Origin of the sequence: Pseudomonas fuscovaginae SE-1 (assembly GCF_000364705.1) — a bacterium.
In the GTDB taxonomy this organism is placed as follows: domain Bacteria; phylum Pseudomonadota; class Gammaproteobacteria; order Pseudomonadales; family Pseudomonadaceae; genus Aquipseudomonas; species Aquipseudomonas fuscovaginae_A.
On the sequence record NZ_AQOH01000139.1, the window covers coordinates 1 to 57,362 of the forward strand.

Sequence of the window (57,362 nt, forward strand, 5' to 3'; positions counted from 1 at the left end):
ACCGGCGATCTGCGCGCCGGCGGTACGGCGCGGTTGCCAGACTTTCAGGAACAGGGTCAGGCTGATCAGGCTGGCCAGGGCCGAGGTGATGTCCGGCAGTTCCGGGCCGATGAAGTTCGAGGTGAAGTACTGGGTGATGGCGAAGCTCAGGCCGGCGACCAGCGCGGCTGGCCAGGTCTCACGCACGCCGCGCAGGCCGTCCATCATGAACACCAGCCAGAACGGCACGAACAGCGACAGCAGCGGCAGTTGGCGGCCGGTCATGGCGCCGATCTTGAACGCATCGATACCGGTGACCTGGCCGGCGACGATGATCGGGATGCCCAGGGCGCCGAAGGCCACTGGCGCGGTGTTGGCGATCAGGCACAGGCCGGCGGCGTACAGCGGGTTGAAGCCCAGGCCGACCAGCAGCGCGGCGGTGATGGCTACCGGGGCGCCGAAACCGGCCGCGCCTTCGAGGAACGCGCCGAAGCAGAAGCCGATCAGCAGCACCTGCAGGCGTTGGTCGTCGGTGATCGACAGCACCGAGCTGCGGATGATTTCGAACTGACCGCTCTTGACCGTCAGTTTGTAGAGGAGCACCGCCGCGACGATGATCCAGGCAATCGGCCAGAGGCCATAGGCGAAACCGTAGCCGGCCGCGGCCAGGGCCATGTCGACCGGCATCTTGAAGGCGAAGATCGCCACCAGGATCGCCAGGGCCAGGGTGATGCTGCCCGCCACGTGCCCCTTGAGACGGAACACCGCCAGGGCGAGGAAGAAGAACACGATGGGAATGACGGCCGCGAGAGCGGACAGGCCGAGGCTGCCGAGCGGACTGTAGAGCTGTTGCCAGGTTTGCATATGGGGTGGCCCCTAATTGTTGTTGGTAGGCGCAGATAAACCGATTTGGATAATTGGTAATACCAATTTACAATCGTTGTGCGCTAGGTTAAAAGCCTTGCGGGGCATGTGTCAATTTGCCGCCCTGAAACTTTCGTCGCACAGAGGTCGGAAAAAGGAACTGATCGGGTGATTCAGACGCTCTCTGGTGGGTGCTGGCGCGGCGCCAATAGGCCAGAATAGGCAGCCCCGGCAAGGGTTCGGGAGCGTGAGGAGTGAGTGATGGGGTTTGATCAGATTCGTCAGCGCCGTTTGTCTGACGATATTGTCGAGCGACTCGAGGGGATGATTCTCGAGGGTACGCTCAAGCCCGGTGAGCGCCTGCCGGCCGAGCGTGCGCTGGCCGAGCAGTTCGGCGTGTCGCGGCCGTCGTTGCGCGAGGCGATCCAGAAGCTGGTGGCCAAGGGGCTGCTGGCGAGTCGGCAGGGTGGTGGCAACTATGTGGTGGAGACGCTGGGTTCGACGTTCAGCGATCCGTTGCTGCACCTGTTGGAAAACAATCCCGAGGCCCAGCGCGACCTGCTCGAATTCCGCCATACGCTGGAGGCGTCCTGCGCCTACTACGCGGCACTGCGCGCCACCGAAGTGGACCGTGATCGGCTGCGGGTGGCGTTCGAGCGACTGCAGAGTTGTTATGCACGGGCGGATGAGGTGAGCCGCGCGGAGGAGGGCGAGGCCGATGCGAACTTCCACCTGGCGATTGCCGAGGCCAGTCATAACGCGGTGTTGCTGCACACCATCCGTGGGTTGTTCGATCTGCTCAAGCGCAATGTGGTGACCAACATCGGTGGGATGTACAAGCAGCGCACGGAGACTCGCGACATGCTGATCAGTCAGCACCGGGAGTTGTACCTGGCGATCATCGAAGGCAGGGCCGAGCAGGCGCGTGAGGTGTCGAGCCGGCATATCCTGTATGTGCAGGAAGTGCTGGAAGAGGTGCGCCAGGAAGTGCAGCGGGTGGCGCGGGCGGAGCGGCGCAAGGGGATTTGAGCGGGCGGTTGCGTTTGTTCAGGCGGGGAGGTGGTTGCCTTTGGATTGCAATCGCCAGCAAGCGGAGCGCCGCCCGGCCGCCTCCCACAGTGGCCGCGCCTGGCCCTTACCGTGTGGGAGCAGGGCTCACCGAAGCGTCGGATCGCCGTGAATAAGTCCTCAAGTCTTGCCCCGGACTAGAGTCTCCCACAGTGGCCGAGTCGCACTCGGAATTGCTGTACGGCACGGACCTGCAGGAGCCGGGCAAACCAGGCTCCTGCATACAGGGGCGGTGTGCGGGGCTTAGTCTTCCTTGCCCTTGTTGCGCACCGCACGCTGCAGCTCCCGACCGGCGTCGCGCTCGCGTTCGGTATCGCGCTTGTCGTATTCCTTCTTGCCCTTGCCCAGGGCAATTTCGCACTTGACCAGATGCTTGCTCCAGTACAGCGACAGGCACACGCAGGTGTAGCCCTTCTGCTGTACGCCAGCGAAGATCTTCTCCAGCTCGCGCTGATTGAGCAGCAGCTTACGCGTGCGCGTCGGGTCGGCAATGACGTGGGTACTGGCGGTGGTCAGCGGTGTGAAGTGGCTGCCGAACAGCCAGGCTTCGCCATCCTTGAGCAGCACGTAACTGTCGACCAGTTGTGCCTTGCCCGCCCGCAAGCTCTTTACTTCCCAACCGGCCAGGACCAGGCCAGCCTCGAACCGTTGTTCGACGAAGTAATCGTGGCGCGCCTTTTTGTTTTGCGCGATGGTCCCTGTAGGGTGTTTCTTCTGTTTAGCCATAGGGGCGGCATTATAGGGGGTTGCGCGTCCGTCGGCTACGGTGAAGCTGCGTGCTTGAGCGCGTAGGATGAATCCCGGACAATGCGCCCTCTTTTGTATGCTGCCCAGCCGTGGAATTGACGCTGACATGACGACCCATATTCAACGTTCGGCCCTGCTGCCCTATCCGGCACAGGCGCTTTATGACCTGGTGAACGACGTCGCGCGTTATCCGGAATTCCTGCCGTGGTGCTCGGCCTCTCAGGTGCTGGAAAGCTCGGATGTGCACATGCGCGCCACGCTGTCGGTGGCCAAGGGCGGATTGAGTCAGCAGTTCGTGACCCGCAATACTTTGGTGCCGGGCCAGTCGATCGAGATGAATCTTGAGGAAGGGCCGTTCACTCAACTGCACGGCGTCTGGGTATTCAAGGCGCTGGGCGAGAAGGCCTGCAAGATCAGTCTCGACCTGACTTTCGATTATGCCGGGCCGATTGTGCGGGCGACTCTCGGGCCGTTGTTCAACCAGGCGGCCAATACGCTGGTGGATGCATTCTGTCAGCGGGCGAAGCAGATCAATGGCTGAGTCGCGGGTCGCCATCGAGGTGGTGTACGCCGAGGTTGGGCGTCAGTGCCTGCTGGAGGTTTCGGTGCCGGTGGGGACTACCTTGCGGGCGGCAGTTGGCTTGTCGGGGATGGCCGAGCAGTTTCCCGGGGTGGATCTGTCGGGTTGCCCGTTGGGGATTTTCGGCAAGGTGGTGAATGACCCCGAGGTCAGGACCGTGGTCGAGGGGGATCGTATCGAGATCTATCGACCGCTGCTGGCGGATCCGAAAGAGGTGAGGCGGTTGCGCGCGGAGAAGGCGGCCAAGGCTCGAGCGCAGAACTTGTAGGCGGATCGATCGTTCCCACGCTCCTGCGTGGGAACGATCAAAACCTTATTCAGGACGGGACATCAATAAATAAAAAGCCCGGACAGGCCGGGCTTTTTTGCGTCGCGATATTACTGCGGCGAGGTATCCAGCGGCTCCGGAGTCGGAACCGGCACGGTTTTCACGCCATCGACGTCTTTCTGGATCTGGTCGAGCAGCGAACCTGGCTTGGCTGGCTTCTCTTTCTTCTTCGGGGTTTCGACGTTCTGCGCCGGAGTTTCGACCGTCGTGCCGCTGTCCTTGCCGAGAATGGCTTCGTCACGGCTCACGCCGGGCATGAAGTCACCCGCCAGGTTCACCAGCTTGTCGTCATCACTGAAAATCAGGCTGACGCGTTCCTGTTGGCGCTCGCCGCCACCGGGCTGCAGGCTGTACAGATAATCCCAGCGATTGGCGTGGAAGGTGTCGGTCAACAAGGGGTTGCCCATGATAAACCGTACTTGCCGCCGGGTCATTCCGGGGCGCAACTGGTCTATCATGTCCTGCGTGACGACATTGCCCTGTTGGATGTCGATTTTGTAAACCCCGGGGAATGAACAACCGGCGAGTGCGAGCAGTCCCACTAAGGTGAAACTGGTTAGCAAGAGCTTGGTGTTTTGCATCGGTGGGCGACTTCCACTATCTTGGCTGGGACAACGTAAACCCCGATCATACCCGTATTAAGAGAAGCTGCGAAGCAGCATCGGCGAGAAAGCTGACCATGGTTGAAAATAGCGAACTACGCAAAGCTGGCTTAAAAGTGACTCTGCCACGGGTCAAGATTCTACAGATGCTCGATTCCACCGAGCAGCGTCACATGAGTGCCGAGGATGTTTACAAGGCGCTGATGGAAGCTGGTGAGGATGTCGGCCTGGCGACGGTCTACCGGGTGCTGACCCAGTTCGAAGCGGCCGGGTTGGTGGTCCGTCACAACTTCGATGGCGGCCATGCGGTGTTCGAGCTGGCGGACGGCGGCCACCACGACCACATGGTCAACGTGGATTCCGGCGAAGTCATCGAATTCATCAACCCGGAAATCGAGAAGCTCCAGCACGCCATTGCCGAGCAGCATGGCTACGAGCTGGTGGATCACAACCTGGTGCTGTACGTACGCAAGAAGAAGTAATTCTGTCGTACGGATTCAGGTCCGTGAAACGAACGAAGGCGACCCCAGGGTCGCCTTCGTGTTTTTTGTTACCTGAAATGTTGTGGCTCAGCTTTTGGCTGTGACCACCATCTTTTTCGCGTGGGCGATGGATTCCTTGGTGAGATCGATGCCACCGAGCATGCGCGCGACTTCTTCGACCCGTTCGGTCTTGCCCAGCTTGGATACGGCTGTGCGTGTGGCATCGCTGCCGCGCACCTTGTGCACGAACAGATGATGGTGGCCCTGGGCGGCCACTTGCGGCAGGTGGGTGACAGTCAGTACCTGGCCGCGGTCGCCGAGACGGCGCAGCAACTGGCCGACGATCTCCGCGGTCGGCCCGCCGATGCCCACGTCCACTTCGTCGAATACCAGGGTCGGGATGCGTGAGGTCTGCGCGGTGATCACCTGTATCGCCAGGCTGATACGCGACAGTTCACCACCCGAGGCGACCTTGGCCAGGGCCTTGAGTGGTTGGCCGGGGTTGGCGCTGACCAGCAGTTCGACCTGTTCCAGGCCATAGGGCAGTGGTTCGTCGCTGGTATTGGCGTGCAGCTCGATGCTGAAGCGCCCGCCCGGCATGCCCAGGCGCTGTATTTCCTGCTCGACCGCACTGGCCAGGCCGGTGGCGGCCTCGCGGCGCAGTTGGCTGAGTTCGCCGGCGCGCTCCTGGTAATGTCGGGCGTAGGCGGCCAGTTCTTCGCCAAGGCGTTCGATGGCCTCGTCGTTGGCGTTCATGGTTTCGATTTCGTCCAGCAGCTTCTGCTGCAGGGTCGCCACTTCGGTCGGCTGGATGCGGTGCTTGCGTGCCAGGGTATAGATGGCGTCCAGGCGTTCCTCAAGATACTGCAGGCGACCCGGGTCGGCGTCGAAGTGGTCGACGAAGCGGTTCAACTCGCCGACGGCTTCCTCCACCTGGATCTGCGCGCTGGCCAGCAGGTTGGCGGCTTCGCCTAGGGCGCCGGAGCCGTTGCTGACGCTGGTCAGGCGGTTCAGGCAGGTGGTGAGGGCGTGCAGTACATTGCCCGAATCGCTTTCGCTGCATTGCTCGACCACTTGCCGGCAGACGCCCAGCAGGGTCTCGGCGTTGGTCAGGTTCTTGTGTTCCTGCTCCAGCTCGTCCAGTTCGTTTTCGCCGAGGGCGAGGTTTTCCAGTTCCTCCAGTTGGTAGCTGAGCAACTGGTGGCGCGCGCGTTGCTCGTCGCCGGAATTGGACAGGCGCTCCAGTTCCTGGCGGGTCTGGCGCCAGCGCTGGGCGGCGAGCTGCACCTGGCGGGCGAGGTCGGTCGCGCCGGCATACTCGTCGAGCAGGCGGCGATGGGTGTCGGTCTTGAGCAGGGACTGGTGTTCGTGCTGGCTGTGGATGTCGATCAGCAGTTCGCCCAGCGCCTTGAGATCGCCGAGAGGGCAGGTCGAGCCGTTGATATAGCCGCGTGAACGCCCTTCGGCGGTGATGACTCGGCGCAATATGCAAGGCCCGTCGTTGTCCAGGTCGCGCTCGGCGAGCCACTGGCGGGCCTCCGGGATGTCCTGCAGGTCGAAGGTGGCGAGGATATCGGCCTTGTCCGCGCCGGGGCGCACCACGCCGCTGTCGGCCCGGTCGCCCAGGGTCAGGCCGAGGGCGTCGAGCATGATCGACTTGCCCGCACCGGTTTCGCCGGTGATGACGCTCATCCCGCGATCCAGTTCCAGGTCGAGGTGTTCGACGATTGCGTAGTTGTGTACGGACAGGTGCACCAGCATGAAGGCCGCTCCCAGGTTCAGGTCTGGTTATTTATACAGTGTTTTGATTTTGCCTGACAATGCCTGTCTTTAGTCCGATTCGCTTGAATCAACGGGTTTTTTAGTGCGATCGGCGATGCAGGACCTCCATCGATCGGGTGAAGAGCGTGTTTTGGGCACTTGAACCTGGAAAATGCGGCCCCATATATGGGGGCAGAAGCGCGGGCCAAGCCTGCGGACGATATTGAAAGGAGGTTTTTATGGCTGACGAACAGAATCTGGATGCGCAAAATCAGGAAGCCAACCAGGCTGCCGAGGCTTCGAGCGATGACCTGGCAACCCGCGTGCAGGTGCTCGAGGAGCAACTGGCCGCTGCCCAGGACCAGGGGCTGCGCGTGGCCGCCGACCTGCAGAACGTTCGCCGCCGTGCCGAGCAGGACGTCGAGAAGGCGCACAAGTTCGCCCTGGAAAAATTCGCCGGCGACCTGCTGCCGATTCTCGACAGCCTGGAGCGCGGCCTTGAGCTGTCCAATCCCGATGACGAAAGCATTCGCCCGATGCGCGAAGGTATCGAGCTGACCCTGAAGATGTTCCAGGACACCTTCAAGCGTCACCAGCTGGAAGCCATCGATCCCCATGGCGAACCCTTCAACGCTTCGCTGCACCAGGCGATGGCCATGCAGGAAAGCGCCGACGTCGAGCCGAACAGCGTCTTGAAGGTGTTCCAGAAGGGCTATCAGCTCAACGGTCGCCTGCTGCGCCCGGCCATGGTGGTGGTGAGCAAGGCGGTTGCACCGGTTTCGCCGACGATCGACGAGCAGGCTTGAAATCGGTCATAGCGACCCCATTTATAAGTCAAGCGTTTAAGTGCTACCGCAGTTGGCAATAACCGCTGCGGCAAAAAATCCAAGTTTCGGGAGAGTGAAATGGGCAAAATCATCGGTATCGACCTGGGGACTACCAACTCCTGCGTCTCCATTCTGGAAAACGGCAACGTCAAGGTGATCGAGAACGCCGAAGGCGCTCGCACCACGCCGTCGATCATTGCATACGCCAACGATGGCGAAACCCTGGTTGGCCAGTCGGCCAAGCGCCAGGCCGTGACCAACCCGCACAACACCCTGTACGCGGTGAAGCGTCTGATCGGTCGCAAGTTCGACGAAGAAGTCGTACAGAAAGACATCAAGATGGTTCCGTACAAGATCGCCAAGGCCGACAACGGCGATGCCTGGGTTGAAGTGAACGGCCAGAAGATGGCTCCGCCACAGATTTCGGCTGAAATCCTGAAGAAAATGAAGAAGACCGCCGAAGACTACCTCGGCGAGGCCGTGACCGAAGCGGTGATCACCGTTCCGGCCTACTTCAACGACAGCCAGCGTCAGGCCACCAAGGACGCCGGGCGTATCGCCGGTCTGGATGTCAAGCGCATCATCAACGAACCGACCGCCGCTGCGCTGGCCTACGGCATGGACAAGGCCAAGGGCGACCACACCGTCATCGTCTATGACCTGGGTGGTGGTACCTTCGACGTTTCCGTGATCGAAATCGCCGAAGTCGATGGCGAGCACCAGTTCGAAGTACTGGCAACCAACGGCGACACCTTCCTCGGTGGTGAAGACTTCGACATCCGTCTGATCGACTACCTCGTCGACGAATTCAAGAAAGAAAGCGGCATGAACCTCAAGGGCGACCCGCTGGCGATGCAGCGCCTGAAAGAAGCTGCCGAGAAGGCCAAGATCGAGCTGTCGTCCTCGCAGTCGACCGACGTCAACCTGCCGTACATCACGGCTGATGCAAGCGGTCCGAAGCACCTGAACGTGAAGATCTCCCGCGCCAAGCTGGAAGCGCTGGTGGAAGACCTGGTTCAGCGTACCATCGAGCCTTGCCGTATCGCCCTGAAAGACGCCGGTATCGACGTCGGTTCGATCAACGACGTGATCCTGGTCGGCGGTCAGACCCGTATGCCGCTGGTGCAGAAGGCCGTGACCGACTTCTTCGGCAAGGAGCCACGCAAGGACGTGAACCCGGACGAGGCCGTTGCCATGGGTGCCGCGATCCAGGGCGCCGTACTGGCCGGTGATGTGAAGGACGTTCTGCTGCTGGACGTCAGCCCGCTGACCCTGGGTATCGAAACCATGGGTGGCGTGATGACCGCGCTGATCGAGAAGAACACCACCATTCCGACCAAGAAGTCGCAAGTGTTCTCGACTGCCGACGACAACCAGAGCGCCGTGACCATCCACGTGCTGCAGGGCGAGCGCAAGCAAGCCGCGCAGAACAAGTCGCTGGGCAAGTTTGACCTGTCCGAGATCCCGCCAGCACCCCGTGGCGTGCCTCAGATCGAAGTGACCTTCGACATCGACGCCAACGGTATCCTGCACGTCGGCGCGAAGGACAAGGCCACCGGTAAGGAACAGAAGATCACCATCAAGGCCAACTCGGGTCTGTCGGATGAAGAAATCCAGCAAATGGTTCGCGATGCCGAGCTGAACGCCGAGGAAGACCGCAAGTTCGAAGAGCTGGCCGCCGCTCGCAACCAGGGCGACGCACTGGTGCACTCGACTCGCAAGATGGTCGCCGACGCTGGTGACAAGGTGAGCGCCGAAGAGAAGACCGCGATCGAAGCCGCCGTGGTCGCCCTGGAAGCCGCCGTGAAGGGCGACGACAAGGCTGCCATCGACGCCAAGGTCGAGGAGCTGTCCAAGGTCTCCGCGCCTGTGGCGCAGAAGATGTACGCCGAGCAGGGTGCCAAGCCTGAAGCCGGTGCGCAGCCTGCCCAGGAAGAGGCGCACAAGGACGACGTCGTCGATGCCGAGTTCGAAGAAGTCAAAGACCACAAGTAATACTGCTTGTTGGTCGGCCGGTTGACTGCGTTTGCGCGGTGACTGGTAGGATGTCGCCGCGCGGGAGCTTGCTCCCGCGTTGGCGTGTCTGGAGTACGCAAATTTTTACAGCATGCGACAGCGCTCGGGTGCTGGCCTCAGGGGCAATTTATGGCAAAGCGTGACTATTACGAGGTATTGGGGGTCGAGCGTGGCTCCAGCGAGACGGAGCTGAAAAAGGCTTATCGTCGTCTTGCGATGAAATATCACCCGGACCGCAACCCGGATGACAAGGCTGCGGAAGAGAAATTCAAGGAGGCCAACGAGGCCTACGAGGTTCTGTCCGATTCCAGCAAGCGGGCCGCCTACGACCAGTACGGTCATGCCGGCGTCGACCCGAGCATGGGCGGCGGCGGTGCCGGCTTCGGCGGGCAGAACTTCTCCGATATCTTCGGCGATGTATTCAGCGATTTCTTCGGTGGCGGCCGCGGCGGTTCCCGTGGCGGTGCCCAGCGCGGCAGCGACCTGCGCTATACCTTGGAGCTGAACCTGGAAGAAGCGGTGCGCGGCACCACCGTGAATATCCGCGTGCCGACGCTGGTCAACTGCAAGCCGTGCGACGGTTCCGGCGCGAAGAAGGGTTCTTCGCCGGTGACCTGTCCGACCTGTGGCGGTATCGGCCAGGTGCGCATGCAGCAGGGCTTCTTCTCGGTGCAGCAGACCTGCCCGCGCTGCCATGGCCAGGGCAAGATCATTTCCGATCCGTGCGAGTCCTGCCACGGACAGGGGCGTGTCGAAGAGTACAAGACCCTGTCGGTCAAGGTGCCGTCGGGCGTCGATACCGGCGACCGTATCCGTCTGTCCGGCGAGGGCGAGGCGGGCACCCAGGGTGGTCCGACCGGCGACCTGTATGTCGTGATCAATGTGCGTGAGCACGACATCTTCCAGCGTGATGGCAAGCACCTGTACTGCGAAGTGCCGATCAGCTTCGTCGATGCCGCCCTGGGTGGCGAGCTGGAAGTGCCGACCCTGGACGGTCGGGTCAAGCTGAAGATTCCGGAAGGCACCCAGACCGGCAAGCAGTTCCGTTTGCGCGGCAAGGGCGTGGCGCCGGTGCGTGGCGGTGGTGCGGGCGACCTGATGTGCCGCGTGGCCGTCGAGACGCCGGTGAACCTGAGTCGTCGTCAGCGTGAGCTGCTGGAAGAGTTCCGTGCCTCGCTGGATGTCGACAGTTCCCATTCGCCCAAGGCCAGTGGCTGGTTCGAAGGTATGAAGCGCTTCTTCGGCGACCTGTAAGGAGCGTTTTATGCGACGTATAGCTGTGATGGGCGCCGCTGGGCGCATGGGCCGGATCCTGGTCGAGGCGGTGCAGCAGCAGGTGCCGGTCGCCGGTCTGACGGCGGCCGTGGTGCGTCCGGGCAGTTCGTTGGTCGGCGCCGACGCCGGTGAGCTGGCGTCTCTGGGGCGTATCGGCGTGCCGTTGTCCGATGCGCTGGAGAAGGTGGCCGAAGAGTTCGACGTGCTGATCGACTTCACCCTGCCGGAAGTGATGCTCAAGAACCTGGCATTCTGCCGCAAGGCCGGCAAGGCCATGGTGATCGGCACCACCGGCCTGACGCCCGAGCAGAAGCAGTTGCTGGTGGAGGCGGGCAAGGATATTCCGATTGTCTTCGCCGCCAACTTCAGCGTGGGCGTCAACCTGTCGCTGAAGCTGCTCGAGCTGACGGCTCGGGTGCTGGGTGAGGATGCGGATATCGAGATCATCGAGACGCATCACCGGCACAAGGTCGACTCGCCTTCGGGGACGGCCATGCGCATGGGCGAGGTGATCGCCGATACGCTGGAACGTGACCTGCAGAAAGTCGCGGTCTATGGGCGTGAGGGGCACGTCGGCGCGCGGGCGCGTGACACCATTGGCTTTGCTACCGTGCGCGGTGGTGACGTGGTGGGCGATCACACCGTCTTGTTCGCGACCGAGGGTGAGCGCCTGGAGATCACCCACAAGGCCTCGAGCCGCATGACCTTCGCCAAGGGTGCCGTACGTGCGGCGCTGTGGCTGGATGGCAAGGCGGCCGGCCTGTACGACATGCAGGATGTGCTCGACCTGCATTGATCTGAATGGCGCGTCCCGCTCTATGGCGCGCCTTTTCCTTGTAGGAGCAGGGCTTGCCCGCGAAGCTTCTGGCGATCTCAAGATCGCTTTCGCGTGCAAGCCTCGCTCCTGCAGCGGGGTACATGCGAGGCGTGTACGCCCTCAAGACCGCTTGGCGACGTCCTGTCGCATTTCCTGGCCTTCAAGGCTCATTAGCGGTGGATTAAAAAAGCATTTTTCTGTAAGCTACAGCTTTAGTGTGTCCACTAAAAGCGCGCAGAATAATTCAGTGAAAGAAGCGGGGTGACGTGTCCATACGTCACTCCGCTTTTTTACAACCTGCGATCGCCCTTTCAGGCTTTATTTACGGGAGGTCTTCTTGACTAAGCCAGCCATACTTGCCCTTGCTGATGGCAGCATTTTTCGCGGCGAAGCCATTGGAGCCGACGGCCAGACCGTTGGTGAGGTGGTGTTCAACACCGCAATGACCGGCTATCAGGAAATCCTTACCGATCCTTCCTACGCCCAACAGATCGTTACCCTGACCTATCCGCACATCGGCAACACCGGCACCACGCCGGAGGATGCCGAGTCCAACCGCGTGTGGTCGGCCGGCCTGGTCATCCGCGACTTGCCGCTGGTGGCGAGCAACTGGCGTAACACGATGTCCCTGTCGGACTACCTGAAGGCCAACAACGTGGTGGCCATCGCCGGTATCGACACCCGTCGCCTGACCCGCATCCTGCGTGAGAAGGGCTCGCAGAACGGCTGCATCCTGGCCGGCGACAACATCACCGAGGAAGCGGCCATCGCCGCGGCGCGCGGCTTCCCAGGCCTGAAAGGCATGGACCTGGCGAAAGTCGTCAGCACCCAGGAAGCCTACGAGTGGCGTTCGACGGTCTGGGAATTGAAGACCGACAGCCACGCGACCATCGACGCCGCCGACCTGCCTTACCACGTCGTGGCTTACGACTACGGCATCAAGTCGAACATCCTGCGCATGCTGGTCGAGCGCGGCTGTCGCGTCACCGTGCTGCCGGCCCAGGCGCCTGCCAGCGAAGCCCTGGCCCTCAAGCCGGACGGCGTGTTCCTGTCCAACGGCCCTGGCGATCCGGAGCCTTGCGACTACGCGATCCAGGCGATCAAGGAAATCCTGGAGACCGAGATTCCGGTGTTCGGTATCTGCCTGGGTCACCAACTGCTGGCCCTGGCCTCCGGTGCCAAGACCATCAAGATGGGTCACGGCCACCATGGTGCCAACCACCCGGTGCAGGACCTGGATTCCGGTGTCGTCATGATCACCAGCCAGAACCACGGTTTCGCCGTGGATGAAGCGACCCTGCCAGGCAATGTCCGGGCGATCCACAAGTCGCTGTTCGACGGCTCGCTGCAAGGCATCGAGCGTACCGACAAGAGCGCGTTCAGCTTCCAGGGCCACCCTGAAGCCAGCCCGGGCCCGAACGATGTGGCGCCGCTGTTCGATCGCTTCATCAATGAGATGGCCAAGCGCCGTTGATTGCCTGGATGCCTTGGGCGGCCCCGCGTGGCGGCGGCCCCCTTGGCAGTTTCAAGGACGTTTCAACGACTTGCCGACTGACCCGCGGATTTGAGTGACAAACCCATGCCAAAACGTACAGACATTAAAAGCATCCTGATTCTCGGTGCCGGCCCGATCGTCATCGGCCAGGCCTGTGAATTCGACTACTCCGGCGCCCAGGCCTGCAAGGCCCTGCGCGAGGAGGGCTACCGCGTCATCCTGGTGAACTCCAACCCGGCGACCATCATGACCGACCCGGCCATGGCGGATGCGACCTACATCGAGCCGATCAAGTGGCGCACCGTGGCCAAGATCATCGAGAAGGAGCGTCCGGACGCGCTGCTGCCGACCATGGGTGGCCAGACCGCGCTGAACTGCGCCCTGGACCTGGAGCGCGAAGGCGTGCTGGAGAAATTCGGTGTCGAGATGATCGGTGCCAACGCCGACACCATCGACAAGGCCGAAGACCGTTCGCGTTTCGACAAGGCCATGAAGTCCATCGGCCTGGAATGCCCGCGTTCCGGTATCGCCCACAGCATGGAAGAGGCCAACGCGGTCCTCGAGAAGCTCGGCTTCCCATGCATCATCCGTCCGTCCTTCACCATGGGCGGCACCGGTGGCGGTATCGCCTACAACCGTGAAGAGTTCGAAGAGATCTGTGCCCGTGGTCTGGACCTGTCGCCGACCAAGGAACTGCTGATCGACGAATCGCTGATCGGCTGGAAAGAATACGAAATGGAAGTTGTCCGCGACAAAAAGGACAACTGCATCATCGTCTGCTCCATCGAGAACTTCGACCCGATGGGCGTGCACACCGGTGACTCGATCACCGTCGCTCCGGCGCAGACCCTGACCGACAAGGAATACCAGATCCTGCGTAACGCCTCCCTGGCGGTGCTGCGTGAGATCGGCGTGGAAACCGGTGGTTCCAACGTGCAGTTCGGTATCTGCCCGAACACCGGCCGCATGGTCGTCATCGAGATGAACCCGCGGGTATCGCGTTCCTCGGCGCTGGCGTCGAAAGCCACCGGCTTCCCGATCGCCAAGGTCGCGGCCAAGCTGGCCGTGGGCTACACCCTGGACGAGCTGTCGAACGACATCACCGGCGGCAAGACCCCGGCGTCCTTCGAACCGTCCATCGACTACGTCGTCACCAAGCTGCCACGCTTCGCCTTCGAGAAATTCGGTCAGGCCGATGCGCGCCTGACCACCCAGATGAAGTCGGTGGGTGAAGTGATGGCCATCGGCCGGACCTTCCAGGAGTCCCTGCAGAAAGCTCTGCGCGGCCTGGAAGTGGGCGTTTGCGGCCTGGACGAGAAAGTCGACCTGAGCAATCCGGAAAGCATGAGCGTGCTCAAGCGCGAACTGACCGTGCCGGGCGCCGAGCGTATCTGGTACGTGGCGGATGCCTTCCGTGCCGGCCTGAGCGTCGAAGAAATCTTCGGCATGAACATGATCGACCCCTGGTTCCTGGTGCAGATCGAGGACCTGGTCAAGGAAGAAGAGCGCGTCAAGACCCTGGGTCTGGCCGCCATCGACCGCGACCTGATGTTCCGCCTCAAGCGCAAGGGCTTCTCCGACCAGCGTCTGGCCAAGCTGCTGGGCGTGACCGAGAAGAACCTGCGCACCCACCGCCAGAAGCTGGAAGTGTTCCCGGTCTACAAGCGCGTCGACACCTGCGCGGCCGAGTTCGCCACCGATACCGCCTACCTGTACTCCACCTACGAGGAAGAGTGCGAGGCCAACCCGTCGACCCGCGACAAGATCATCATCCTGGGTGGCGGCCCGAACCGTATCGGCCAGGGCATCGAGTTCGACTACTGCTGCGTGCACGCGGCACTGGCGCTGCGCGATGACGGCTACGAGACCATCATGGTCAACTGCAACCCGGAAACCGTTTCCACCGACTACGACACCTCCGATCGCCTGTACTTCGAGCCGGTGACCCTGGAAGACGTACTGGAAATCGTCCGCGTCGAGAAGCCGAAGGGCGTGATCGTCCAGTACGGCGGCCAGACTCCGCTGAAACTGGCGCGTGCCCTGGAAGCGGCCGGCGTACCGATCATCGGTACCAGCCCTGACGCCATCGACCGTGCCGAAGACCGTGAGCGCTTCCAGCAGATGGTCGAGCGCCTGAACCTGCGCCAGCCGCCGAACGCCACCGTGCGCAGCGAAGACGAAGCCGTGCGTGCGGCAAGCAAGATCGGTTATCCACTGGTGGTGCGTCCGTCCTACGTGCTGGGCGGCCGGGCGATGGAAATCGTCTACAAGGAAGAAGAGCTCAAGCGCTACCTGCGCGAAGCGGTCCAGGTGTCGAACGACAGTCCGGTCCTGCTCGACCACTTCCTCAACTGCGCCATCGAGATGGATGTGGACGCGGTCAGCGACGGCACCGACGTGGTGATCGGCGCGATCATGCAGCACATCGAGCAGGCCGGCGTTCACTCCGGTGACTCCGCGTGCTCGCTGCCGCCGTATTCGCTGCCGGCGCACATTCAGGACGAGATGCGCGAGCAGGTCAAGAAAATGGCCCTGGAGCTGGGCGTGGTCGGCCTGATGAACGTGCAACTGGCGCTGCAGGGTGAAGACATCTACGTCATCGAAGTGAACCCGCGTGCCTCGCGTACCGTGCCGTTCGTGTCCAAGTGCATCGGTGTCTCCCTGGCGATGATCGCGGCACGTGTGATGGCCGGCAAGACTCTGAAGGAGCTGGGCTTCACCAAGGAAATCATCCCGAACTTCTACAGTGTGAAAGAGGCGGTGTTCCCATTCGCCAAGTTCCCTGGCGTCGACCCGATCCTCGGCCCGGAGATGAAGTCCACCGGTGAAGTGATGGGCGTCGGCGATACCTTCGGCGAAGCGTTCGCCAAGGCGCAGATGGGCGCCAGCGAAGTGCTGCCGACCGGCGGTACCGCGTTCATCAGCGTGCGTGACGACGACAAGCCGCTGGTTGCAGGGGTGGCCCGTGATCTGATCAACTTGGGCTTCGAAGTGGTTGCCACTGCCGGTACCGCCAAGGTGATCGAGGCGGCAGGCCTGAAAGTGCGCCGGGTCAACAAGGTGACCGAAGGCCGTCCGCACGTCGTGGACATGATCAAGAATGACGAAGTCACCCTGATCATCAACACGACCGAAGGTCGCCAGTCGATTGCCGACTCGTACTCCATTCGTCGTAACGCGCTGCAGCACAAGATCTACTGCACAACCACCATTGCTGCTGGCGAAGCCATCTGCGAAGCGCTCAAGTTCGGTCCCGAGAAGACCGTGCGTCGCTTGCAGGATCTACACGCAGGATTGAAGGCATGAGCATAACCAAGTACCCCATGACCGTTCAGGGTGCCAAGGCCCTGGAAGATGAGCACGCTCACCTGACCAAGGTCGTCCGTCCGAAGCTGAGCCAGGACATCGGTACGGCCCGCGAGCTGGGCGACCTGAAGGAAAACGCCGAATACCATGCTGCACGCGAGCAGCAGGGTATGGTCGAGGCGCGGATTCGCGATATCGAAGGTCGCCTGCAGAACGCGGTGATCATCGATGTCACGACCATTCCGCACACTGGTAAGGTGATTTTCGGCACGACGGTGGAAATCGCCAACGTCGAGACCGACGAGACCGTGACCTATCACATCGTGGGTGAGGATGAGGCTGACATCAAACAGGGCAAGATCTCGGTGGTTTCCCCCATCGCCCGTGCCCTGATCGCCAAGGACGAAGGCGATGTCGTGACCGTCAAGACGCCGGGTGGCGTGATCGAGTACGAGATTGTCGCAGTCCGTCACATCTGAACGCAGGCGCCCGCTGCGCGCGGGCGCCATGCTCTGGCAACTGGCCCAGATGCTCTGGGTCGGCGGCTTGTGGTTATTGCACGTGGGGCTGTTGCCGGTCCTCGCGCAGATTGGCCTGGCGCCGTTGCTGATCGAAGAGGTCGGTGCGCAGCTGGGTTCTCTATTGGTGGGATTTGCAGTGGTCTGCGTGACCGTGCAGGTCCTGGTGCTGGTTCGGACCGAAGGTCGCTCGAGCCTGTGGCGCGATACCCGTGGGCAACTGCTGCTGATGGCCTGGTATGCGTGCGCGATGTATTTCGCGATGCGCTACTGGCAGCCGCAAGCCTTGCGCTTGCAACTGTTCAGCTATCTGGTGCTTGGCCTGTCCGGCCTGGTGCTGGTGTTGCTGCCCGTTCCGGGCGAGGATGGCAGGGCACGCCAGGCGTACCCTTGACCCTGGCGGCTGTCACTTGTAGCGGTGCACGTTCGACAGTTGCTTGTTGACGTCGAAGTTGCGGCGATAGATCAGTGCCATCTTGCCGATGACCTGTACCAGGTCCGCCTTGCCGACCTTGCACAGTTCCGCGATGTGCGCCAGGCGCTGCTCGCGATCGAGGATGTTGAGCTTGACCTTGATCAGCTCGTGGTCGTTCAGCGCGCGCTCGAGTTCGGCTAGCACACCTTCAGTCAAACCGTTGTCAGCCACAGTCAATACTGGTTTCAGATGGTGGCCAATGGATTTGTACTGTTTCTTCTGCTCCTGAGTGAGCGGCATAATCTGACCCCTGCGTCTGATCTGGTAAAAAAATGGCGGCTAGTTTACCCGAGCGAGTCCGGGACCGCCCAGTTAATCGCGATTCGACAATTTTTCGAGGTGGCCCGTGGCCCGTTCCAAGACCAGCCATAACTGGCTGAAAGAGCATTTCAACGACCCATTCGTCAAAATGGCGCAAAAGGACGGCTACCGTTCCCGCGCCAGCTACAAGCTGCTGGAGATCCAGGAAAAGGACCGGCTGATCCGTCCGGGCATGAGCGTGATCGACCTCGGCGCGGCGCCGGGTGGCTGGTCGCAGGTGACCAGTCGTCTGATTGGTGGCCAGGGTCGGCTGATCGCCTCCGATATCCTCGACATGGACGCGATTCCCGACGTGACCTTCATCAAGGGCGACTTCACCGAGGACGCCGTGTTGGCGCAAATCCTCGAGGCGGTTGGAAATTCCGAGGTTGACCTTGTGATTTCCGATATGGCCCCCAATATGAGTGGTACGCCCGCTGTGGATATGCCGCGCTCGATGTTTCTTTGCGAGCTGGCTCTGGACCTGGCGGGGCGTGTGTTGCGGCCTGGTGGTGATTTTCTGATCAAGATATTCCAGGGCGAAGGCTTCGACGAGTACCACAAGAACGTGCGCAAGATGTTCGAGAAGGTGCAGATGCGTAAGCCGAGCTCATCCCGCGATCGTTCCCGCGAGCAGTACCTGCTGGGGCGTGGCTTCCGCGGACGCGATACCGAGTAATAGGTTTTTTGGGCTGGGCAATAGGAAATTCGCATTTCGCCTCGTGAACATAAGCGAATATTGTGTAGTCAATGTTTCACAAAGGGTTACAGACGGCTCCTGCGCAGCTGTAGGTAATGTAGTAAGTTATGCCGGTGAATTTCATGCGAAGCGCGCGCCACAAGCGGAGCTGGCTTCAGAGGGCACTTAATTGAACGATATGGCAAAGAATCTGATCCTGTGGTTGATCATCGCGGCTGTCCTGGTGACGGTGATGAACAACTTCTCCAGCCCTAACGAGCCACAGACCCTCAACTATTCCGACTTCATCCAGCAGGTCAAGGACGGCAAGGTCGAGCGCGTTGCCGTGGACGGCTATGTGATCACCGGCAAGCGCAACGATGGCGACAGCTTCAAGACCATTCGTCCGGCGATCCAGGACAATGGCCTGATCGGCGACCTGGTCGACAACCACGTCGTGATCGAAGGCAAGCAGCCGGAGCAGCAGAGCATCTGGACCCAGTTGCTGGTGGCCAGCTTCCCGATCCTGGTGATCATCGCGGTGTTCATGTTCTTCATGCGCCAGATGCAGGGCGGTGCGGGCGGCAAGGGCGGGCCGATGAGCTTCGGCAAGAGCAAGGCGCGCCTGCTGTCCGAAGACCAGGTGAAAACCACCCTGGCCGACGTCGCCGGTTGTGACGAGGCCAAGGAAGAGGTTGGCGAGCTGGTCGAGTTTCTGCGTGATCCGGGCAAGTTCCAGCGTCTGGGCGGGCGTATTCCGCGCGGCGTGCTGATGGTCGGTCCACCCGGTACCGGTAAGACCTTGCTGGCCAAGGCCATCGCCGGCGAGGCGAAAGTGCCGTTCTTCACCATTTCCGGTTCCGACTTCGTCGAAATGTTCGTCGGTGTCGGTGCCAGCCGTGTTCGCGACATGTTCGAACAGGCGAAGAAACACGCACCCTGCATCATCTTCATCGACGAGATCGACGCCGTCGGTCGCCATCGTGGTGCCGGCATGGGTGGCGGTCACGACGAGCGCGAGCAGACCCTCAACCAGTTGCTGGTGGAGATGGACGGTTTCGAGATGAATGACGGTATCATCGTCATCGCCGCGACCAACCGTCCCGACGTGCTCGACCCGGCGCTGTTGCGTCCCGGTCGTTTCGACCGCCAGGTGGTGGTCGGCCTGCCGGATATCCGCGGCCGCGAGCAGATTCTCAAGGTGCATATCCGCAAGGTGCCGGTCGGTGACGACGTCGCGCCTGCCGTGATTGCCCGTGGTACCCCGGGTTTCTCCGGTGCCGACCTGGCCAACCTGGTCAACGAGGCCTCGCTGTTCGCCGCTCGCGCCAGCAAGCGCATCGTCGAAATGAAAGAGTTCGAGCTGGCCAAGGACAAGATCATGATGGGCGCCGAGCGCAAGACCATGGTCATGTCGGAGAAGGAAAAGCAGAACACCGCCTATCACGAAGCCGGTCACGCGATCGTCGGTCGGCTGGTGCCCGAGCATGATCCGGTCTACAAGGTTTCGATCATCCCGCGCGGTCGTGCGCTGGGCGTGACCATGTTCCTGCCGGAGGAGGACCGCTACAGCCTGTCCAAGCGCGCGCTGATCAGCCAGATCTGTTCGCTGTACGGCGGCCGTATCGCCGAGGAAATGACTCTGGGCTTCGATGGTGTCACCACCGGTGCTTCCAACGACATCATGCGTGCCAGTCAGATTGCCCGGAACATGGTCACCAAGTGGGGCCTGTCCGAGAAACTCGGTCCGCTGATGTACGCCGAAGAGGATCAGGAAGTGTTCCTGGGCCGTGGCGGTGGCGGTCAGAACGCCAGCTTCTCCGGCGAGACGGCCAAGCTGATCGACTCCGAGGTGCGCAGCATCATTGACCAGTGCTACGGCACGGCCAAGCAGATTCTCACCGACAACCGCGACAAGCTCGACGCCATGGCCGATGCGCTGATGAAGTACGAGACCATCGATGCCGACCAGATCGACGACATCATGGCCGGTCGTACGCCGCGTGAGCCGCGTGACTGGGGTGGGTCGGGCTCTTCGGGCACCACGCCGTCGGTCGCGAAGAACGAGCGTCCTGAAGCTCCGATTGGCGGCCCGGCAGCCGATCACTAAGGTTTGAAATGACTTCTGTTCAGTCCTCGACCCGGTTGCCTTGCGGCAACCGGGTTCTTGATTTGGCCCGGACGCATGTCATGGGCATTCTCAACGTTACCCCTGATTCCTTTTCCGATGGCGGGCGTTTCAGTCAGTTGGATGCGGCGTTGCGGCATGCCGAGGGCATGGTGCGGGCCGGTGCGACCCTGATCGACGTCGGTGGCGAATCGACCCGGCCGGGTGCACGGGTCGTCTCGCCCCTGGAAGAGCTTGAGCGGGTGGCGCCGATCGTCGAGCGCATCCATCGCGAGCTGGATGTGATCATTTCGGTCGACACCTCGACACCGGCGGTGATGCGCGAAACGGCGCGTCTCGGCGCCGGCCTGATCAACGACGTGCGCTCGCTGCGGCGCGACGGCGCGCTGGATGCGGCAGCGGCTACCGGCTTGCCGGTGTGCCTGATGCACATGCTCGGCGAGCCCGGCGACATGCAGGATAATCCGCGGTATGAAAACGTCACGCGAGACGTACAGGCGTTTCTCGTCGAGCGCATGCGCGAGTGCGAGGCCGCGGGGATTCCCGCCGAGCGGATTGTCCTGGATCCCGGCTTCGGCTTTGCGAAAACCCTGCAGCACAACCTGAGCCTGTTCAAGCACATGGAGCAGTTGCATGCGCTTGGACGGCCACTGTTGGTGGGTGTCTCGCGAAAGAGCATGATAGGCCTGACACTGGGGCGACCCGTGGGCGAACGTCTGTATGGCAGCCTGGCCCTGGCGGCGCTGGCAATGAGCAAGGGCGCGCGGATTTTGCGGGTGCACGATGTGGCCGAGACGGCCGACATCGTCAAGATGCTCGCTGCGGTAGAAGCTGCCGAATAAGAACGATGGAGCACGTATGAAGAAAAAATATTTCGGCACCGACGGTATTCGGGGCCGCGTCGGGCAGTACCCGATCACCCCCGATTTCATGCTCAAGCTGGGCTGGGCCGCCGGCATGGCGTTCCGCAAGCAGGGCGCCTGCCGCGTTCTGGTCGGCAAGGACACGCGCATCTCCGGCTACATGTTCGAATCCGCCCTGGAGGCCGGCCTGTCCGCGGCTGGGGCTGACGTGATGCTGCTGGGGCCGATGCCGACCCCGGCCATCGCCTACCTGACCCGCACGTTCCACGCCGAGGCGGGGATCGTCATCAGTGCTTCGCACAACCCGCACGACGACAACGGCATCAAGTTCTTCTCCGGCGAAGGCACCAAGCTGCCGGATGAAGTGGAGCTGATGATCGAGGAGTTGCTCGATGCGCCGATGACCGTGGTCGAGTCGGGCAAGCTCGGCAAGGTCTCGCGGATCAACGACGCGGCCGGCCGCTACATCGAGTTCTGCAAGGGCAGCGTGCCGACCGGCACCAAGCTGTCCGATCTGAAAATCGTGCTCGATTGCGCCCACGGCGCGACCTACAAGGTGGCGCCGAGCGTCTTTCGCGAGTTGGGCGCGCAGGTTACCGCGCTGTCGGTGCAGCCCAACGGGTTGAACATCAACGATAATTGCGGCTCGACCCACATCAAGCCGCTGCAGGCGGCGGTGCTGGCCGAGCAGGCCGACCTCGGCATCGCCTTCGACGGTGATGGCGACCGCGTACTGATGGTTGATCACACCGGCACGGTGGTCGATGGTGACGAACTGGTGTTCATCATTGCCCGTGACCTGGCCGAGCGCGGCAAGCTCAATGGCGGGGTGGTCGGGACGCTGATGAGCAATCTCGGGATGGAGCTGGCGCTCAAGGAGCTGGATATTCCGTTCGTGCGCGCCAATGTCGGTGACCGCTATGTGATTGCCGAGCTGCTCGAGCGCAACTGGCTGGTCGGTGGCGAGAATTCGGGGCATATCCTGTGCCTGAATCACAACACCACCGGTGATGCGATCATCGCGGCGCTGCAGGTGTTGCTGGCCTTGCGGCGTCGTGGCGAGACCCTGGCCGAGGCGCGCCAGGCTGTGCGCAAGTGCCCTCAGGTGCTGGTCAACGTGCGTTTCGGCGGTGGTGTCGACCCGGTCAAGCACCCGCAGGTGGTGGCCGAATGCGAGCGGGTCACCCAGGCCATGAACGGTCGCGGGCGTGTGCTGTTGCGCAAGTCGGGGACCGAGCCGTTGGTGCGTGTGATGGTCGAAGGCGAGGACGAAAAGTCCGTCCGCGGGCATGCCGAAGGGCTGGCAAAACTGGTTGCTGAAGTTTGTGCCTGAAATTGGCTTGCCAGTGATGATCTGGTTGGGTAATATCTGCGCCCACTTTAACCCGCGAGGTAGAGCATGCGTCGCCCCCTGGTAGCTGGTAACTGGAAAATGCACGGTACCCGCGCCAGCGTCGCTGAGCTGATCAAGGGGCTGCGGAATCTGGCCCTGCCGAGCGGTGTTGATGTTGCGGTATTCCCGCCTTGCTTGCATATCACCCAAGTGGTCGATGGTTTGAAGGGCAAGTCGATCTCGGTCGGCGCGCAGAACTCTGCTGTGGAATCCATGCAAGGCGCCTTGACAGGTGAGATTGCACCGAGCCAGTTGGTCGATGCAGGTTGCTCCCTGGTGCTGGTTGGGCACTCGGAACGTCGCCAGATAATGGGCGAGACGGATCGGACGCTCAATCGCAAGTTTGCGGCAGCGCAGGCTTGCGGGCTGATTCCGGTGCTGTGTGTTGGGGAGACCCAGGCGCAGCGTGAAGCCGGCAAGACGCTGGAAGTGGTTTCGCGTCAGTTGGGCAGCATCATCGAAGAGTTGGGTGTCGGTGCTTTTGCCAAGGCTGTGATCGCTTACGAGCCGGTCTGGGCCATTGGCACGGGGCTGACAGCTTCGCCGCAACAGGCGCAGGATGTGCATGCAGCCATTCGCGCACAGTTGGCGGCAGAGAATTCCGAAGTCGCTCAAGGTGTGCGGCTTCTGTACGGCGGCAGCGTGAAGGCGGCCAATGCGGTCGAACTGTTCGGCATGCCGGATATCGATGGGGGGCTCATTGGTGGAGCTTCCCTGAATGCAGATGAATTCGGTGCGATTTGTCGCGCTGCGGGAAACTGAGAAATGCTGGAAACGATCGTAGTCGTTCTTCATCTGTTGGCTGCACTGGGGGTTGTTGCTCTCGTACTGCTGCAACAGGGTAAAGGTGCGGAAGCTGGTGCATCTTTCGGCGCAGGTGCTTCAAATACTGTGTTCGGAAGCCAAGGTTCCTCTACCTTTCTTAGTAAGTTTACTGCTATACTTGCCGCAGGTTTCTTCATAACCAGCCTAGGGTTAGGTTACTTTGCTAAAGAGAAAGCTCACCAGCTGACTCAAGCAGGTCTGCCAAGCCCGGCAGTGTTGGAAGCGCCAAAGCAAAAGCCGGCATCTGATGATGTACCGGTGCTCCAGGAGCAAAAATCGGCCGCTCCGGCTGGTGATGTGCCTCAAGCTCCAGAGCAGAAGTAAAACGGGTTTCATGCTGTAAACGTTGTATTGCCGAGGTGGTGGAATTGGTAGACACGCAACCTTGAGGTGGTTGTGCCCATAGGGTGTAGGGGTTCGAGTCCCCTTCTCGGTACCAATTATCAGGAGAGCCCGCTGTTGCGGGCTTTCTTGTAGGTGGAAGGTTACATTGACCCCAAAAGGGATCAGTCGTATACTTTTGCCCCAGCTTTGTCGCGGGGTGGAGCAGCCTGGTAGCTCGTCGGGCTCATAACCCGAAGGTCGTCGGTTCAAATCCGGCCCCCGCAACCAGTTTTAGCGGAGCCCCTTTTCAGGGGCTTTTTGTTAGCTGGACACAATCGATGCCGCATTTCGACGGCATTTCAGGGATGGGCGATTCGCCCATTTTTTGTTTTCTTAAATCGCATGCACACCATGCACGAGGGGGTTCAGGTGTCGAGCAAGCTAGAACAGTTGCAGGCCTTGCTGGCCCCGGTGGTCGTGGCCCTGGGCTATGAATGCTGGGGTATCGAGTTTTCCGCTCAAGGCCGCCATTCCGTGTTGCGCGTTTATATCGATAAAGAGGGTGGTGTCCTGGTGGATGACTGCGCCATCGTCAGTCGCCAGATCAGTGGCGTACTGGATGTCGAAGATCCGATTTCCACTGAATATACCCTTGAAGTTTCTTCTCCTGGCATGGAACGCCCGCTGTTCACCCTTGAACAGTTTGCCTCGCATGCCGGCGAACAAGTGAAAATAAGGCTGCGCTCGCCTTTCGAGGGACGACGCAACTTTCAGGGCCTTCTGCGTGGAGTGGAAGAGCAGGATGTCGTGGTGCGGGTGGATGACCACGAGTTCCTGTTGCCGATCGATTTGATCGACAAGGCCAACATTATTCCCAGTTTTGACTGAGACGCGGATCCCGCGGATCCAATGGCTTGCGAAAGGCGAGGCGTACGATGAGCAAAGAAGTATTGCTGGTTGTTGAGTCGGTATCCAATGAAAAGGGTGTACCGGCGGGCGTGATTTTTGAGGCGCTGGAGATTGCTCTGGCGACTGCTACCAAGAAACGCTTTGAAGACGAAGTTGACCTGCGTGTGGAAATCAACCGCCATACCGGTTCCTATGAGACTTTCCGTCGTTGGACCGTGGTCGAGGAAGCCGATCTTGACGATCCGGCGATCGAGACCTGGCCAAGCAAGGTCGCCCTGACCCATCCGGGCGCCAAGGTTGGCGACGTCGTCGAGGAGAAGATCGAATCCATCGAGTTCGGTCGCATCGCCGCCCAGACCGCCAAGCAGGTCATCGTGCAGAAGGTTCGCGAAGCCGAGCGCGCGCAGGTGGTCGATGCCTACCGCGAGCGCCTGGGCGAGATCATCTCCGGTACCGTGAAGAAGGTCACCCGCGACAACGTCATCGTTGACCTGGGCAACAACGCCGAAGCGCTGCTGGCGCGTGAAGACATCATTTCCCGTGAGACTTTCCGCGTGGGTGTACGGGTTCGTGCACTGCTCAAGGAAATCCGCACCGAGAACCGCGGTCCCCAGCTGATCCTGTCGCGCACCGCGCCGGAAATGCTGATCGAGCTGTTCCGGATCGAAGTGCCCGAGATCGCCGAAGGGCTGATCGAAGTGATGGCGGCGTCCCGTGACCCGGGTTCGCGCGCCAAGATCGCTGTCCGCTCCAAGGACAAGCGTATCGACCCGCAGGGCGCGTGCATCGGCATGCGTGGTTCACGCGTCCAGGCCGTCTCCGGCGAGCTGGGTGGCGAGCGTGTGGATATCGTGCTGTGGGACGACAACCCGGCCCAGTTCGTCATCAACGCCATGTCGCCGGCTGAAGTCGCGGCGATCATCGTTGACGAGGACGCCCATGCGATGGACATCGCGGTGGGTGCCGACAACCTGGCCCAGGCCATCGGCCGTGGCGGTCAGAACGTACGTCTGGCCAGCCAGCTGACCGGCTGGACCCTGAACGTGATGACCGAGTCGGACATCCAGGCTAAGCAACAGGCAGAAACCGGTGACATTCTGCGCAACTTCATCGACGAGCTGGAGGTCGACGAAGAACTGGCACAGGTGCTGGTCGATGAAGGTTTCACCAGCCTGGAAGAAATTGCCTACGTACCGTTGGAAGAGATGCTCAACATCGATGGCTTCGACGAGGAAATCGTCAACGAGCTTCGCGCTCGTGCCAAGGACCGCCTGTTGACCAAAGCCATCGCTACCGAGGAAAAACTGGCAGACGCCCATCCGGCCGAAGACCTGCTCTCGCTCGAGGGCATGGACAAGGATTTGGCGATGGAACTGGCGGTGCGCGGCGTCATTACCCGCGAAGACCTGGCCGAGCAGTCGATTGACGACCTGCTCGACATCGACGGCATCGACGATGATCGTGCCGGCAAGTTGATCATGGCCGCCCGAGCCCACTGGTTCGAGTAATTAGGCGCGGCCTGAGGAGAGAAGTGCATGACGCAAGTCACGGTGAAACAACTGGCCGATGAGGTCAAAACACCGGTTGAGCGCCTGTTGCAGCAGATGCGTGAGGCAGGTCTGCCGCACACCGCCGCCGAGGAACATGTGAGCGACAGCGAGAAGCAGTCGCTGCTGACTCACCTGAAGAGCAGCCACAAGGCGAAAGTGGAGGAGCCGCGCAAGATCACCTTGCAGCGCAAGACCACCAGCACCCTGCGTGTTGCCGGCAGCAAGAGCATCAGTGTTGAAGTACGCAAGAAGAAAGTCTTCGTACAGCGCAGCCCGGAAGAAATCGAAGCCGAGCGCAAGCGCGAGCAGGAAGAACGTCGCGCCGTAGAAAATGCGGCCCGTCAGAAGGCGGAAGAAGAAGCCAAGCGTCGCGCCGAAGAAGAAGCGCGTCGCCAGCCTGCGCCTGCGCCGGTGGTCGAGCCTGTGGTCGAAGCGGTTGCCGCTCCGGTCGAAGTCGACGAGCCCGTGCGTGAAGCGCCGGTTGCCACGCCTGCTCCGGCTGCCGAGCGCAAGCGTGAAGAGCCGCGTCGCTCCGACAAGTCCCGTGGCGACGAGAACCGTCGTGGCGATGGCGAGCGCAAGAATGCTCCGCACCGCGCTTCGGTCAAGGAAAAGGCGCCGGCCGTTCGTGTCGCTCCGCGGACTACCGACGAGGAAAGCGATGGCTTCCGTCGTGGCGGTCGCGGCGGTGGCAAGGCCAAGCCGAAGAAACGCAACGTTCACGGTTTCCAGAACCCTACCGGGCCTGTTGTGCGTGACGTGAAGATCGGCGAGACCATCACTGTGGCCGACCTGGCCCAGCAGATGTCGGTCAAGGCTGCGGAAATCATCAAGTTCATGTTCAAGCTGGGTACTCCGGCGACGATCAACCAGGTTCTGGACCAGGAAACGGCCCAGTTGGTTGCCGAGGAACTGGGCCACAAGGTGACTCTGGTCAGCGATACCGCCCTGGAAGATTCCCTGGCCGAGTCGCTGAAGTTCGAAGGCGAGGAATTCTCCCGCGCGCCAGTCGTGACCGTCATGGGTCACGTTGACCACGGCAAGACCTCGCTGCTCGACTACATCCGTCGTGCCAAGGTGGCTGCTGGCGAAGCCGGTGGTATTACCCAGCACATCGGTGCGTACCACGTGGAAACCGATCGTGGCATGGTCACCTTCCTCGACACCCCTGGCCACGCGGCGTTCACCGCCATGCGTGCCCGTGGTGCCAAGGCGACCGACATCGTGATCCTGGTGGTGGCGGCCGACGACGGCGTGATGCCTCAGACCATCGAAGCGGTCCAGCATGCCCAGGCGGCTGGTGTGCCTCTGGTCGTCGCGGTGAACAAGATCGACAAGCCGGGTGCCGACCTCGATCGCATCCGCAGCGAGCTGGCGACCCACGGCGTGACGCCGGAAGACTGGGGTGGCGACACGCCGTTCGTACCGGTGTCGGCGAAAGTCGGTACTGGCGTCGACGAACTGCTCGAAGCCGTGCTGCTGCAGGCAGAAGTTCTGGAACTCAAGGCCACTCCATCGGCTCCAGGCCGTGGCGTGGTGGTCGAGTCCCGTCTCGACAAGGGCCGTGGCCCGGTGGCGACTGTCCTGGTTCAGGACGGTACCCTGCGTCAGGGCGACATGGTCCTGGTCGGTTCGAACTATGGCCGCGTGCGTGCCATGCTCGACGAGAACGGCAAGCCGATCAAGGAAGCCGGTCCGGCAATTCCGGTCGAGATCCTCGGCCTGGACGGCACTCCGGATGCGGGTGACGAGATGAGCGTGGTGGCTGACGAGAAGAAAGCCCGTGAAGTCGCGCTGTTCCGCCAAGGCAAGTTCCGCGAAGTCAAACTGGCTCGCGCACATGCCGGCAAGCTGGAAAACATCTTCGAAAGCATGGGCCAGGAAGAGAAGAAGACGCTCAACATCGTCCTCAAGTCCGACGTCCGTGGTTCGTTGGAAGCACTGCAAGGCGCGCTCAACGGTCTGGGTAACGACGAAGTGCAAGTGCGCGTCGTCGGTGGCGGTGTCGGTGGTATCACCGAGTCCGACGCCAACCTGGCACTGGCCTCCAACGCTGTACTGTTCGGCTTCAACGTGCGTGCCGATGCCGGCGCACGGAAGATCGTCGAGCAGGAAGGTCTGGATATGCGTTACTACAACGTGATCTACGACATCATCGAAGACGTGAAGAAGGCTCTGACCGGTATGCTGGGCAGCGACGTTCGGGAGAACATCCTGGGCGTGGCCGAAGTCCGCGACGTATTCCGTTCGCCTAAGTTCGGCGCCATCGCCGGCTGCATGGTGATCGAGGGTAGCGTGCACCGTAACCGTCCGATCCGCGTACTGCGTGAAGACATCGTGATCTTCGAAGGCGAGCTGGAATCTCTGCGCCGCTTCAAGGATGACGCTTCCGAAGTCCGTGCTGGCATGGAATGTGGTATCGGTGTGAAGAGCTACAACGACGTCAAGGTCGGTGACAAGATCGAAGTCTTCGAGAAGGTTCAGGTTGCTCGCAGCCTCTGACTCGCAGGCTTCCCGGAGCCGTGATGGCCTGTCGCAGTATTCTGCACGGGCCTTGAGCGGACTCTAAACGCAACGCCCGGTCCGGCTTCTGCCAGGCCGGGCGTTTGCCGCTTTCAGACCTCGAGGCTTTCGCCTCGTGGCAGTAACAGGTAACAAGACATGGCAAAAGAATACAGCCGTACCCAACGCATCGGCGATCAGATGCAGCGCGAACTGGCCCAGTTGATCCGTCGTGAAGTGAAGGATCCTCGTGTTGGCCTGATCACCATCACCGCGGTCGACGTCAGCCGTGACGTCGGCCACGCGAAGGTCTATATCACCGTGATGGGCCAGGACAGCCTGGAAGAGATCGCCCAGAGCATCAAGGTGCTCAACTCGGCGGCCGGCTTCCTGCGCATGCAACTGGCCCGCGAGATGAAGCTGCGCAGCGTGCCGCAGTTGCACTTCCACTACGACGAAAGCGTCGCCCGTGGTGCCCACCTGTCGGCACTGATCGAGCGCGCCGTCGCCGAGGACAGCCTGCATGGCGAGGGCAGCGACCCTCAGGCCGCCCAACCAGAAGACGGTCGGGAGTAAGCGGTGGCCCAGGTCAAACGTATCCGCCGCAACGTCAGCGGTATCATCCTGCTGGACAAGCCGCTGGGGTTCACCTCCAACGCCGCACTGCAGAAGGTTCGCTGGCTGCTCAACGCCGAGAAGGCCGGTCACACCGGCAGTCTCGACCCGCTGGCCACCGGCGTGCTGCCGCTGTGCTTCGGCGAGGCGACCAAGTTCTCGCAGTACCTGCTCGATTCCGACAAGGGTTACGAAACCCTGATGCAATTGGGCAAGACCACCAGCACCGCGGATGCCGAAGGCGAGGTTCTGCAGACCCGGCCGGTGACCGTTGGTCGTGCCGATGTCGAAGCGGTCCTGCCGGATTTTCGTGGTGAGATCAGCCAGATACCGCCCATGTACTCGGCCCTCAAGCGTGATGGCCAGCCTTTGTACAAGTTGGCTCGTGCAGGGGAAGTAGTGGAGCGCGAACCGCGTTCTGTTACTATTGCACGCTTGGAATTGCTCGCCTTTGAAGGCGATACTGCCCGACTGGCAGTGGCGTGCAGCAAGGGCACCTATATTCGTACCCTGGTGGAGGATATCGGTGAGCGGCTCGGTTGCGGTGCGTATGTCGCCGAACTGCGCCGAACCCAGGCCGGCCCTTTCAGCCTGGCCCAGACGGTGACGCTTGAAGAGCTGGAAGCCGTGCATGCCGAAGGTGGCAACGAGGCGGTCGACCGCTTCCTGATGCCGTCGGACAGTGGCCTGCAGGATTGGCCGTTGCTCAGGTTCTCCGAGCACAGCGCGTTCTACTGGCTCAACGGCCAGCCGGTACGTGCTCCGGACGCGCCGAAATTCGGCATGGTCCGGGTACAGGATCATAACGGTCGCTTCATCGGTATCGGTGAAGTGAGCGAAGACGGGCGCATCGCGCCGCGTCGACTGATTCGGTCAGAATGACCGGACGAGGGTGGCTGTCAACAGGCACGGTCACTACTCTTTTATAAATGCGGGGATTTGTCCCCGGCCTGTTGAAACCATCCCTGGATGGTTTCCTGATAGAAGGATTGCCACATGGCACTCAGCGTTGAAGAAAAAGCTCAAATCGTTGCCGACTACCAGCAAGCGGTGGGTGACACTGGTTCGCCAGAAGTGCAAGTTGCACTGCTGACCGCCAACATCAACAAGCTGCAAGGTCACTTCAAGGCCAACGGTAAGGACCACCACTCCCGTCGTGGTCTGATCCGCATGGTAAACCAGCGTCGCAAGCTGCTGGACTACCTGAAAGGCAAGGACGTGACTCGCTACAGCACCCTGATCGGTCGTCTGGGCCTGCGTCGCTGATCCAGCGGTCGTGCTAGAGGTTGGTTGTCTGTCCTGTGTCAGTGGGTTTCCCCACCGGCATGGGGCAGGCTTCCAGCCTCAAGTTTTATCTGGAGTGCCGGATCATTACGAAAGCTGCCCCGCAGGCTGTTTTCGTAATGATCCAGAACCGGGCCGATGTCCGGTGCTGACCAAGTGATTTCGCAAGAAGCCAGTTCCCCCAAGAGCCACAAAGAAGGTAGGACACCGTGAACCCGGTAATCAAAAAATTCCAGTTCGGTCAGTCGACCGTAACCCTCGAGACTGGTCGCATCGCTCGCCAGGCCTCCGGCGCGGTGCTGGTCACCGTTGACGACGACGTCAGCGTGTTGGTGACCGTCGTCGGCGCCAAGCAAGCCGATCCGGGCAAGGGTTTCTTCCCCCTGTCCGTGCACTACCAGGAAAAGACCTACGCTGCCGGCAAGATCCCTGGCGGCTTTTTCAAGCGTGAAGGCCGTCCTTCCGAGAAAGAGACCCTGACCTCGCGCCTGATCGACCGTCCGATCCGCCCGCTGTTCCCCGAAGGCTTCATGAACGAAGTGCAGGTTGTCTGCACCGTCGTTTCCACCAGCAAGAAGACCGATCCGGACATCGCGGCGATGATCGGTACCTCGGCTGCGCTGGCCATCTCCGGTATCCCTTTCGACGGCCCGATCGGCGCCGCTCGCGTGGCTTTCCACGAAAGCACCGGCTACCTGCTGAACCCGACCTACGAACAACTGAAGGCCTCGAGCCTGGACATGGTCGTGGCCGGTACCGCCGAAGCGGTACTGATGGTTGAGTCGGAAGCCAAGGAACTGACCGAAGACCAGATGCTGGGCGCCGTATTGTTCGCCCACGACGAATTCCAGGCCGTGATCCAGGCCGTCAAGGAACTGGCTGCCGAAGCCGCCAAGCCGGCCTGGAGCTGGGCTCCGCAGGCCGAAGCCAGCGAACTGCTGGGCGCTATCCGTGCCGAGTTCGGCGAAGCGATCTCCCAGGCCTACACCATCACCGTCAAGGCCGAGCGTTATGCGCGCCTGGACGAACTGCGCGATCAGGTCGTGGCCAGGCTGTCGGGCGAGGAAGGCCAGCCTTCGGCCGGTGAAGTCAAAGCCGCTTTCGGCGAAATCGAATACCGCACCGTTCGCGAGAACATCGTCAACGGCAAGCCACGTATCGACGGTCGCGACAACCGCACCGTACGTCCGTTGAACATCGAAGTCGGCGTTCTGTCCAAGACTCACGGTTCGGCCCTGTTCACCCGTGGCGAAACCCAGGCCCTGGTCGTTGCCACGCTGGGTACCGCCCGTGACGCGCAACTGCTGGACACCCTGGAAGGCGAAAAGAAAGACGCTTTCATGCTGCACTACAACTTCCCACCGTTCTCGGTCGGCGAGTGTGGTCGCATGGGCGGCGCTGGCCGTCGTGAAATCGGCCACGGTCGTCTGGCCCGTCGTTCGGTCCAGGCCATGTTGCCAAGCGACAGCGAATTCCCGTACACCATCCGTGTGGTATCGGAAATCACCGAATCCAACGGTTCCAGCTCCATGGCTTCGGTCTGCGGTGCTTCCCTGGCCCTGATGGACGCCGGTGTACCGATGAAGGCGCCAGTGGCCGGCATCGCCATGGGCTTGGTGAAGGAAGGCGACAAGTTCGCCGTCCTGACCGACATCCTGGGTGACGAAGACCACCTGGGCGACATGGACTTCAAGGTAGCCGGTACCGCCAAGGGCGTCACCGCGCTGCAGATGGACATCAAGATCAAGGGCATCACCGAAGAGATCATGGAAATCGCCCTGGGCCAGGCCCTGGAAGCGCGCTTGAACATCCTCGGCCAGATGAACCAGGTGATTGGCCAGTCCCGCAGCGAGCTGTCCGCCAACGCCCCGACCATGATCTCGATGAAGATCGACACCGACAAGATCCGCGACGTGATCGGTAAAGGCGGCGCGACCATCCGTGCGATCTGCGAAGAAACCAAGGCTTCGATCGATATCGAAGACGACGGCTCGATCAAGATCTTCGGTGAAACCAAGGAAGCGGCCGAGGCCGCTCGCCAGCGCGTCCTGAGCATCACCGCGGAAGCCGAGATCGGCAAGATCTACCTGGGCAAGGTAGAGCGCATCGTCGACTTCGGTGCGTTCGTCAACATCCTGCCGGGCAAGGACGGTCTGGTGCACATCTCGATGCTGAGCGACGCTCGCGTGGAGAAGGTCACCGACATTCTGAAGGAAGGCCAGGAAGTTGAAGTGCTGGTATTGGACGTGGACAACCGCGGTCGTATCAAGCTGTCCATCAAGGACGTCGCTGCCGCCAAGGCATCGGGCGTTTAATTCGCCCGTTGGCTTGACGCTGGAAACAGCACATCCTTTGGGAATGAATGCCAGTCAGTCCAACTGACTGGCATTTTTATTGGCCGCGGAAAAATCATCGCCGGCCATGGACGAGCAACCGCTGTTGGCGATTGGCACGAATCAGGTGAACTGGGCCAGCAGCCAGTCAGCGCTCATGCCGACCACTTCTGCCAAGCTATGCAAGACCAGCGGCAGCAGAAGCCCTCCACTTTGGATCCTGGCGACCGACAGGATCACCCCCAGCGCGCCGATCAACACCAGCGTTGGCCAGTGTTCGTACTGTGTGTGCATGGCTACGAAGATCCCGCTTGAAACCGCCACGGCGACCGCTTGCCAGAAACGTCGGTTCAGTGGGAACAGGCGCATCAGGAAATGCCGAAAAAGCAGTTCCTCCGAGATTGGTGGAAAAAGCACGAGCATGACCAGGCATGCCATGACCTGCAGGGGCGTCAAACCCTGGAAGAATCCAATCATGAAGTCTTCTCGACCGAGCCCCAGGCCGATGTCCAGTATCGAGAGCGTCAGGTAGGCAAGCAGCAGCATCGGGAAAAAGGTTTTCAGGCCTTTCTTCAGGTCATGGCCCGCCAGGGCTCTCAAGCCGCCTGCTGACTTGAACTGGAGCCATGCCAGCAATGACAGCAGAACGGCGGTCGCGGCATGCATGCTCAGCATTTCAAGGCTGCTCACCTGGCTCTGGCCCGAGGCAAGGATGACTCCAATCTGGGTACCGAGAAAGACCAGCATGGCGAGGATGGCCATTCCCACGCGGGGCCAGAAGCGATATCTGTCAGGGTTGGCCAGGGCTGGCTCGCGTACATCTTCGTATTTCACGTACTGCTTCCTTGAGTGGTGGGCGGCCAATGTAACAAGTTGTTTGGCGATTTGCCGATAGTCTGCGAAAACTCAACGACAGGGGGCTGGGGCGGCGGTGGGTCGGCTTGAGGCGAGGAGTCTCGATCGCCGGGCTGTTTACTTTTACCTGCGATCTGCAACTTGCATGGCCGTCCGGCGACCGATCATGCAATCTGCACGAAGCGCTTTTTGAGATATCTACGTAACCTATTGATTTTAAATAACTTATTTTTCAATTTAAGTTGGCACAGCGCCTGCAATATTCAGGATAACCCTGCTGCCAGGACACGGCGCAGATTTTCCAGAAGAACAGGAGTGACTCATATGAAAAAGTTCGCTTTCGCTACCGCAGCTGCCACCGCTCTGACTCTGACCCTGGCCAACGCTGCCTTCGCGGCTGAACAGGCTCAGGCGTCCAAGCCGATGATGATCGCCGCCGGTGAAGTCACCAAGGCCAAGGAAGAGACCTCCGATACCTGGATTACCACCAAGGTCAAAGCCGACCTGCTGACCGAAAAAGGCATTCCTGGCAGCGACATCAAGGTCGAAACCGAGAAGGGCGTCGTGTCGCTGTCCTCGGAGACCAAGGTGACCGCTGCCCAGAAGGAAACCGCGGTGCACATCGCCAAGAACATCAAGGGTGTGAAAGGCGTTACCGCCGAAGCCCTGAAAACCGAGTGATTACGGAGAGTTTCGCCGGAGCCGGCAGTCGGGAGCAGTGGATGAGTCTGTGGTCCATCCGCTGAGCCTCGAGGTTCATGCGACAGGTCACAGGGATGTGACCATTACAGGCCCCGACGTAGTGCGTCGGGGCCTGTTCTATTTGTTGGGGGATTTTCAAAAGCTTCGCGGACAAGCCCGCTTGTACGATGGAGACTCGAAGGGGGACGACAAAGCCGATTCTGACTGTCGCGAGCAGTACAGACGGTGGGAGATCTCGCCCCACCTCTTCCACCAAAGCGCCGATAAGGAATGCATCGTTCACAAGCGACGATAGATACAAGCCAGCGCCTCTTGGTGAAACCCCTCCGAGCACAGAAACCATGCCGTGGGAGTTCAGGTGATGGCAATGCGATCAGGCAGGTTCATCATCGGCGTCGATGTCGCCAAGGTCGAACTGGTCAGTTACTGCCAAGACAGAGCCCAGCAGGACTCGTTGAGAAATACCCCATCTGAAATTCGAAAGTGGCTGGACCTGCAGCCCGTCTTGTGGGCGCAGGCTTCACCGAAACGGCGGACCGCCGCGAAGAAACCCTCAAATCTTGCGCCGAACCCTAGAATCTCCCACGGGATCAATACCTTGTGGTGTGGGCTTGCCCGCGAATGGACCCTGAGGATCGGCCGCGGCTCAAGGGCCGCGACTGCTGCGGATATCCACCAACTGGCCTCCCTCGAAGCGTAGGGACTGTCTCATGCCGCCACTGGGCGTGTAGATCCACTCTTCGACCTTGACCCCGTCCCGGCGGTTGCCATGGCGTATCTCGATGTAGCCCTTGTCGATCACCGCCACCGGTGTGCCGCACTTGGTGGTCACGTCGTAGGTGCTGTCGCCGTAGCTGATCAGGCCTTTCTCGCAGCGCAGGGTGGTGGCCTGGGCCTGGCCGGCCATCGACAGGATGAGCGCCAGATTGATGATGAGGCGTTTTCCCATGGTCATTCGCTATCCAGATGCATTGGAGTGATGACGCGCCCATCGTTCTCGGCCTGGCCGAGCGCGGCGTCGATGAAGTACACACGATCGTCTGCCAACTGCCCCTTGTCCACGAGGAAGTCCTTGATGCTGCTGGCCCGATCCTGGCCGAGCTTGCGCAACAGCACGGCGTTGCCGCTCCAGTTCTTGAGCACGGCATCGCGCAGTCTGGCGGTACGCTCGTCGCGGCTCAACTGCGCCCATTCGGCCGGTGGCTGCTGTTTGATCAGGTTGCGGTAGATGCCCTCCAGCATCGGCGCCTTCTCGTCTTCCGGCACTTGCAACTGCGCCGCCAGGGCCGGGACCTTGTCGCCGCGGCGCTGGAGCATCTTGTAGTAGGTCGCCTGGTACTCGCGCTCCAGGCGCTGCTGGGCAATCAGCATGCCGTCGCTGCTCTGGGCGCTGGTACCTTCGATTTCCAGGCGCAGGTTGGGGCGTTCCTTGAGGGCCGCCGCCAGTTTGGTCAGCGATGACTCGGCCTCCTTGCTCAGGTCGCTGGAGCCCGGTTCGAACGACACGTTACTCAGGTCCTGGGCATCGCCACCGGCAATCAGCCCGCCGATGAACTTGAAGGGGGCGGTGGCCGCGCGCAGGATCAGGTTGCGCAACGTCTGCCAGACGATCGGCATCACGCTGAACTGCGGGCTGTTCAGGTCGCCGGAAACCGGCAGTTCGATGGAGATCTTTCCGTCGGTGTCCTTGAGCAGGGCGATGGCCAGCTTGATCGGCAGGTCGACGGCATCCGGGCTGTCGACTTTTTCACCCAACTGCAACTGCTCGACCACCAGCTTGTTCTCGGCCTTGAGCTGGCCCTTGGTGATCAGGTAGTGCAGGTCGAGGTTGAGTCGGCCCTTGCGGATCCGATAGCCGGCGAACTTGCCGGAGTAGGGGGTCAGGGTGGTCAGCTCGACACGCTTGAAGCTGGTGGCGATATCCAGGCTGGCCATCGGGTCGAAGGGGTTCAGCGCGCCCTTGATGGTCACCGGTGCATAACGATCGACCTTGCCCTTGACGTCGACATCCGCCGGCTTTGCCTGGCGGCTGTCGATGGTGCCGATCTGGCCGTTGAGCTGCTGGATGGCGGTGGCGAAGTTGGGGGTCAGGCTGAAGTCGGCGAAGTTGGCCGAGCCGTCATTGATGGCAATGCCACCGATGTGAATGCCCAGCGGCTTGCTGTCCGACGGGGCTGATCTGCTCGCCGACTTCTTGCCGCCACCAGCCGGCTGCGGGATCAGCAGGTCATCGACGTTGGTGGTGCGGTCGTCGTTGATCATGAAGCGTGCGTAGGGCTGGTACAGGCTGACCTTGTCGATCGACAGGCTGTCACCGTGCTGGTAGTTCAGGCCGTCGACCTGCAGTTTCTGCCATTTGACGAAGTCGCGGCTCTTGAGGGTATCGAGCGTGTGCATCTGGTCGACCTGGGCCCGGCCGGTAACGCTGAAGGCCAGCGGCTCGGCGCTTTTCAGGTTGACGTCGAGGTCGCTGCCGAGCATGCCGCTGCGCACTTCCAGTCGGATGAACGGTTCGACGTAGGCCTGTGCCACCCGCAGGTCGATGTCTTTGGTGCTGACCTTCAGCTTGGCGCTGATGGGGTTCAGGTTGACCTGGCCGCTGGCGAGGACCTTGCCCTGTTTGCCCAGCCCGGTGTCGAGCTTGAGGGTGAAGGGCGACTGGTTGAGGCTGTCGAAGTTCTGCAGGTCCAGGTTCAACGGGCCGACTTCGAGTGCCACTGGTGTCTTGTTCGCCCGGTCGGCCAGGTGCACTCGGTAGTCACGCAGTTGCACGTCCTTGAGCAGGACCTGCCAGGGCTTGCTCGGCGCGGTCGGCGCCGGCGGTGGCGTATCGGCGGTGGCCGGCGGCGGTTTCTTCGCCTCGGGCTTGGCTGGTTGGCTGGCGAACAGTTTCTGCCAGTCCAACTGGCCATCGGCTTCGCGGGCGGCCCAGGTTTCCAGCTTGTTGCTGTGGATCTTGCCGACCACCACCTGCTGCTTGGCCAGGTCGACGCTGGTTTCGCTGACGTCCAGACGCTCCAGGCGCGCCAGGGGACGGCCGTCGGGGGCCTTGATGGCGAACGGGGCGACGCTGACCGAGGCGTTGCTCAGCAGCATCTCGGTTTCCTTGGCGAGGCTGAGCTTGTAGTCGGTGCTGAGGTTCAGGAGACCGTCTTCCAGCACCAGCGGCAGAGCGTCACGGACATAGGGCCACCAGAGCTTCATCTTGCCATCGGTGACTTTCAGCGAGCCTTCGGAGGTGATCGGGGTCAGGCTGAAATTGCCTTTCCAGTCGATCCGCCCACCCTCGGGGCCGGCGGCCACCAGCACCATGTCGGCACTGTCGTCGGGCAGGGTGCTGAGGTTCTTCAACTGCAGGTCGAGCTTGTCGTAGAGAAACTCGATGGGCTCGCTGGGACGCCGGTCCTGGAAGTGCACGTAGCCGCCGCCCAGGGTGATCTGGTCGATGCGCACGGGGAACGGCTTGGCGTTCGGGTCGGCCGGAGCCGGCTCGCTGGCGGGCAGCTTGAACAACTGCGTCAGGTTCAGGGTACCGTCCTTGTTGAAGACGATTTCGCTGTGCGGTTTGTCGAGCTGGATATCCGCCAGGTGCAGGGCGTGGGTCCAGAGGCTGTCGATCTGCAGGTTGGCGTACAGGCGTTCGAAGGACACCTGTTCCTTGCCCGGCTCGCCAATGTTCAGGCCCCACAGCGTGACCTCCAGGCTGAACGGGTTGAGTTCCAGGCGCTGGAGCTTGGCCGGCACCGTGGCGTAGTTCGCCAACTGCTGGTTGGCGATGCGCAGCACCACGCCCGGCAGGATGAAAAAGCCCAGCACGGTGTACAGTGCGAGGACGGTCAGCAAGGCGCCGAGGGCGCGTTTCAATCCTTTGGACATGTGATGCGTCGTCTTTCTCAGTCGGAGGTGCCTTGGAGTATGGCACGCGTTCATGGTTGCGAAGCAATCCCCTTTTTTCTTCGCAACCCCCGGTTTTCTGGCGTCATTTCTAGAGTTGCAGGATCAGCGTTTTCAGCGGTGGCTGGCCGTCCCGGGAGGGGAAGTCCGCGGCCGGTTTGAGCACCTGCCAGTCGCGCACCGGGCGACCGGCCTTTTGCGCACAGCGCAGCACCTGGTCGCGCCAGTCGTCGAGGCCGACCTTCGCCAGGTTGTTGCAGCAGATCAGCACGCCATCGTCGGCGGTGGCCAGCAGCGCGGGCTTGAGCAGGCTCTGGTAGTCGCGCAGCAGGTCGACGGTACCGAAGGCGCTCTTGGCCCAGGCGGGCGGATCGAGCAGCACCAGGTCGTACTGGCGTTGTTCCAGGCGTGGATAGCTCGGCAGCTTCTGGCCCCGGCGCTGGGCAATCGGCAGTCCGGCCAGTTGGCGGATGGCCGGGAAATAATCGGACTGCACGAACTGCATGGATGGCAGTTCCGGATTGAGCAGGCCGTTCTCGCGGCCCACCGCCAGGTTGCCCTCGGCGAAATCGAGATTGCAGACTTCCCGCGCCCCACCTGCCGCCGCGCTCAGGCCGACGCCGCAGGTGTAGGCGAACAGGTTGAGCACGCTCTTGCCGCGGCTGTGCTGCTTGACCCAGCCGCGAGCATTGCGCAGGTCGAGGAACAGCAGTGGATCCTGCCCGGCATGGCGGCCACGTACCCGGTAGTTGAGGCCCCACTCATGACCGATCAGGTCGACCAGGGCGTTTTCCTCGGCACGATAGATCGGATCTTCCCGATCGACCCTCGAATTGCCCCGGGAGCGGTCGTTGTAGACCAGCAGGGTGTCCAGGCCCAGGGCCTGGTTGACGGCGGCTTGCGCGGCCAGGAGCGAGTCGCGGTCCAGCGTCTGGTGGAAGCTCTGCACCATCAGTTGCGGGCCATAGCGGTCGATGGTCAGGCCTGCGGCGCCTTCCTGGCTGCCATGGAACAGCCGGTAGCAATCGGTGCCCCGGGCATGCAGTTCGGCCAGCAGATCCTGGCGTTGGTCGAGGGCGGCGCGCAGCGCCTGATTCAAGGAAGACATGGAGCGCGCCTTGGGTCGGAATTGGCGGGCGATTCTATCAGCCTTTTGCTGGGCGATCCTGCCCGTTGCCCCCGTCATACGGGGGCTGGGAGGAGTTTTTGCTACGAGGGCCGGTTGTTCAGGCGTTGACCGATCAGGTTCTCGACCACACCCGGATCGGCCAGGGTCGAGGTGTCGCCCAGGCTCTCCAGTTCATTGCAGGCGATCTTGCGCAGAATGCGCCGCATGATCTTGCCCGAGCGAGTCTTGGGCAACGCTGGCGCCCACTGGATCAGGTCCGGCTTGGCGAAACTGCCGATTTCCTGGCTGACATGGGCCAGCAGGGTCTTCTTCAGGGCGTCGTCCGCCTCGACCCCCTTCATGGGGGTGACGAAGGCATAGATGCCCTGGCCCTTGAGGTCATGGGGATAACCGACCACGGCGGCCTCGGCGATGCTTTCATGCAGGACCAGGGCGCTTTCCACCTCGGCAGTGCCGATGCGGTGCCCGGAAACGTTGATCACGTCGTCGATCCGCCCGGTGATCCAGTAATGACCGTCCTCGTCGCGGCGCGCGCCGTCGCCGGTGAAGTAGTAGCCGGGGTAGGGCTTGAAGTAGGTATCGACCATGCGCTGCGGATCGCCGTAGACGCTGCGGATCTGGCCGGGCCAGCTCGACTTGATGGCCAGCACGCCACTGCCGGCACCGCTGATCTCCTGGCCCTGCTCATCCAGCAGCACCGGTTGCACGCCGAACATCGGCTGGGTGGCGCAGCCGGGCTTGAGCTGCCGGCAGCCGACCAGCGGGGTGAGCATGATGCCGCCGGTCTCGGTCTGCCACCAGGTATCGACGATGGGGCAGCGTTGCTCGCCGACCACGTTGAAGTACCACTCCCAGGCCTCCGGGTTGATCGGCTCGCCAACGCTGCCGAGCAGGCGCAGGCTGGCCCGTGAGGTGTGCTTCAGCGGCTCGGCACCCTCGCGCATCAGTGCCCTGATGGCCGTCGGGGCGGTGTAGAAGATGTTCACCTGGTGCTTGTCGACCACCTGCCAGAAGCGCGAGCTGCTCGGGTAGTTAGGCACGCCTTCGTAGATCAGGCTGGTGGCGCCATTCGCCAGTGGGCCATAGACGATGTAGCTATGGCCGGTGACCCAGCCGACATCGGCGGTACACCAGAACACCTCGCCCGGGCGGTAGTCGAAGACATGGCGGAAGGTCATCGCCGCCTGCAGCAGATAGCCGCCGGTGGTGTGCAGCACACCCTTGGGCTTGCCGGTGCTGCCTGAGGTGTAGAGGATGAACAGCGGGTCCTCGGCGTCCATCGGTTCGGGTGGGCAATCGTCGCTGATGCCGTGTACGGCCTCGTGGTACCAGAGATCACGTCCTTCGAGCCAGGGCACCGGGTTCTCGGTGCGCTGCACCACCAGCACGCTGCTGACCTGTGGACAACTCTGCAGGGCCTTGTCGACATTCTGCTTGAGCGGGAGGTACTTGCCGCCGCGCACGCCTTCGTCGGCGGTGATCACCGTCTGGCAGCCGGCATCGAGGATGCGGTCGCGCAGGGCCTCGGGCGAGAAGCCGCCGAACACCACCGAGTGGATCGCACCGATCCGCGTGCAGGCGAGCATCGCGTAGGCCGCCTCGGGAATCATCGGCATGTAGATGCAGACCCGGTCACCTTTCTTCACGCCACGCTGTTTCAGCACGTTGGCCAGTCGGCAGACGTGATGGTGGAGCTTGCGGTAGGTGATCTGCGCCGACTCGGCGGGATTGTCGCCTTCCCAGAGCAGCGCGGTATCGTCACCGTGTTCGGCGAGGTGGCGATCAATGCAGTTGTAGCTGACGTTCAGTTGGGCGCCGCCGAACCATTGCGCCTGGCCGGTGTGCAGGTCGTAGTGGCGGACGGTGTCCCAGGGTCGGAACCAGTCGAGAAAGCGCCTGGCCTGTTCGGCCCAGAAGGTGTCTGGGTGGTCGATCGATTGTCGGTAGAGCCGCTGGTAGTCGTCCTGGCTCAGTTGGGCGGCCTGGCGGGTGGCTTCGGCCTGGGGGTATGTGCTGATATCGAACATGGCGATTCCTTGTTCTTGTCTGCGACAAACTCAAGGGTGCGCCCTGTTGAGGCGGGGTTCAAGCGGATAAAAGGCCGAATATCGCACCTGCAGGAGCAGGGCTTGCCCGCGAAGAGGCCGGTCAGAGCGCTGATCGTTCCCACGCGGAGCGTGGGAACGATCGAAGCTTGACCGGGAACAGTGCCTATCAGCCGCGATGACGACCGCGGAAGTAGTTGATCAGGCCCTGGGTCGAGGCGTCTTCGGCGGCGGACTCCTCGCTGCCGGTCAGGCGGTTGTAGACGCCCTTGCCCAACTCCTTGCCCAGCTCCACGCCCCACTGGTCGAAGGCGTTGATACCCCAGATGACGCTCTGCACGAAGACCTTGTGCTCGTACATCGCCACCAGCGCACCCAGGCGACGTGGGCTGATGCGTTCGACCACCAGGGTGTTGCTCGGACGGTTGCCCGGGATCACCTTGTGTGGCGCCAGCTTCTGCACGTCGGCTTCGCTCATGCCCTTTTCACGCAGCTCGGCTTCCGCCTCGGCGCGGGTCTTGCCGAGCATCAGCGCCTGGCTCTGCGACAGGCAGTTGGCGTACAGCCACTGGTGGTGGTCGGCGACCGGGTTGAAGCTGACGATCGGCACGATGAAGTCGGCGGGGATCAGTTGGGTGCCCTGGTGCAGCAACTGGTGGTAGGCGTGCTGGCCGTTGCAGCCGACACCGCCCCAGATCACCGGGCCGGTGTCGGTCGACACTGGCGTGCCGTCCTGGCGCACGCTCTTGCCGTTGGACTCCATGTCCAACTGCTGCAGGTGCTTGGTGATGTTGCGCAGGTAGTGGTCGTACGGCAGGATCGCGTGGCTCTGCGCGCCCCAGAAGTTGCCGTACCAGACACCCAGCAGGGCCAGCAGCACCGGCATGTTCTGTTCGAACGGCGCGTTCTGGAAGTGCTGGTCCATGGTGTAGGCACCCGACAGCAGTTCCTTGAAGTTCGACATGCCGATGGCCAGGGCGATCGGCAGACCGATGGCCGACCACAGCGAGTAGCGGCCACCCACCCAGTCCCACATCGGGAAGATGTTCTCTTCGCGGATACCGAAGGCCACGGCGGCGGCGTTGTTGCTCGACACCGCGATGAAGTGCTTGTACAGCTCGGCCTCGGAACCGCCCTGGGCCAGGTACCAGGAACGGGCGGCCTGGGCGTTCTTCAGGGTTTCGAGGGTGTTGAAGGATTTCGACGAGACGATGAACAGGGTGGTCTCGGCGCGAATTTTCGCTGACAGCTCATGGAACTCGCTGCCGTCGATGTTCGCCAGGTAGTGGCAGCGCACACCCTTGTGGGTGTAGGACAGCAGGGCTTCGGAAACCAGCTCCGGGCCGAGGAACGAGCCACCGATACCGATGTTCACCACGTCGGTGATCGGCTTTTCGGTGTAGCCGCGCCACAGGCCATCGTGGATGCGCCCGACCAGTTCGGTGATCTGGTTCAGCACCTTGTGCACGTCGGGCATCACGTTGACGCCGTTGACCAGCAGCTTGTCGCCGACCGGCCGGCGCAGGGCGGTGTGCAGCGCCGGGCGGGCCTCGGAGGAGTTGACCGGTTCGCCGGCGAACAGCGCCTTGATCGCGCCTTGCAGGTCGACTTCGTTGGCCAGTCCGACCAGCAGGTCGCGGGTCTCGCTGGTGATCAGGTTCTTGGAGTAGTCGAGGAACAACCCGCAGCTGCTGAGCGTGAATTGGTTGAAGCGCTGCGGATCGGCATTAAAGGCTTCGCGCATGCTGAAGTTGTGCATGTTTTCGCGGTGTTGATTCAGCGCCTGCCAGGCGGGCAGAGCGGTCACGTCGTGAGGAGTGCGGTAGTACGCCATCGCTGCGGATTTCCTTTTACGAGAACTGCCTTTTGGACATTTGGCTTTTTTGGACACCAGAAACGCCGGATCGTCCTGCTCTTGTCATTGGCAGTGTCCGGCAATCTGCGTCGGCACGGTTGGGAGACGCAGCGCGATTACAGTAAACCTCGCGCTGGCATCTGTCTTGGCTTTGTCTGACCTTTTCCCGGTACTTTTTCGCACTCTCCGGGTTTGCCGGTGGGCGGGCGAACAGTCCCGAAGCCGTATGGAAGTCCACGTGCGGCGGCAGTTTGCCCGAAGCCTTGGGCTCGGGCAATCGCTGCTCAGGCTGGCGTGTCGAGGTTCAGGTGCAGGTTGTCGATCAGGCGGGTGGTGCCGAGGAAGGCTGCGACCAGAATCACCAAGTCGCGGTCCTGCACGGTGGCCGTGCGCAGGTTCAGGGCGTGGCGGATTTCCAGATAGTCCAGCCGGAAACCGGCGGCCTCGATCAGCCGGGTCTGTTCGGCGAGCAGTTTCGGATAATCGCGCTCGCCCTGCTCGATGGCCGTGGCGATCTGGCTCAGGCTGCGATACAGGGCTGGGGCGGCGGCACGCTCGGTTTCACTGAGGAAACCGTTGCGCGAGGACAGCGCCAGGCCGTCGGCAGCCCGTACGGTGGGCTCGCCGATGATCTGGATCGGCATGTTCAGGTCATGCACCAGGGCGCGAATCACCGCCAGTTGCTGGAAGTCCTTCTGGCCGAATACGGCCAGGTCCGGCTGGACCATGTTGAACAGCTTGCTGACCACGGTCGCCACGCCTTCGAAGTGCCCCGGCCGGCTGGCGCCGCACAGGCCTTCGGACAGTTGCGGGACGCTGACCCGGGTCTGCCCGGCCATGCCGTCGGGGTACATCTCTTCCACTGTCGGCGCGAACAGCAGGTGGCAGCCGGCTTCCAGCAGCTTTTCCTGATCGGCGGCGAGGGTGCGCGGGTACTTGTCGAGGTCTTCGTTGGCGCCGAACTGCAGCGGGTTGACGAAGATGCTCGCCACCACGAAATCCACCCGTTGCGCGGCCTTGGTCACCAGCGCGGCATGGCCGGCATGCAGGTTGCCCATGGTCGGCACGAAACCGATGCGCTTGCCTTCGCTGCGCGCGCGCGCGACGGCGGCGCGCAGTTCACGGACGGTCTTTACTGTATTCATGCCGAAAACCCGTGTTCGGTACCAGGGAAGGTCACTGCCTTGACCTCGCTGACGTAGGCGCCGATGGCGGCCTGGATGCTGGTCTGGCCGGCCATGAAGTTCTTGACGAACTTGGGCACGCGGCCGCTGATGGAGAGGCCGAGCATATCGTGCAGCACCAGCACCTGGCCGTCGGTCGCACTGCCGGCGCCGATGCCGATGACCGGCACCTTGACCGCCTGAGTGATTTCCGCCGCCAGGTCGCTCGGTACGCACTCCAGCAGGATCATCGCCGCACCGGCCTGTTCCAGGGCAATGGCGTCGGCGCGCATCTGCCGCGCCTGGGCCTCGCCGCGGCCCTGGACCTTGTAGCCACCGAAGATGTTCACCGACTGCGGGGTCAGGCCCATGTGCGCGCACACCGGTACGCCGCGCTCGGCCAGCAGGCGAATGGACTCGGCCAGCCAGGCGGCGCCCTCGACCTTGACCATGTTGGCGCCGGCCTGCATCAGCTGGGCGCTGTTGTGCAGGGTCTGCTCGACGGTGGCATAGGCCATGAACGGCAGGTCGGCGATGATGAACGCGCCTTGGTTGCCACGCTTGACGCAGGCGGTGTGGTACGCGACTTCGGCCACTGTCACTGGCAGGGTGCTGTCATGCCCTTGGGAAACCATGCCCAGCGAATCGCCAATCAGCAGCACTTCGACACCGGCCTCGCAGCTGGTTTGGGCGAAGGTGGCGTCATAGCAGGTCAGCATGGTGATTTTCTCACCTTTCTGCTTGAGGCTTTGCAAGGTGGTCAGGGTGATGTCTGGCATGAAAAAGTCCTCTTCAGGCGCCGTGCAAATTACTGCGAGTAACGCGCGTGATTCGTCATTTATACAGGCGCACGTTCTTCTGTCGTGCTTATAAAGCCTGGATTGCGCCCTTTAACGCCGCAGGGGCGGCAATGGGACGCCTATAGTCGTGAGGAGGACTGGGGAAGTCAATCGTGTGTGTTACCGCAATGTTACGGAGGGAGTGTTACCGCTGTAACTGATGCGATTCAGCAGGGTGTGAGCTATCCATCGCTTTGGGGGCTGCTTGTCAGTCCTGTGGGAAATTCGATGGTGGTGGGCAAGACTTGAGGGTCTATTCGCGGGCAAGCCACGCTCTTACAGAGGGGCGCGGTCATTGTGGGAGACGCCCGGCCGGCTCCCACAAGCGGAGGAGGGCGTTACGGCGCCAGGCGCTCCAGGCCGACGAACGGGCATTCGGCAAGCAGACCCCGCAGACTGCGGCCGTCGGCCAGTCGCAGGTCGGCCGGGGCCAGTTCCGCCAGCGGGTACAGCACGAACGGACGGGCCTGCATGTGGTAGTGCGGGACCTTCAGCCGCGGTTCGTCGATCAGCCGATCACCGAACAGCAGGATATCCAGGTCCAGGGTGCGCGGGCCCCAGCGTTCGTGGCGTTCGCGGCCCTGGTCGAGTTCGATACGCTGCAGGGCGTCGAGCAGGTCCAGTGGCGCCAGGCAGCTATCGAGGGCCGCTACCGCGTTGGTGTAGCGAGGCTGGCCGGGGAGCAGCGAGTCGCTCTGGTAGAACGCGGAAACGCCGGCCAGTTCAGTGTCCGGCAGTTGGGCCAGGGCCTGCACCGCGTTGCGCAATTGCTCGGCCGGGTCAGCCAGGTTGCTGCCCAGGCCGATATAGATGCGTTCCATCTCTTCACTCTTCCGAACCGGCGGTACGCTTGCGTTTGCCGGCGCTGCTGCGCCGACGCTTGCGTGGCGCGCCGCTGCTGTCTTCCTTGCCGCTGAGGTCGCGGATCATGTCGCGGCGACCGGCATCGGTGGCGTCCTGATAATCGGTCCACCAGTCGCCGAGGCCATCGGTCTGCTCACCGGCGGTTTCGCGCAGCAGCAGGAAGTCGTAGCCGGCGCGGAAGCGCGGGTTGTCCAGCAATTGGTCGGCGCGCTTGCCGCTGCGGCGTGGCAGGCGTTCCTGCATATCCCAGATTTCGCGGATCGGCAGGGTGAAGCGCTTGGGAATCGCAACCCGCTGGCATTGCTCGCTGATCAGTTCGTGAGCGGCTTCCTGCATCGCCGGAATCGGCGGCATGCCGCGCGATTGCAGGCGCAGCACCCGTGCCGGCAGGGCGGGCCACAGCAAGGCGGCAAACAGGAAGGCCGGCGTCACCGGCTTGTTCTGCCTGATGCGCAGGTCGGTGTTGATCAGCGCCTGGCTGATCAGTGTGTGGGTATAGGTCGGGTTGTGTTCCAGCGCCTCGAAACTGGCCGGGAACAACGGTTCGAACAGGTTCAGGTCGACCAGCATTTCGAAGGTATCGGCGGCATGGCCGGAGAGGAACAGCTTGAGCACTTCCTCGAACAGCCGTGCCGACGGGATCTCGCGCAGCAGTGGCGCCAGGTCGCGAATCGGGGTGACGGTGTGGCGTTCGATGCCGAAATCGAGCTTGGCGGCGAAGCGCACGGCCCGCAGCATCCGCACCGGGTCTTCCTGGTAGCGGCGGATCGGGTCGCCGATCAGGCGGATCAGGCGGTTGCGGATGTCGTGCACGCCATTGGCGTAGTCGAGAATGCGCTCGCTGACCGGATCGTAGTACAGGGCGTTGATCGTGAAGTCGCGGCGCTGGGCATCGTCTTCCAGGGTGCCGTAGACGTTGTCGCGCAGAATGCGTCCGCTTTCGTTACGGGAGGACTGGTTGCTGTCTTCCTCGTCTTCATCCTGCGGATGGTTGGCGCGGAAGGTCGCGACCTCGATGATCTCGCGGCCGAAATGAATGTGCACCAGCTTGAACCGGCGACCGATGATACGGGCGTTGCGGAACTCGGCACGGATCTGTTCCGGCGTGGCGCTGGTGGCGACGTCGAAGTCCTTGGGCGTGATGCCCAGCAGCATGTCGCGCACGCAACCGCCAACCAGGTAGGCCTGGTAGCCGGCGTTCTGCAGGCGTTCGACGATGTTCACCGCGTACCGGCTGAATTGGGCCTTTTGCAGCGAGTGCTGGCTGCTGTTGAGCACCTCAGGGGTACTGCGTTTGTGTTGCGTTCGACGCAGGGGAGAACGGAATGACTGGAACAGCTTCTTCAGCATGGGAGGCACTGTTTGAAGGAATATTCGGCGAGCACGGATAATGGCCGCATGATGGGCGGGGATTCTAGCATTTAGTCGAGGGATGGTGTAGGACGCTGCGGGACCTGTGCAGGGGAGGGCTCGAGGCCTTGTGGCACGGGGCTGGAACGGGATTGGGAAGGGGAATTGCGGAAACTACAAGGGGAGCTCGAGGCTCCCCCAGAAGTAGTTGCGTGCTCTTTTTATTATGGTCGCGGGCTTTTTGTTTTTGTTGATCGCCCTGTGTCGCAGGTCTTCTGCCTGTGACGCCTCCCAATCGGGAGATAAGAGCAAACGGATTGCTTTGGTCGCTGTGTTGTCGTGATCCGTGGATCCAACCAGTTCAGGCTCTGCTTCAAGTGCAGTTTTTTTTGTTCTCGGCCTGGTCGTGGGGCAAGCCCCAAATACAACGCCTCTCCAAAAGAATCAGTTAGCTGCGCCTCCGCCGTGTTGTTTTTGTTATGCGTGAGTCGATTCGTCTTATTTTTATTGTCTTGTACGTTGCTTGTTATTGTTCTTGTATCAAACATATAGCAGGTGCCGTGCCAACTTTTGCGAGGGCCAGTAAAAACGGGGCTTTCGGCGGTTTTCTGGTTTTTGGGGGGCGAAAAAAAGCCGGGCTTTCGTTACCGATAGACCCGGCTTTTGTTACGTGAAAAATCTGAGGTAACAGTTTTTTCACATCCCAGGGTGTTACCTGGGGGCTCAGCTCTCGCTGGTCGCCCCGGTCTTGCGCCGTGGAATGCCCAGGCGCTGGCGGCGTTCCCACAGGCACTTGCGGCTCACTCCGAGCTTGCGTGCCAGCTCGGTCTCGGTCATGTGGTCCTGGTGTTCGAGAACGAAGTGCTGAAAGTAGTCCTCCAGTGACAGGTCCTCGGTCGGTTCGTGGCTGCTGTTGGCCGCGCTGCTCGGCGCTGGCGCCAGGCCGATGAATTCCTCTTCTTCCAGGTCGCCCAACTCGATGTCGATGCCCAGCAGGTCCGCCGAGATTTCCGGGTTCTCGCACAGGATCACCGCACGCTCGACCGCATTCTCCAGCTCACGCACGTTACCCGGCCAGGAGTAATGCCGAATGGCTTGTTCGGCATCGGCACCGAACTTGAGGTCGTTACGGCCGATACGGGCGCTCTGGCGGGCGAGGAAGGCGTTGGCGATTTCGTTGACGTCCGCACCACGTTCGCGCAGTGCCGGCAATTTCAGTGCGATCACGTGCAGGCGGTAATACAGGTCTTCGCGGAATTGGCCGATCTTGGCCAGGTTCTTGAGATCACGGTGGGTCGCGGCGATCAGGCGTACGTCGACCTTCTGCGACTGTACCGAGCCGACCCGGCGGATCTCGCCTTCCTGCAGCACGCGCAGCAGGCGGGCCTGGGCTTCCAGGGGCAACTCGCCGATTTCGTCGAGGAACAGCGTGCCGCCGTCGGCCGCTTCCACCAGGCCGGCACGACCGGCGCTGGCACCGGTGAACGCGCCTTTCTCGTGGCCGAACAGTTCGGACTCGATCAGGGTTTCGGGAATGGCCGCGCAGTTCACCGAGATCATCGGCGCCTTGGCCCGCTTGGACAGGTTGTGCAGGGCACGGGCCACCAGTTCCTTGCCGGTTCCCGACTCGCCCTGGATCAGCACGTTGGAGTCGGTGGGTGCGACCTTGCGGATCTTGCCGTAGAGGTCCTGCATCGGCGGGCAGGAGCCGATGATGCCGATTTCGCCATTGCTGTTGCCGCTCAGGGATTTCTCCGCCGCGCCGCCACTCTTCGGTGCGCTGCGCTCGGCGGGGGCGGCCTGGCCGTTCTGGCGATCACGCAGGATACGCGCCACGGCCTGCAGCATCTCGTCGTGGTCGAACGGCTTGGCGATGTAGTCGACCGCGCCCATCTTCATCGAGTCGACGGCCGAGCGCAGGCTGGCGTAGCTGGTCATGATCAGCACCGGGGTGCCCTGGCCGAGCTTGATCAGTTCGGTGCCCGGCGCGCCGGGCAGGCGCAGGTCGCTGACGATCAGGTCGAACGAGGGGATGCTGAAGCGTTCCTGGGCTTCCTGTACCGAGCCGGCCTCGCTGACCTGGTACTGATTGCGCTCCAGCAGGCGACGCAGTGCGGAGCGGATGATGGTTTCGTCTTCGACGATCAAAATGTGCGGCATCGATTCGGTTCTCTCGACGGTCTCAGTTCACAGCGGACGTCGCTTCGACATGACGGGGCAGGGTTATCCGGATACGGGTGCCTCGTTGGCTTTCGGTGTCGGCCGGGCTGTCGATGGTGATTTGTCCATAATGCTCTTCAACGATGGAATAGACCAGTGCAAGGCCCAGTCCGGTACCTTCGCCAGGGTCCTTGGTGGTGAAGAAGGGTTCGAACAATCGATCCATGATGTTCTTCGGAATGCCGGTGCCTTCATCTTCGACGATCAGATCGACGGTATGTTCGAAGGCTTCGCTCTTGACCCGTACCGCGCTGCCTGCGGGTGAGGCGTCACGGGCGTTGGACAGCAGGTTGATCAGCACTTGCGCCAGACGTTGCGGGTCACCCTCGACGTAGTGGTCCGGGTCGCAGAGGTTGAAGAACTGTACTTCGAAATTGCGTCGGTTCAGCGCGAGCAGACCAATGGCATCCTGTGCGACCTCGGCCAGGCATACCGCTTCGTCGTTGTGCTGGTGGCCGCCGGCGTGGGCGAAGCTCATCAGCGACTGGACGATGCGCGACACACGCTTGGTCTGTTCGAGGATCTGTCCGCTGATTTCGGTGATCTCGCCATCCTCCTCGCGCTCCTCGCGCAGGTTCTGTGCGAGGCAGGCGATACCGGTGATCGGGTTGCCGATTTCGTGGGCGACCCCGGCCGCCAGTCGGCCGATGCTCGCCAGGCGCTCGGAGTGCACCAGCTTGTCCTCGAGCATCTGCGTTTCGGTCAGGTCCTCGACCAGCAGCACCAGCCCGCTGTTGCCGGGGGCCAGCGGTTCGTCGATCGCCGCCTTGTGCAGGTTCAGCCAGCGGGTCTGGCCGTCGAGGGCCAGGCGTTGCTTGTGCAGGTGCTCGTCCGGCAGGTTGATAAAGCCTTGTAACAATTCTCTCCAGGGCTCGCCCAGGGTCGGCAGGCGCGAGCCGACCACCCGCTGTGCGGCGACGCCGGTCAGTTCCTCCATGGCCTTGTTCCACATGAGGATTTCCTGGTCCTTGGCCAGCGAGCAGACGCCCATCGGCAGTTCCTGCAGGGTCTGGCGGTGGTAGCGGCGCAGGGCATCGAGCTCGGCGGCCAGGCCCGTGAGGCGCGAATGGTAGTCCTCGAGGCGGCTCTCGATGAAGTGGATGTCCTCGGTCACATAGCTTTCGCCACCGGCCTTGTAGGGCAGGAAGGTCTCGACCATGTCCTGGGCCACGCTCGGCCCCATCAGGCCGGACAGGTTGGCCTCGATGCGGTCGCGCAGGCGGCGCAGGGCATAGGGGCGGCGTTCGTCGAACGGCAGGTAGAGGTCACGCAGGGCCTGTTCGACTTCCTTCTGCGCGGCCTTGGCCCCCAGCGGCTTGGCCAGTTGCGTGGCGAACTCCTGAGGCGAGGCGGCATGCAGTTCGCGGCGTTGCGGGCGGCGCACGTTATCGACCGCGCAGGCTTCGGCGGCACTGGCTTCCTCGGCGCTGGCATTGCTGAACAGCGAGACCAGGGTGAACATCAGCACGTTGGCCGCCAGCGAGGCGATGGCCGCCATATGCCAACTGGTGTCGTCCAGCACATAGATCATGTTCAGCAACGGAATGTAGAAACCCTGCAGGTTGCCGATCAGCGGCAGCATCATGGTCACTATCCACACCAGCACCCCGGCCAGCAGGCCGGCGATGAAACCGCGGCGGTTGGCGGTCGGCCAGTACAGCACCGAGAGCACGCCCGGCAGGAACTGCAGGGTGGCGACGAAGGCGACGATGCCGAGGTTGGCCAGGTCCTGCTCGGCGCCCAGCAGCAGGTAGAAGCCATAGCCGGCCGTGATGATCGCGACGATCAGGGCGCGGCGGGTCCACTTCAGCCAGCGGTAGATGTTGCCTTCGGCCGGTGGCTGGTAGAGCGGCAGTACCAGGTGGTTCAGGGCCATGCCCGACAGCGCCAGGGTGGTGACGATGATCAGCCCGGTGGCGGCCGAGAGCCCGCCGACATAGGCCAGCAGCGCCAGGGCCGGATTGTTCGCCGCGATGCCGATACCGAGGGTGAAGTATTCCGGGTTGGTGGTGGCGCCCAGCTTCAGGCCGGCCCAGAGAATCAGCGGTACCGCCAGGCTCATCAGCAGCAGGAACAGCGGCAGGCCCCAGCTGGCGCTGACCAGCGAGCGAGGGTTGAGGTTCTCGGTAAAGGCCATGTGATACATGTGCGGCATCACGATGGCCGAGGCGAAGAACACCAGCAGCAGGGTGCGCCAGGGGCCTTCCTGCAGCGGCGTGTGCAGGGCGGCGAGGGCTGTCTGGTTCTGCAGCAGCCACAGCTCCAGTTGCTGCGGGCCGTCGAATACGCCATAGAGGGCGTAGAGGCCGATACCGCCGATGGCCACCAGCTTGATCACCGACTCGAAGGCGATCGCGAACACCAGGCCCTGGTGTTTTTCCCGGGTGGCGATGTGCCGGGAGCCGAAGAAGATGGTGAACAGCGTGACCAGTGCACAGAAACTCAGGGCCACGCGATGTTGCACCGGCTCGCGGGTGAGGATGCTGATGGAGTCGGCCACCGCCTGGATCTGCAGGGCCAGCAGCGGCAGCACGCCGACCAGCATGAACACCGTGGTCAGCGCACCGGCCCAGGTGCTGCGAAAGCGAAAGGCGAACAGGTCGGCCAGCGAGGACAACTGGTAGGTGCGGGTGATCTTCAGGATCGGGTACAGCAGCACCGGCGCCAGCAGGAACGCCCCGGAAACGCCGAGGTAGCTGGAGAGGAAGCCGTAGCCGTACTGGTAGGCCAGGCCCACCGTGCCATAGAACGCCCAGGCGCTGGCATAGACGCCCAGCGACAGGGTGTAGGTCAGCGGGTGGCGAATGATCGAGCGCGGGATCACACCCCGTTCGCTGATCCAGGCCACGCCGAACAGCGCCAGCAGGTACACGGCGCTGACCAGCAACATCTGGGTCAGGCTAAAGCTCATCGGCATCTTTTTGGCTCTGCAGGATGAAAGTCACGACGATCAGGATCAGCCAGAGCAGATACGGCCGATACCAGGCGCCTGTCGCGTCGATCCACCAGTCCATGATCGCTGGCGAGAACAGGTAGATCCCGACGACCAGGAGCAGGACCAAACGATAGATGTACATCCTGGCCTCTCTTTTTTATGACGTGCCCTAAAAACGTGCGGCGATGGTAACGGATGGGCGCCAACCTGCAAGGGGCGTCAGTGCAATTGCGCTTCGGCCAGGGTCGCGACCCTGGGAATCAGTGTGGCATCCCAATGGCCAATTCCCCAGTCGAGTACCTCCCGCGACGTGGCCTGTTCCAACTCGGCGGGCGGTTGCTGGCCCAGGGTGCGCAGGGCGCGCAGCAGCAAGGGCGTGGCCTGGGCACCGGTCAGTGGTGGCGAACGATAGGATTTGCCGAGCTTGTTGCCGTTCGGCTGGATGATCAGCGGCACATGCAGGTAGCGTGGCTGCGGCAGCCCGAGCAGTTCCTGCAGGTAAAGCTGGCGAGGCGTCGAGTCCAGCAGGTCGGCTCCGCGGACGATATCGGTGACGCCTTGCCAGGCATCGTCGAGCACCACCGCCAACTGATAGGCGTAGAGGCCGTCGCGGCGGCGGATCACGAAGTCGCCGGCTTCGCGTCCCAGGTGCTGGCGGAATTCACCCTGGACCCGGTCCTGGAAGCTGTAGCCGAGTTCCGGGACACGCAGGCGGATGGCCGCGTTCTCCCGGGCATGGCCAAGGTTGCGGCACAGGCCCGGGTAGATCCCGTGGTAGGCCTCCAGCTCCTTGCGCGAGCAGGTGCAGGCGTAGGCCAGGCCCTGGCTGAACAGGCGGTCGAGCACCTGGGCGTAGGCGTCGTGGCGTTCGCTCTGGCGGACCACTTCGCCGTCCCACTCGAAGCCGTAGCGCTCAAGGGCCTCCAGGATGGCGGCCTGGGCGCCCGGCACTTCCCGTGGCGGGTCGAGGTCTTCCATGCGCAGCAGCCAGCGGCCGCCGACCGCGCGTGCATCCAGGTAGGAGGCCAGCGCCGCGACCAGCGAGCCGAAATGCAGGTGTCCACTGGGAGTGGGGGCAAAGCGCCCGATGTAGGCAGAGGGAGCAGTCATGGTGAACAGGGTACTGGAGAATCCGCGGGGGGACGACAGACGCAGAAACGAAAACGGAGCGTTCGCACGCTCCGTTCGTTCAGTTCGGCGGGGGTTACTTGCCGACCTGTTTTTCCTTGATTTCCGCAAGGGTCTTGCAGTCGACGCACATATCGGCAGTCGGGCGGGCTTCCAGTCGGCGGATACCGATCTCGACGCCGCAGGATTCGCACCAGCCGTACTCTTCGTCCTCGATGAGTTGCAGGGTCTTGTCGATCTTCTTGATCAGTTTGCGTTCGCGGTCGCGGGCGCGCAGTTCGAGGCTGAATTCCTCTTCCTGGCTGGCTCGGTCGGCGGGATCAGGAAAGTTGGCTGCTTCATCTTTCATGTGATCAACGGTGCGGTCGACTTCCTGCATCAGGTCCTGCTTCCACTTCTGCAGGATCTTGGTGAAGTGCTTGCGCATGGGCTCACCCATGTACTCCTCGCCCTGGCTTTCAACGTAGGGTTCGAAGCCGCTGATCGACTGGATGTTTTGCTGCTTTGCTTGGGTGGGCATGTAATGGACCGCCTCTACTCTTCTAATCCATTGCGCAGGATTGAAACGTCACCGACACCTGCCGGCCCTGCGGCTGCAAGCGGGCGAACTTACCAGATCAAATCGGGGCGCGCTACTCCCGGTTGTCGAGCCTGGCGGGAAGGGATCACTGATCATTCATTTTAGCCAATCCTGGCCATGATGTCGGAATGCTTCGCTACCGCTCTTCATGGACTTCGGCGATGTTTTAAAGGTTCCCGACGGCCTGCGCTCGGGTAAGATCAGCGTTTGCCCAAAGCGATTTTGCCTACCCGAATGCAAGGAATGCCAATGGCTCAGCCCTACAGTGCGCGCAGCCGCGCGATCGAACCGTTCCACGTGATGGCCCTGCTGGCACGCGCCAACGAACTGCAGGCCGCCGGACACGACGTGATCCATCTCGAAATCGGCGAGCCGGATTTCACCACCGCCGAGCCGATCATCCGGGCCGGCCAGGCGGCCCTGGCCGCGGGCAAGACGAGCTATACCGCTGCCCGCGGTCTGCCGCAACTGCGCGAGGCGATCGCCGGTTTCTACCGGCAGCGCTATGGCCTGGACATCGATCCGCGGCGCATCCTGGTCACCCCTGGTGGCTCCGGTGCACTGCTGCTGGCCAGCAGCCTGCTGGTGGACCCGGGCAAGCACTGGCTGCTGGCCGACCCGGGCTACCCGTGCAACCGCCACTTCCTGCGCCTGGTGGAGGGGGCTGCACAGTTGGTGCCGGTCGGGCCGGATGTCCGTTACCAGTTGACCGCCGGGCTGGTGGATCGGCACTGGAATCAGGACAGCGTCGGTGCCCTGGTCGCCTCCCCGGCGAACCCGACCGGAACCCTGCTGAGCCGTGACGAACTGGCCGGGCTGTCGAAGGCGGTCAAGGCCCATGGCGGTCACCTGGTGGTCGATGAGATCTATCATGGGCTGACCTATGGTTGCGACGCCGCCAGTGTGCTGGAAGTCGACGACGGTGCTTTCGTCCTGAATAGCTTTTCCAAATATTTCGGCATGACCGGCTGGCGCCTGGGGTGGCTGGTGGCGCCACCGGAAGCGGTGCCCGAATTGGAGAAGCTGGCCCAGAACCTCTACATCAGCGCCCCGAGCATGGCCCAGTATGCGGCTCTGGCCTGTTTCGAACCGCAGACCCTGGACATTCTCGAAGAGCGCCGGGCCGAGTTTGCCCGTCGTCGGGATTTCCTCCTTCCAGCCTTGCGCGAGCTGGGTTTCGGCATTGCGGTAGAGCCTGAAGGGGCGTTCTACCTGTATGCGGATGTCAGCGCGTTCGGCGGCGATGCCTTCGCGTTCTGCAAGCATTTCCTGGAGACCGAACACGTGGCGTTCACCCCGGGCCTGGACTTCGGTCATCACTTGGCCAGTCAGCACGTGCGGTTCGCCTACACCCAGAGCCTGCCGCGCCTGCAGGAAGCGGTGGAGCGGATTGCCCGCGGCCTGCGGAGCTGGCAAGGCTGATGCGCTTTTCTCCCGCACTCGAGGAAGGACGGCTGGTCAGGCGCTACAAGCGTTTCCTGGCGGATATCGAGACCGCGAGCGGCGATCTGCTGACGATTCACTGCCCGAACACCGGTTCGATGCTCAACTGCATGGTCGAAGGCGGGCAGGTCTGGTTCAGCCGTTCCAACGACCCCAAGCGCAAATTGCCCGGTACCTGGGAAATCGGCGAGACCCCCCAGGGGCGGTTGGCCTGTATCAACACGGCGCGGGCCAACCCGTTGATCGAGGAAGCATTGCGTGCCGGCATGATCAGCGAGCTGGCCGGTTTCACCGGGCTCAAGCGTGAGGTCGCCTATGGTCAGGAGAACAGTCGGGTCGACTTTCGCCTGGATTACCCGGCGGGGCCGGCGTTCGTCGAGGTGAAAAGCGTCACTCTCGGCTTTGACGCCACCGCGGTGGCGGCCTTTCCGGATGCGGTGACCCTGCGTGGCGCCAAGCACCTGCGCGAGCTGGCCGCGCTGGCGCGTGAGGGGGTACGGGCGGTGCAGTTGTACTGCGTGAATCTGACGGGTATCGAGGCGGTGCGTCCGGCGCGGGAAATCGACCCGGCCTACGCCCAGGCGCTGCGGGAAGCGGTGGCGGCGGGCGTCGAGGTGCTGGCCTATGGTGTCAGCCTGAGTGCCGAGGAAGTCCGTGTGGATCGGCGCCTGCCGGTGCTGCTCTAGCAGACCCAGACGCCTTCGGCGTCTTCCCGGCAGTCCAGCGCCGTCAGCGATTGCCCGGCGCAGGGCCCGGCCACGCATTCACCGCTTTCGATCAGGAACAGGGCGCCATGGGTGGCGCACTGGATCAGGCTGGCGCTGGGGTCGAGAAACTGGTCGGGCCGCCACTCCAGGGCAATTCCGCGATGCGGGCAGCGATTGCGATAGACATAGACCCGCCCCCCACGACGCACGGCCAGCAAGGCGCTGCCGTCCAGCTCGAAACCGCGGCTGCTGTTGTTGGCGAGGCTGTCTGAAGCGCAGAGAAATTTCATCTCGATCCTTTTCCGCATCGATCTTTTGCAAGCCGGTCTTGCCTTTATAGGAAGAGGATAAGGCAATTGATGAGCAGCGGAGAAACCTGTGGCAAGAGATATTCCAGGTTGACGGTCAAATGCAAATAATTATCAAATAGATGCTCGCTTGAGGCGGGTCTGCATTTTCCCTCGCCCTGTCGCTTGATCACCTTTCGAAGGATGTTTGCCCATGCGCCTGAGTTCACGCCTGATTGCCCTGGGAGCCGCGCTGTCGCTCAGCCACACGGTGCTGGCCGGGGAAGTGCCGCAGCGCTGGGTCAGTGCCGGCGGCGCGTTGTCGGAGTGGGTCAGTGCGCTGGGCGCGCAATCGCGGTTGGTGGGGGTCGATACCACCAGTCAGCACCCCGAGAGCCTCAAGGCGCTGCCGAGCATCGGCTATCAGCGTCAACTGTCGGCAGAAGGCATCCTCAGCCTGCGCCCGCAGATTCTGATCGGCACCGAGGAAATGGGGCCGCCGCCCGTGCTGGCGCAGGTCC

Annotated in this window: 50 protein-coding genes and 2 tRNA genes (1 of these 52 running past the window's edge); 31 read left to right on the forward strand and 21 right to left on the reverse strand. The window is 62.2% G+C overall.

What is annotated here, in order from left to right; translation table 11 throughout:
• Window positions 1-843: lactate permease LctP family transporter (locus K675_RS0113865; RefSeq protein ID WP_017904110.1), on the reverse strand; the 843-nt coding region annotated here is incomplete at its 3' end.
• Between the two features lie 261 nt (window positions 844-1,104).
• On the opposite strand from K675_RS0113865, the gene K675_RS0113870 reads away from it, so the two are divergent.
• Complete coding sequence (locus K675_RS0113870) at window positions 1,105-1,872, forward strand: GntR family transcriptional regulator (RefSeq protein ID WP_017904111.1); 768 nt, start codon at window positions 1,105-1,107, stop codon at window positions 1,870-1,872.
• 282 nt (window positions 1,873-2,154) lie between these two features.
• On the opposite strand, the gene smpB is transcribed toward K675_RS0113870, so the two are convergent.
• Window positions 2,155-2,637: an SsrA-binding protein SmpB gene (gene smpB / locus K675_RS0113875; protein ID WP_010447282.1), complete on the reverse strand. Its 483-nt coding sequence runs from the start codon at window positions 2,635-2,637 to the stop codon at window positions 2,155-2,157.
• A gap of 127 nt (window positions 2,638-2,764) precedes the next feature.
• Here smpB and K675_RS0113880 point away from each other — a divergent pair, with 127 nt between their 5' ends.
• Both K675_RS0113880 and K675_RS0113885 read left to right on the forward strand, forming a co-directional pair.
• Window positions 2,765-3,199 (forward strand): type II toxin-antitoxin system RatA family toxin, encoded by a 435-nt coding sequence (locus K675_RS0113880; protein WP_017904112.1) that lies wholly within the window; start codon window positions 2,765-2,767, stop codon window positions 3,197-3,199.
• Entirely contained in the window at window positions 3,192-3,506 is a 315-nt protein-coding gene (locus tag K675_RS0113885) for an RnfH family protein (RefSeq protein WP_017904113.1), read from the forward strand. Before K675_RS0113880 ends, K675_RS0113885 begins: the two co-directional genes overlap by 8 nt.
• 110 nt (window positions 3,507-3,616) lie before the next feature.
• On the opposite strand, the gene K675_RS0113890 is transcribed toward K675_RS0113885, so the two are convergent.
• The gene (locus K675_RS0113890; RefSeq protein ID WP_026145176.1) at window positions 3,617-4,147 is read right to left on the reverse strand and encodes an outer membrane protein assembly factor BamE; all 531 of its coding nucleotides are present in this window, start codon (window positions 4,145-4,147) and stop codon (window positions 3,617-3,619) included.
• Between the two features lie 98 nt (window positions 4,148-4,245).
• Here K675_RS0113890 and fur point away from each other — a divergent pair, with 98 nt between their 5' ends.
• Complete coding sequence (gene fur / locus K675_RS0113895) at window positions 4,246-4,650, forward strand: ferric iron uptake transcriptional regulator (protein WP_026145177.1); 405 nt, start codon at window positions 4,246-4,248, stop codon at window positions 4,648-4,650.
• An 87-nt stretch (window positions 4,651-4,737) separates the two neighbouring features.
• Here fur and recN read toward each other — a convergent pair whose 3' ends face one another.
• On the reverse strand, window positions 4,738-6,411 hold the full coding sequence (gene recN, locus K675_RS0113900; protein WP_017904116.1) for a DNA repair protein RecN: 1,674 nt from the start codon (window positions 6,409-6,411) through the stop codon (window positions 4,738-4,740).
• Between the two features lie 239 nt (window positions 6,412-6,650).
• On the opposite strand from recN, the gene grpE reads away from it, so the two are divergent.
• The 8 genes from grpE (at window position 6,651) to K675_RS0113940 (ending at window position 17,059) form a co-directional block, all read left to right on the forward strand.
• Entirely contained in the window at window positions 6,651-7,217 is a 567-nt protein-coding gene (gene grpE / locus K675_RS0113905) for a nucleotide exchange factor GrpE (RefSeq protein ID WP_017904117.1), read from the forward strand.
• Window positions 7,218-7,316: 99 nt separating this feature from the next.
• Complete coding sequence (dnaK, locus tag K675_RS0113910; RefSeq protein WP_017904118.1) at window positions 7,317-9,233, forward strand: molecular chaperone DnaK; 1,917 nt, start codon at window positions 7,317-7,319, stop codon at window positions 9,231-9,233.
• Window positions 9,234-9,383: 150 nt separating this feature from the next.
• Window positions 9,384-10,508 carry a molecular chaperone DnaJ gene (gene dnaJ, locus K675_RS0113915; protein WP_026145178.1) on the forward strand — a complete coding sequence of 375 codons (1,125 nt, stop codon included), beginning with the start codon at window positions 9,384-9,386 and terminating at the stop codon, window positions 10,506-10,508.
• A 10-nt stretch (window positions 10,509-10,518) separates the two neighbouring features.
• Complete coding sequence (dapB, locus tag K675_RS0113920) at window positions 10,519-11,325, forward strand: 4-hydroxy-tetrahydrodipicolinate reductase (RefSeq protein ID WP_026145179.1); 807 nt, start codon at window positions 10,519-10,521, stop codon at window positions 11,323-11,325.
• A 358-nt stretch (window positions 11,326-11,683) separates the two neighbouring features.
• Window positions 11,684-12,820, forward strand: a complete 1,137-nt coding sequence (gene carA / locus K675_RS0113925; RefSeq protein ID WP_017904121.1) for a glutamine-hydrolyzing carbamoyl-phosphate synthase small subunit — start codon at window positions 11,684-11,686, stop codon at window positions 12,818-12,820.
• A gap of 105 nt (window positions 12,821-12,925) precedes the next feature.
• The gene (carB, locus tag K675_RS0113930) at window positions 12,926-16,147 is read left to right on the forward strand and encodes a carbamoyl-phosphate synthase large subunit (RefSeq protein WP_017904122.1); all 3,222 of its coding nucleotides are present in this window, start codon (window positions 12,926-12,928) and stop codon (window positions 16,145-16,147) included.
• Window positions 16,148-16,149: 2 nt separating this feature from the next.
• Entirely contained in the window at window positions 16,150-16,626 is a 477-nt protein-coding gene (gene greA, locus K675_RS0113935) for a transcription elongation factor GreA (protein ID WP_026145180.1), read from the forward strand.
• A gap of 28 nt (window positions 16,627-16,654) precedes the next feature.
• A complete protein-coding gene (locus tag K675_RS0113940) occupies window positions 16,655-17,059 on the forward strand; it encodes a hypothetical protein (RefSeq protein ID WP_017904124.1) in 405 nt (134 codons plus the stop codon).
• A 12-nt stretch (window positions 17,060-17,071) separates the two neighbouring features.
• Here K675_RS0113940 and K675_RS0113945 read toward each other — a convergent pair whose 3' ends face one another.
• Window positions 17,072-17,380 (reverse strand): YhbY family RNA-binding protein, encoded by a 309-nt coding sequence (locus K675_RS0113945; protein ID WP_017904125.1) that lies wholly within the window; start codon window positions 17,378-17,380, stop codon window positions 17,072-17,074.
• Window positions 17,381-17,486: 106 nt separating this feature from the next.
• On the opposite strand from K675_RS0113945, the gene rlmE reads away from it, so the two are divergent.
• The 15 genes from rlmE to pnp all read left to right on the forward strand — a co-directional run bounded on the left by rlmE (window position 17,487) and on the right by pnp (window position 32,827).
• Entirely contained in the window at window positions 17,487-18,119 is a 633-nt protein-coding gene (gene rlmE / locus K675_RS0113950) for a 23S rRNA (uridine(2552)-2'-O)-methyltransferase RlmE (RefSeq protein WP_017904126.1), read from the forward strand.
• A gap of 199 nt (window positions 18,120-18,318) precedes the next feature.
• A complete protein-coding gene (gene ftsH / locus K675_RS0113955) occupies window positions 18,319-20,229 on the forward strand; it encodes an ATP-dependent zinc metalloprotease FtsH (protein ID WP_017904127.1) in 1,911 nt (636 codons plus the stop codon).
• A gap of 8 nt (window positions 20,230-20,237) precedes the next feature.
• Window positions 20,238-21,089 (forward strand): dihydropteroate synthase, encoded by an 852-nt coding sequence (gene folP, locus K675_RS0113960; protein WP_026145182.1) that lies wholly within the window; start codon window positions 20,238-20,240, stop codon window positions 21,087-21,089.
• Window positions 21,090-21,105: 16 nt separating this feature from the next.
• Window positions 21,106-22,443, forward strand: a complete 1,338-nt coding sequence (glmM, locus tag K675_RS0113965) for a phosphoglucosamine mutase (protein WP_017904129.1) — start codon at window positions 21,106-21,108, stop codon at window positions 22,441-22,443.
• A 66-nt stretch (window positions 22,444-22,509) separates the two neighbouring features.
• Window positions 22,510-23,265 (forward strand): triose-phosphate isomerase, encoded by a 756-nt coding sequence (tpiA, locus tag K675_RS0113970; RefSeq protein WP_026145183.1) that lies wholly within the window; start codon window positions 22,510-22,512, stop codon window positions 23,263-23,265.
• A gap of 3 nt (window positions 23,266-23,268) precedes the next feature.
• On the forward strand, window positions 23,269-23,652 hold the full coding sequence (secG, locus tag K675_RS32320) for a preprotein translocase subunit SecG (RefSeq protein WP_080635352.1): 384 nt from the start codon (window positions 23,269-23,271) through the stop codon (window positions 23,650-23,652).
• A 29-nt stretch (window positions 23,653-23,681) separates the two neighbouring features.
• Window positions 23,682-23,767 (forward strand) — tRNA-Leu (locus K675_RS0113975).
• A 96-nt stretch (window positions 23,768-23,863) separates the two neighbouring features.
• Window positions 23,864-23,940: transfer RNA gene (locus tag K675_RS0113980), tRNA-Met, on the forward strand.
• A gap of 141 nt (window positions 23,941-24,081) precedes the next feature.
• Window positions 24,082-24,540, forward strand: coding sequence for a ribosome maturation factor RimP (gene rimP / locus K675_RS0113985; protein WP_037006501.1), 459 nt, complete (start codon window positions 24,082-24,084; stop codon window positions 24,538-24,540).
• A 47-nt stretch (window positions 24,541-24,587) separates the two neighbouring features.
• The gene (gene nusA, locus K675_RS0113990; RefSeq protein ID WP_017904133.1) at window positions 24,588-26,069 is read left to right on the forward strand and encodes a transcription termination factor NusA; all 1,482 of its coding nucleotides are present in this window, start codon (window positions 24,588-24,590) and stop codon (window positions 26,067-26,069) included.
• Window positions 26,070-26,096: 27 nt separating this feature from the next.
• Window positions 26,097-28,613, forward strand: coding sequence for a translation initiation factor IF-2 (infB, locus tag K675_RS0113995; protein ID WP_017904134.1), 2,517 nt, complete (start codon window positions 26,097-26,099; stop codon window positions 28,611-28,613).
• Window positions 28,614-28,772: 159 nt separating this feature from the next.
• On the forward strand, window positions 28,773-29,189 hold the full coding sequence (rbfA, locus tag K675_RS0114000) for a 30S ribosome-binding factor RbfA (RefSeq protein ID WP_017904135.1): 417 nt from the start codon (window positions 28,773-28,775) through the stop codon (window positions 29,187-29,189).
• Window positions 29,190-29,192: 3 nt separating this feature from the next.
• Window positions 29,193-30,110, forward strand: a complete 918-nt coding sequence (truB, locus tag K675_RS0114005) for a tRNA pseudouridine(55) synthase TruB (protein WP_017904136.1) — start codon at window positions 29,193-29,195, stop codon at window positions 30,108-30,110.
• Window positions 30,111-30,224: 114 nt separating this feature from the next.
• Complete coding sequence (rpsO, locus tag K675_RS0114010; RefSeq protein ID WP_017904137.1) at window positions 30,225-30,494, forward strand: 30S ribosomal protein S15; 270 nt, start codon at window positions 30,225-30,227, stop codon at window positions 30,492-30,494.
• A 227-nt stretch (window positions 30,495-30,721) separates the two neighbouring features.
• Window positions 30,722-32,827, forward strand: coding sequence for a polyribonucleotide nucleotidyltransferase (gene pnp / locus K675_RS0114015; protein ID WP_017904138.1), 2,106 nt, complete (start codon window positions 30,722-30,724; stop codon window positions 32,825-32,827).
• Window positions 32,828-32,968: 141 nt separating this feature from the next.
• Here pnp and K675_RS0114020 read toward each other — a convergent pair whose 3' ends face one another.
• A complete protein-coding gene (locus K675_RS0114020; protein WP_017904139.1) occupies window positions 32,969-33,679 on the reverse strand; it encodes a CPBP family intramembrane glutamic endopeptidase in 711 nt (236 codons plus the stop codon).
• Window positions 33,680-34,024: 345 nt separating this feature from the next.
• On the opposite strand from K675_RS0114020, the gene K675_RS0114025 reads away from it, so the two are divergent.
• Entirely contained in the window at window positions 34,025-34,381 is a 357-nt protein-coding gene (locus K675_RS0114025) for a BON domain-containing protein (protein ID WP_017904140.1), read from the forward strand.
• A gap of 667 nt (window positions 34,382-35,048) precedes the next feature.
• Here the strand turns inward: K675_RS0114025 and K675_RS0114035 are convergent.
• The 14 genes from K675_RS0114035 to dksA all read right to left on the reverse strand — a co-directional run bounded on the left by K675_RS0114035 (window position 35,049) and on the right by dksA (window position 54,344).
• Complete coding sequence (locus tag K675_RS0114035; protein ID WP_026145185.1) at window positions 35,049-35,351, reverse strand: DUF2845 domain-containing protein; 303 nt, start codon at window positions 35,349-35,351, stop codon at window positions 35,049-35,051.
• Between the two features lie 2 nt (window positions 35,352-35,353).
• The gene (locus K675_RS0114040; RefSeq protein ID WP_017904143.1) at window positions 35,354-38,278 is read right to left on the reverse strand and encodes a DUF748 domain-containing protein; all 2,925 of its coding nucleotides are present in this window, start codon (window positions 38,276-38,278) and stop codon (window positions 35,354-35,356) included.
• Window positions 38,279-38,387: 109 nt separating this feature from the next.
• Window positions 38,388-39,404, reverse strand: a complete 1,017-nt coding sequence (locus tag K675_RS0114045) for a class I SAM-dependent rRNA methyltransferase (protein ID WP_017904144.1) — start codon at window positions 39,402-39,404, stop codon at window positions 38,388-38,390.
• A gap of 101 nt (window positions 39,405-39,505) precedes the next feature.
• Entirely contained in the window at window positions 39,506-41,452 is a 1,947-nt protein-coding gene (gene acs, locus K675_RS0114050) for an acetate--CoA ligase (protein WP_017904145.1), read from the reverse strand.
• 187 nt (window positions 41,453-41,639) lie between these two features.
• Window positions 41,640-43,304, reverse strand: a complete 1,665-nt coding sequence (gene pgi, locus K675_RS0114055) for a glucose-6-phosphate isomerase (RefSeq protein ID WP_017904146.1) — start codon at window positions 43,302-43,304, stop codon at window positions 41,640-41,642.
• Window positions 43,305-43,609: 305 nt separating this feature from the next.
• Entirely contained in the window at window positions 43,610-44,470 is an 861-nt protein-coding gene (panC, locus tag K675_RS0114060; RefSeq protein ID WP_017904147.1) for a pantoate--beta-alanine ligase, read from the reverse strand.
• Window positions 44,467-45,267, reverse strand: a complete 801-nt coding sequence (gene panB, locus K675_RS0114065; RefSeq protein WP_017904148.1) for a 3-methyl-2-oxobutanoate hydroxymethyltransferase — start codon at window positions 45,265-45,267, stop codon at window positions 44,467-44,469. Before panB ends, panC begins: the two co-directional genes overlap by 4 nt.
• 398 nt (window positions 45,268-45,665) lie before the next feature.
• On the reverse strand, window positions 45,666-46,148 hold the full coding sequence (gene folK, locus K675_RS0114070) for a 2-amino-4-hydroxy-6-hydroxymethyldihydropteridine diphosphokinase (RefSeq protein ID WP_017904149.1): 483 nt from the start codon (window positions 46,146-46,148) through the stop codon (window positions 45,666-45,668).
• A 4-nt stretch (window positions 46,149-46,152) separates the two neighbouring features.
• Window positions 46,153-47,541, reverse strand: a complete 1,389-nt coding sequence (locus K675_RS0114075; RefSeq protein ID WP_017904150.1) for a polynucleotide adenylyltransferase PcnB — start codon at window positions 47,539-47,541, stop codon at window positions 46,153-46,155.
• A gap of 723 nt (window positions 47,542-48,264) precedes the next feature.
• Entirely contained in the window at window positions 48,265-49,701 is a 1,437-nt protein-coding gene (locus K675_RS0114085; protein ID WP_017904151.1) for a sigma-54-dependent transcriptional regulator, read from the reverse strand.
• Between the two features lie 22 nt (window positions 49,702-49,723).
• A complete protein-coding gene (locus K675_RS0114090; protein WP_026145186.1) occupies window positions 49,724-52,678 on the reverse strand; it encodes a sensor histidine kinase in 2,955 nt (984 codons plus the stop codon).
• Window positions 52,662-52,838 (reverse strand): hypothetical protein, encoded by a 177-nt coding sequence (locus K675_RS32750; protein ID WP_003176118.1) that lies wholly within the window; start codon window positions 52,836-52,838, stop codon window positions 52,662-52,664. Before K675_RS32750 ends, K675_RS0114090 begins: the two co-directional genes overlap by 17 nt.
• Before the next feature lie 77 nt (window positions 52,839-52,915).
• A complete protein-coding gene (gluQRS, locus tag K675_RS0114100) occupies window positions 52,916-53,806 on the reverse strand; it encodes a tRNA glutamyl-Q(34) synthetase GluQRS (protein ID WP_017904153.1) in 891 nt (296 codons plus the stop codon).
• Window positions 53,807-53,900: 94 nt separating this feature from the next.
• Window positions 53,901-54,344 (reverse strand): RNA polymerase-binding protein DksA, encoded by a 444-nt coding sequence (gene dksA / locus K675_RS0114105; protein WP_017904154.1) that lies wholly within the window; start codon window positions 54,342-54,344, stop codon window positions 53,901-53,903.
• 309 nt (window positions 54,345-54,653) lie between these two features.
• On the opposite strand from dksA, the gene K675_RS0114110 reads away from it, so the two are divergent.
• On the forward strand, window positions 54,654-55,826 hold the full coding sequence (locus K675_RS0114110) for a pyridoxal phosphate-dependent aminotransferase (protein ID WP_017904155.1): 1,173 nt from the start codon (window positions 54,654-54,656) through the stop codon (window positions 55,824-55,826).
• Window positions 55,826-56,533 (forward strand): DNA/RNA nuclease SfsA, encoded by a 708-nt coding sequence (gene sfsA, locus K675_RS0114115; protein WP_017904156.1) that lies wholly within the window; start codon window positions 55,826-55,828, stop codon window positions 56,531-56,533. Before K675_RS0114110 ends, sfsA begins: the two co-directional genes overlap by 1 nt.
• Here sfsA and K675_RS0114120 read toward each other — a convergent pair.
• Window positions 56,530-56,844: a Rieske (2Fe-2S) protein gene (locus K675_RS0114120; RefSeq protein ID WP_017904157.1), complete on the reverse strand. Its 315-nt coding sequence runs from the start codon at window positions 56,842-56,844 to the stop codon at window positions 56,530-56,532. The genes sfsA and K675_RS0114120 overlap by 4 nt on opposite strands.
• Window positions 56,845-57,055: 211 nt before the next feature.
• Between K675_RS0114120 and K675_RS0114125 the strand changes: the two genes are divergently transcribed.
• Window positions 57,056-57,362, forward strand: partial view of a heme/hemin ABC transporter substrate-binding protein gene (locus tag K675_RS0114125; protein WP_017904158.1) — the 5' end (the start) only. 569 nt of this gene lie beyond the right edge of the window; the window shows 307 of its 876 coding nt (coding positions 1-307); the start codon lies at window positions 57,056-57,058; the stop codon falls past the right edge of the window.

Coding starts and splice junctions, on each gene's coding strand:
- K675_RS0113870 (WP_017904111.1), top strand. CDS start 1,105: ATGGGGTTTGATCAGATTCGTCAGCGCCGTTTGTCTGACGATATTGTC.
- smpB (WP_010447282.1), bottom strand. CDS start 2,637: ATGGCTAAACAGAAGAAACACCCTACAGGGACCATCGCGCAAAACAAA.
- K675_RS0113880 (WP_017904112.1), top strand. CDS start 2,765: ATGACGACCCATATTCAACGTTCGGCCCTGCTGCCCTATCCGGCACAG.
- K675_RS0113885 (WP_017904113.1), top strand. CDS start 3,192: ATGGCTGAGTCGCGGGTCGCCATCGAGGTGGTGTACGCCGAGGTTGGG.
- K675_RS0113890 (WP_026145176.1), bottom strand. CDS start 4,147: ATGCAAAACACCAAGCTCTTGCTAACCAGTTTCACCTTAGTGGGACTG.
- fur (WP_026145177.1), top strand. CDS start 4,246: ATGGTTGAAAATAGCGAACTACGCAAAGCTGGCTTAAAAGTGACTCTG.
- recN (WP_017904116.1), bottom strand. CDS start 6,411: ATGCTGGTGCACCTGTCCGTACACAACTACGCAATCGTCGAACACCTC.
- grpE (WP_017904117.1), top strand. CDS start 6,651: ATGGCTGACGAACAGAATCTGGATGCGCAAAATCAGGAAGCCAACCAG.
- dnaK (WP_017904118.1), top strand. CDS start 7,317: ATGGGCAAAATCATCGGTATCGACCTGGGGACTACCAACTCCTGCGTC.
- dnaJ (WP_026145178.1), top strand. CDS start 9,384: ATGGCAAAGCGTGACTATTACGAGGTATTGGGGGTCGAGCGTGGCTCC.
- dapB (WP_026145179.1), top strand. CDS start 10,519: ATGCGACGTATAGCTGTGATGGGCGCCGCTGGGCGCATGGGCCGGATC.
- carB (WP_017904122.1), top strand. CDS start 12,926: ATGCCAAAACGTACAGACATTAAAAGCATCCTGATTCTCGGTGCCGGC.
- K675_RS0113940 (WP_017904124.1), top strand. CDS start 16,655: ATGCTCTGGCAACTGGCCCAGATGCTCTGGGTCGGCGGCTTGTGGTTA.
- K675_RS0113945 (WP_017904125.1), bottom strand. CDS start 17,380: ATGCCGCTCACTCAGGAGCAGAAGAAACAGTACAAATCCATTGGCCAC.
- ftsH (WP_017904127.1), top strand. CDS start 18,319: ATGGCAAAGAATCTGATCCTGTGGTTGATCATCGCGGCTGTCCTGGTG.
- folP (WP_026145182.1), top strand. CDS start 20,238: ATGACTTCTGTTCAGTCCTCGACCCGGTTGCCTTGCGGCAACCGGGTT.
- glmM (WP_017904129.1), top strand. CDS start 21,106: ATGAAGAAAAAATATTTCGGCACCGACGGTATTCGGGGCCGCGTCGGG.
- tpiA (WP_026145183.1), top strand. CDS start 22,510: ATGCGTCGCCCCCTGGTAGCTGGTAACTGGAAAATGCACGGTACCCGC.
- secG (WP_080635352.1), top strand. CDS start 23,269: ATGCTGGAAACGATCGTAGTCGTTCTTCATCTGTTGGCTGCACTGGGG.
- nusA (WP_017904133.1), top strand. CDS start 24,588: ATGAGCAAAGAAGTATTGCTGGTTGTTGAGTCGGTATCCAATGAAAAG.
- infB (WP_017904134.1), top strand. CDS start 26,097: ATGACGCAAGTCACGGTGAAACAACTGGCCGATGAGGTCAAAACACCG.
- rbfA (WP_017904135.1), top strand. CDS start 28,773: ATGGCAAAAGAATACAGCCGTACCCAACGCATCGGCGATCAGATGCAG.
- rpsO (WP_017904137.1), top strand. CDS start 30,225: ATGGCACTCAGCGTTGAAGAAAAAGCTCAAATCGTTGCCGACTACCAG.
- K675_RS0114025 (WP_017904140.1), top strand. CDS start 34,025: ATGAAAAAGTTCGCTTTCGCTACCGCAGCTGCCACCGCTCTGACTCTG.
- K675_RS0114035 (WP_026145185.1), bottom strand. CDS start 35,351: ATGGGAAAACGCCTCATCATCAATCTGGCGCTCATCCTGTCGATGGCC.
- K675_RS0114040 (WP_017904143.1), bottom strand. CDS start 38,278: ATGTCCAAAGGATTGAAACGCGCCCTCGGCGCCTTGCTGACCGTCCTC.
- K675_RS0114045 (WP_017904144.1), bottom strand. CDS start 39,404: ATGTCTTCCTTGAATCAGGCGCTGCGCGCCGCCCTCGACCAACGCCAG.
- acs (WP_017904145.1), bottom strand. CDS start 41,452: ATGTTCGATATCAGCACATACCCCCAGGCCGAAGCCACCCGCCAGGCC.
- pgi (WP_017904146.1), bottom strand. CDS start 43,304: ATGGCGTACTACCGCACTCCTCACGACGTGACCGCTCTGCCCGCCTGG.
- panC (WP_017904147.1), bottom strand. CDS start 44,470: ATGAATACAGTAAAGACCGTCCGTGAACTGCGCGCCGCCGTCGCGCGC.
- panB (WP_017904148.1), bottom strand. CDS start 45,267: ATGCCAGACATCACCCTGACCACCTTGCAAAGCCTCAAGCAGAAAGGT.
- folK (WP_017904149.1), bottom strand. CDS start 46,148: ATGGAACGCATCTATATCGGCCTGGGCAGCAACCTGGCTGACCCGGCC.
- K675_RS0114075 (WP_017904150.1), bottom strand. CDS start 47,541: ATGCTGAAGAAGCTGTTCCAGTCATTCCGTTCTCCCCTGCGTCGAACG.
- K675_RS0114085 (WP_017904151.1), bottom strand. CDS start 49,701: ATGCCGCACATTTTGATCGTCGAAGACGAAACCATCATCCGCTCCGCA.
- K675_RS0114090 (WP_026145186.1), bottom strand. CDS start 52,678: ATGCCGATGAGCTTTAGCCTGACCCAGATGTTGCTGGTCAGCGCCGTG.
- K675_RS32750 (WP_003176118.1), bottom strand. CDS start 52,838: ATGTACATCTATCGTTTGGTCCTGCTCCTGGTCGTCGGGATCTACCTG.
- gluQRS (WP_017904153.1), bottom strand. CDS start 53,806: ATGACTGCTCCCTCTGCCTACATCGGGCGCTTTGCCCCCACTCCCAGT.
- dksA (WP_017904154.1), bottom strand. CDS start 54,344: ATGCCCACCCAAGCAAAGCAGCAAAACATCCAGTCGATCAGCGGCTTC.
- K675_RS0114110 (WP_017904155.1), top strand. CDS start 54,654: ATGGCTCAGCCCTACAGTGCGCGCAGCCGCGCGATCGAACCGTTCCAC.
- sfsA (WP_017904156.1), top strand. CDS start 55,826: ATGCGCTTTTCTCCCGCACTCGAGGAAGGACGGCTGGTCAGGCGCTAC.
- K675_RS0114120 (WP_017904157.1), bottom strand. CDS start 56,844: ATGAAATTTCTCTGCGCTTCAGACAGCCTCGCCAACAACAGCAGCCGC.